Genomic DNA, 44365 nt, shown 5'->3' with positions numbered 1-44365 from the left:
TCGAGCTCGGGGTCCCCAAATTTTCGCGAAGCGGTTTTGTCTGGTGGTGTTTTTTGTTTGTGGGTCGCCGGAGGTGATCCGCAAACCCCGGGTGGTGGCTCGCCCTCGAGCTCGGGGTCCCCAAATTTTCGCGAAGCGGAAATTTGGGGCTAGCGGGTGAGGACCGCGCAGGCGCTGACCCCTGGCGCGCCGTAGACGTGGCTGAACGCCACCGTCGGGTTTCCGGGCACCTGCCGCCCGGCCGCGGCCCCGCGCAGCTGCAGCACGTTCTCGTAAACCTGGCGCAGACCCGACGCGCCGATCGGCTCGCCGTTGGCGATACAGCCGCCGTCGGTGTTGACCGGGAGACTGCCGCCGATGCCGGTCGCGCCGGTGCGCAGCAGCTTCTCCTGCTCACCGTCCACGCACAGGCCGCACTCGGCCATGTGGCAGATCTCCGCGCCGGCCTCGGTGTCCTGGACCTGCGCGACGTCGACGTCGCCGGGGGCCACCCCGGCCAGCTCGAACGCGGCCCGGGCCGCGTCCACGCTCGGGCTGTCCGCGCGTTCCAGCGCCAGCCACGGGCTGAACACCTCGAACGAGCCGAAGCGGCGCGTACGCAGCACCGCGGACCGCAGGTAGATCGGTGTGTCGGTGTACCTGCGGGCGCGGTCCGCCCGGCACAGCACGAGCGCGACCCCGCCTTCCCCTGGCGAGCAGAACATGTACTGCGTCAGCGGATGGCTCAGCATGGCTGACGCCAGGATCTCCTCTTCGGTGAGTGGGGTGCGCCGCCACGCGTGCGGGTTCAGCGAGCCGTTGTGATAGGCCTTGGCCGCCACTTTCGCCAGCACCGACGTGCTGATGCCGTGGGTGTGCAGGTAGCGTTGTGCCTTCATGGCGAAGAACTGGGTGGTCAGCATGAGCCCGGTCTCGCCGTACCAGCCTCCGAGGCCGACTGCGGCGGGGTCGGTGTCGAACGCGCCCCGCGGATGCTTGTCAAAGCCGATCACCATGCCGAGCTCGTACGCACCCGACCGGATGGTGCTGTCGGCACTGATCAGGGCGCTGCCACCCGTCGCGCACCCGTTGGACACGTTGATGAACGGGATACCGGTCAGCCCCAGCTCCGAGACGAGCGAGTCCGCGTCCCCCGCCGCGTGGCTGCCGCCGAAGGCGAACTGGATGTCAGTCCATTCCAGGCCCGCGTCCGCCAGCGCCGCCCGAGCCGCGCAGGCTCCCTGCGCCCGTCCGCTGACCCCTTCGTGCCGTCCGAACGGGTGGATCCCGATGCCCACGACGGCGACATCCACGGCATACTCCTCTGCGGTTACTGGTGGCTGATTTTCACTGCGGGTCAGGCGGAGCGCACCGGGGCGAACGCGTAGGTGAGGACCTGGGTGCCGTCGTCGTCCGTCCGCAACGGCACCAGGACCAGCTCCATCGGATCCCCGATCCGCAGCCGCCGCGGGTCGTTCTCAGTCAGGCGGGCCTCGACGATGACCGCACCGGGCAGCTCCACGTATCCCACGCCGTAGGGGGTGAAGTCCGCCGGGCCGGCATAGGGGGATTTGGGACGGAAACCCTGCACGGTGAAGGACCACAGCGTGCCGCGGCGGGGAAGGACGCGGTCCGCCATGTCCATCCGGGCGCACCTCGGGCACGACCGCTGGCGGGGAAAGGTCGTCGTCCCGCAGGACCGGCAGCCGCTGGCGACGAGGCTCGGCCCGTCATCGCCTTCGACGAACAGGCCGTCGTCCACCGGCCGTGTCCTTGTCACAGGTCCGCCTCCCCGCCGTCGAGCAGCTGCCGGGTGTGTTCGCCCAGGCGCGGCGCCCGTGTCGGCGCCACGGCCGGGAAGGACGAGAACCGGTAGGGGCTCATCGGGACCGGCGCGCTGACGCCGTCGTCGAGCTCGATTGTGGCGAAGAAGGCCCTCGCCCGCAGGTGCTCGTCGTCGAGGACGTCCTCGGGGGCGTTGACCGGCCCGATCGGCAGTCCCCGCCGCTGCCCCTCGTGGTAGGCCGTGGCGGAGTCCAGCAGGAGGAACAGGCATTCGATGAGTTCCTGGATGTGCGCGAAGTTCCGCTGGCGGTGGGCCAGGCCGCGGTAGGCGGCATCGGTCAGGTCCGCGGCCACGCCGACGCTTTCCATCCAGGAGACCAGCGCATCCCAGGGCTTCTGGTCGGCGAGGATGAGCGCGAAGTACACCCACCGGTCGTCCGCGCAGCGGAACAGCGCCGGCTGGGTCGGCACGGGTTGCGCGTGCCGGCAGGTCTGGCGTCGCACGAGGACGCGTGGGTAGAACCAGTACGGGTTCGCCAGCTCCCCGCTGACGGCGAGGGACTCGTGCATGGACACGTCCACCAGCTGCCCGGCGCCGGTGCGCTGCCGGTCGAGCAGGGCCAGCAGCAGGCCGCAGTGCGCGAAGCTCGCCGCGGTGTGGTAGCCCTGGTTGCCGCCGGGCCGGATGGGCGGGATGGTGTGGTCGTCGTAGCCGCAGCTCGCCAGCGGGCCGCCAGCGGCCAGGCCGACCAGGTCGGACGTGCGGTAGTCCGCCCACGGGCCGTCCAGCCCGAACGGGGTGACCGACAGGATGACCAGCCGTGGGTATTCGGCCAACAGTCGGGAGTAGTCAAGGCCGGCCGCGGCGATCTCGCTCGGCCGCAGGGTGACGAGCAGGACATCCGCGCCGGCGAGCAGGCGGTGTAACGACGCCCGGCCCGATTCCGGCCCGTCAAGGACGACGCTGCGCTTACCGAGGTTGTAGTACCAGAATGTCAGGCTTGTGTCGGCGCTGACGACACCGCGGGCGAAGGGGCCGGCCTGGCGCGTCGGTGACCCCTGGGGTGGCTCGACCTTGACGACGTCGGCACCCAGCTCCGCGAGCAGTTTCCCGGTGTGCTCACCGGCGGGGTCACCGGCCCACTCGACGACCGTCAGCCCCGAGTAGGGGAGCGCGGGGGAGCCGGCCGCCGCGGGCGGGGAAGCGGGGGGCATGTCAGATCACACCCGCCGCGGCGAGGCCAGCCATCTCGTCGGCGGACAGGCCGAGGAGCTCGGTGAAGACGTAGGCGTTGTCCTCGCCGAGCAGGGGAGCCGACCGCCAGTTGTCCTGCTCGATATGGGAGAAGGCCACCGGCGTTCCCTCGAAGCGCGCCGGGCCGATCACCGGGTGGTCCAGCTCGAAGAAGATGCCACGATGGGCGAGCTGCGGGTCGATCTCGTTGAGGTCGCGCGCGTCCTGGACGGCACCGGCGCAGACGCCGTTGTCCTGCAGGAGCGTCATGATTTCGTGTGGCGATCGCTGCTGTGTCCATGCGCTCAGGTGGGCGTCGAGCGCGTCGGAGTGGGCAAACCGGCTCTGCTGGCTGGCGAAACGTGGGTCCGCGGCCCAGCCGGGGCTGCCGAGGACGGTCACCAGGCGCTGCCAGTCGGCGTCGTCGAAGACCGCGACGGCCACCCACCGGTCCGCACCGGCACAGGGGTACACCCCGTGCGGGGCGGCTGGCGGATGCTCCAGCCGGTTCCCCAGGGGGAAGCCCGGCCGGCGGGTCGGTCGCGCGTTCACGGTGACGTCGAGCAGGTCGGGACCGAGCAGGCAGACGCCGGCCTCCACGGCGGAGACATCGATTTCCGTGCCCTTCCCCGTCGCGTTGCGATGCAGGACCGCCATGAGCAGAGCCGCGCTGTTGCAGTAGGCGGCCTGGTTGTCCATGTAGGACAGGCCCCATCCCGAAGGCTCCCGGCCGGGCAGGCCGCTGATGAAGGACAGCCCGCTGACCGCCTGCACCACCGGCCCGTAGCTGCGGTAGGAGTGGTGCGGGCCGCTCTGGCCGAAACCGCTCATGTGGGCGTAGATGACCTCGGGGCACAGCGCCCGCAACCGTTCGTAGGTCAGGTTCCAGCGGTCCATGACGCCGGGGGCGAAATTCTCCGTCACCACACTGCTTGCCGCGATGAGCCGCTCCGCCAGCTCCCGGCCTTCGGCTGAGCGCATATTGATCGTTACGCCGAGCTTGTTGCGGTTGTAGTTGTTGAACAGCCCGCCCTTGTCCGGATCGGGATGCGGATCCTCCTCCCCGAAGGAACGGGGATCATTCTTGTAGAACGGCAGCCGACGTGGCATGTCGAGGCGGGTCCGGTCTTCGATTTTGATGACTTCGGCGCCGAAGTCCGCGAGCATGCGGGTGGCGACGGAGCCGACGCCCATCCAGCAGAAGTCGGCTATGCGGATACCGGTCAGCGGCCCGCGGCGGGCCCGGGGCCTCCGTTGCCGCGTCTGCCGCGTCGAGTCCCGCGTCGGCGACTGCTGAGTGTCCACCGTGCCGCCTCCCTGGGGTCGGATGCGCAGCCAACTGTATTTCTCATGATGAAACGCCGCAAGCCCCTGATCGCGCCATGTCCGCCCCGCTGCCGGCGGGCCGGGCCGGGTGACTCTTGTGGCTTTTCATCATGACGAATATCGTGCCAATCCGATATGGATCGATCACGTGCCGGTGCGGCCCCACGGCCCCGCGGGTGTGCGGGCGGGGCGGACCGGGTTGGGAGGAGCCAGCAGTGACTGGTAGCCGGGAATGGCACCTGGTCCGCCGTCCCACCGGGTGGCCGACGGACGACGACGTGGCCTTGGTGGAGGTTGACGTACCCGGCCCCGGGCCGGGCGAACTCCTCGTGCGCAACACCGCGATGTCGGTGGAGCCGTATATGCGCGGCCGGATGAGCGAGGCGGTCTCCTACACCGAGCCCTACGCGCTCGGCGCGCCGATGCTGGGACACGCGGTCGGCACGGTGATCGCGTCCGGTGAGCCTGGCATCCCGGCCGGCCGGTCCGTGGTCCACCAGGCGGGATGGCGGGAGTACGCGCTGGTCCCCGCCGCGGCCGCCGAACCCGTCGACACGGACGCTTTTCCCGCCTCCACCTACCTCGGCGCCCTGGGCATCACGGGCATGACCGCCTATGTCGGGCTGTCGCACGTCGCCGCGTGCAAGCCCGGGGAAACCGTGTTCGTCTCGGCCGCGGCCGGCGCGGTGGGTGCCACCGCCGGCCAGATCGCCAAAGCCATGGGCTGCCGAGTGATCGGCAGCGCGGGCGCTGAGGCGAAGGTTCGTTTCCTCACCGAGGAGCTCGGATATGACGCGGCGTTCAACTACCGTGACTCGCCCGTGCGGGCGTCGCTCGCCGTGGCGCTGACGGAGGTGGGCGCGGACGGCCTGGACGTCTACTTCGACAACGTCGGGGGAGAGCAGCTGGAAGCCGCGATCCGGGTCATGCGCCCGTTCGGCCGCATCGCGCTCTGCGGGGCGATCTCCACCTACAACGCGACCGAACCCGTGCCCGGTCCGCGCAACCTGCTGCTGATGATCTGGCGCCGGCTGCGGATGACAGGCTTCCTCGTCAGCGATCATGCTGACCAGCACGCCGCTTTCACCGGTGACATGTCGCGCTGGCTGCGGGCGGGCGCGGTCCGCAGCGTCGAGACGGCTGTCCACGGCGGTGTCGAGGCCGCCTGGCCGGCGTTCCTGGCGATGCTGCGCGGTGACAACGTCGGGAAGATGATCGTCCATTTCGGCTCGTCCGCGGTCGGTGACGTGGATCACTGATCGCTCTTGACAAGACTAGTTCGTTATAAGGAATCTGTCCCCAGCCTCGGCCGCGGCCGTCGACGGGGGGTGGGACGCGCGGCCGGAAGCGACACACCGGAACGGGGCACCAGGCGGGTGGCCCCACCGTGGGTACCGGGCTGCTCCGGGGCGGGGCCCGGCACAGCGGCCCAGCGTGGCCCGCTCGCACCGCGACCGGGTTTCACCATCTCAGGAGGAGAACGGATGACAATCGTGAGGACGTTCGAAGACGTCCGCGACCGCGTCAACATCAGTGACACGCTCTGCCGCTACTGCTCCACGGTCGACCAGAAGGACTTCGTCGGCTTACGCGCGGTCTTCGCCGAGGACGCCCGGATGCGTTTCTGTCTGGGCGGTACGTGGAACGAGTGGGTCGAGGGCGCCGACGCCATCGTGGCGTGGATCGACAAGATGACCGCGGACCACGGTTTCCAGCACCACCTGCTGTCCGTCTACCACGTCGACATCGAGGGCGACCAGGCCTCGACGCTCGCCTACCTCACGTCCCACCAGGTCGCCGCCGGCGATCCCGACCAGGTCATGCAGATGTCCAGCCGTTACCGCAACCGGCTGCGCCGGGACGGCGACGGCTGGGTCATCACCCAGATCGAGCTCGAGGTCGGCTGGATCGAGATCCGGGCCTTCGACCAGAGCCAGGCGATCGGCTGATGCCGGCGTCCACGTCCACACCGGAGTCCACACCGGAGTCCACACCGGAGTCCACGGCGGGCGGCATGCCACCTGCCGGCAGCTGCCCGGTGATCAACTATGACATCATGTCCCCGCGGCCGGTGCTGACCGCCGTCCGGGAGATGGCGCAGCTGCGCGAGGCCGCCCCCGTCTGCTGGAACAGCTTCGGGACCGGTTTTTGGATGCTCACCCGTTACGAGGAGTGCCGGGAGGCGTATCAGGCCCCCGAGATCTTCGGTAGTGATTCGGTGATCGTCCTGGACCCGAACCCTGGCTACCGCTGGATTCCGACGAATGTCGCCCCGCCCGAGCACAGCCGGTACCGCCAGATCCTCAACCGGCCCTTCTCACCCCGCACGGTCGCGGGTATGGCCCCCCGGATGCGCGAACTGTGCAACCAGACCATCGACACCTTTGTCGGCAGGGGCGGCTGCGAGTTCGTGGCCGACTTCGCGGCGGTGTACCCGACCCGGGTCTTCTTGTCGATCATGGGTCTGCCCGCGGCCGACGACATGCTGTTCGTCGACTGGGTGGACACGATCTTCGACGCCTTCAGCGATCCCGCGGGCCAGGCCCGGACGATGGCGGCGATGGGCGCGATGACGGAGTACTTCGTCAGGGTGGTCGCGGACCGGCGGGCGGCCCCGCGTGATCCGGCGGCGGATTTCGTCAGCTACCTCATGACGGAACGCTACGAGGATCGGCCATTGCGCGACGACGAGATCCTGCAGATGTGCGTCGTGCTCGTCCTTGCCGGTCTGGACACCGTCAAGAGCCAGCTGAGCTACTCCTTCCACCATCTCGCGACGACACCGGAGCACCGGCGGCGGGTGGCGACCGACCCGGCCGTGGTGCCCACGGCGGTGGAGGAGTTCCTGCGGGCCTTCCCGATCATTCAGGACGGCCGCAAGGTCACCCGCGACGTGGAGTTCCACGGCTGCCCGATGAAGAAGGGGGACATGGTGCTGCTGACGCTGGGCGCGGCCATGCGCGACCCCCGGTCCTTCCCGGATCCCGAGCGGGTCGATCTCGACCGTACGGCCAACCGGCACATCTCCTTCGCGGCCGGGCCGCACCGGTGCCTCGGCTCCCATCTCGCTCGGGCCGAGATGGCCGTCGCCCTGCGGGAGTGGCACCGGCGTATCCCGGACTACCGGCTCGCCTCCGCCGAGCCGGTGCTCGAGCGCGGTGGCGCGGCCGGGCTGGTCGCGCTGCCGCTTGCCTGGGAGCGGTCATGACCGCCGAGCCGACGACCGAGGAGGAGCGCGCCGTGGAGATCATGATTGATCCCGCCCGCTGCACCGGGCACGGCCGCTGCTATTCGCTGGCTCCGGACGTGTTCGACGCCGATGACGATGGCTTCTCCCAGCCACGAGGCGTTGCCTTCGCCGCGGCCGCCGACCGGGCGCAGGCGGCGTGGCTCGGTGCCCGCTCGTGCCCGGAGGAAGCGATCACGGTCATGGCCGTCGAGCGGACCGGCGAAAGCCGCGACCTTGCTGAATTTCCTCATAAGAAATAATGTTCGTCACATCAGGGCGCTCATAGGCCGGGGCGACCGCCATGCCCTCGGTGCCCCGGCAGGTGCCCCCGAGAACGGTGAAGGGAACGGTGTCATGGCCGAGGCGTCGGTGATCGACGGCATCAGGGTGATCGACACGGATACCCATGTGATCGAACCCGCTGATCTGTGGACGTCGCGGATCTCCACGGCGAAGTGGGGTGACCTGGTCCCGCACGTCCGCTGGGACGACGACCGCCAGGAGGAGGCGTGGTACTTCGGCGACGCGCGCCTGTCGGCCACGGCGGGCGGGGCGATGGCCGGCTGGGGCGAGTTCCCGCCGAAGCACCCCCGCCGGCTCGCCGACGTCGACCCGGCGCTGTGGAACGCCCCCGACCGGCTGCGCAGAATGGACGAGTACGGGATCTGGGCCCAGGTGCTCTACCCCAACGTGGCGGGGTTTGGCACCGGGAGGTTCCTCGGGCTCAAGGACCCCGAGCTGATGCTGCGCTGCATCCAGGCGTACAACGACTACCAGACCGACTGGGCGAGCGCGGACCCGCGTCGCCTGCTGCCGATGGCGGCGCTGCCCTTCTGGGACCTGGCGGCGAGCGTGGCCGAGATCGAGCGGACGGTCGCGATGGGGCACAAAGGTGTGATCATGGCCCAGGAGACCGAGTTCTTCGGCCTGCCGCTGCTCGGTGATCCCCACTGGGACCCGATCTGGGCGACCGCCCAGGACCTCGGCGTCCCGGTCAACTTCCACATCGCCTCAGGTGACCTCTCGCTGATCGAGAAGAACGTCCCCGGTAACGGGATGCACGCGAACTACGCCTCGGTCGGGGTCTCCTTCTTCATGGGCAACGCCCGGGCCATCGCGACCGTCATCTGCGCCGGGATCTGCCACCGCTTCCCGCGGCTGAACTTCGTCTCGGTCGAGAGCGGCATCGGCTGGCTCCCGTACGCCCTGGCCGCCCTGGACTGGCAGTGGCGCAACTGCGGCGTTCCACTTGAACACCCCGAGTACGACCTGCTGCCCAGCGAGTACTTCCAGCGCCAGATCTTCGGCTGCTTCTGGTTCGAGCGGGAGACCGCCCGGCAGGCGATCGAACTCCTCGGTCCCGACAACTTCCTCTACGAGACCGACTTCCCGCACCCGACGAGCATGTCGCCTGGTCCGGCGAGCGCGGCGGTCCGACCGGACCTGTTCATCGCGGCGGCGTTCGCGGACCTGCCCGGCGATGTGTCCCACAAAATTCTGCACGACAACGCGGCCCGTATCTACCACCTGGACTGACCTGAGAGCGTGTGTGAGATCGGGCTTGCGATCAGTGAGCCGGAATGACGATCTCACACACGCTCTGAAGCCCACGACAGCGGTGCGGTGCTGGCGATGCGGATGGAGATGGCTGATTGCTGTTGGTCACGAGTGTTTGACCTTCTCCTGTAGTCAACAGTGTTGACGACTCACGCCCGCGATTTGATCTTTAATGTTGACCGTTCCTTGTACGCGAGCTGGCCAGCCTGCTTTGCTGGCAAAAAATCGATGATTGTCAGCTGGATCCGCGACAGCTCGCCTTGCGGGCGACGCGAGCCGGCGTGACGGAGGTGCACGTGCCCGTTGATTTTGATCACGGCCCGGTGGTCGACGATCTCACCCGGCGTACCGCCGAATTTGTGCGGACCGTCGTCATGCCCGAGGAGGAACGCTTCGGGGGCGTTGCCGCGCGCGGCGGCGACGCGATGCGCGCACGGCTCCAGCAGGCAGCCAAGGATGCGGGGATCTTCGCCCCGCACGTACCGGCGCTGTACGGCGGGCACGGCCTGGACATGCGCGGCCGGGCGCCCGTGTTCGAGGAGGCGGGCTACTCGCTGTTCGGCCCGCTGGCGCTGAACATCGCCGCTCCCGACGAGGGCAACATGCACCTGCTCGAGGTCATCGCGACGGCCGGGCAGAAGGAGCGCTACCTGCGGCCGTTGGCAACCGGTGCGGTGCGTTCCTGCTTCGCGATGACGGAGCCCGCGCCCGGAGCGGGGTCGGATCCGACCGCGCTGACCACACGCGCGGTGAAGGACGCGGGCGGTTGGCGGATCGACGGCCGCAAGTGGTTCATCAGCGGCGCGGACGGCGCCGGATACGCGATCTGCATGGCCCGCACCTCGGGCGAGCCGGGGCAGCGCGGCGGGGCGACGATGTTCCTCGTCGACGCGGGCAACCCTGGCATGAAGATCGTCCGTCATATCGAGACCCTGGACGAAAGCCTGTACGGCGGCCATTGCGAGGTGCTGTTCGACGGCTGCATGGTAGCGCACGAGGCTGTGCTCGGCGAGGTGGACAAGGGCTTCGACTACGCCCAGGTCCGCCTCGGCCCGGCCCGGACGACCCACTGCATGCGTTGGCTGGGTATTGCCCGGCGGGCCCAGGACATCGCCGTGGCCAGGGCCGCGGACCGGCGGCTGTTCGGTTCCCGGCTGGCGGAGCTGGGCATGGCTCAGGCGATGATCGCGGATAACGAGATCGACATCGCCGCGTCCCGTGGGCTGATCATGCAGGCCTGCTGGGAGCTCGACCAGGGCCGTTCCGGAGCCCAGTCGACCGCGATCGCGAAGACCTTCACCGCCGAGGCCGTGTGGCGGGTCGTCGACCGCTCGCTGCAGATCTGCGGCTCTCTCGGTATCTCCGGGGATGTGCTGTTGTCGCGCTTCCTGCGCGAGGTGCGTCCCTTCCGCATCTATGACGGACCGTCGGAGACCCATCGCTGGGCGATCGCCCGCCGGGTGGTCCGTCGGCACCATGACAGCCGTCCAGACGCACCATGACGGCTGGTAGCGCCAACCTGTTTCCGGTTGTTGTCCGTGGGCTGCCTGGCCGGATGGTTAACACGAACGGTAACCAACTTGCGGCGAAATTCGCGGAAAATTAGGCCTTGCGGTCACAGGGCGTAGTTCGCTACCGTGGCCGGGCTCTCAGTAGCACCGGGCCGGACGCCGAGTTCTGCCCTCGGCCCGGTGTCCCCTCCTCACCATCGCCAGGGCAGAAGCGGGGGACCCAGGTCCCGCCGGGCGTCGTTGCCACTACGACGTCCTTGGGGTGAAGCCGGCCGCACATCCCGTGCGTGCCGACCGGGCTTCCCGGCCCGAACCCGACAGCTAACCTCGCAGGCGTACGGGAAGGATCATCGTTGCCTGCAGATCAGGCGTGCTCAGATCCGGCCGACACGATTATTTCCCGCCGCGGTCGTCACCGTGCGCAGCCGGTCAAGCCCAGTTTTGGCCGTCGCTCCGCGCGCGCCGTGGTTGCCGCCGCGGCTACCGGTACCGTTGCCCTGACCGCTTTGTCAGCCCCAGCGCTGGCAAACGACACCGGGGCCGACAGCCCGACCGATGCGCCCCAGGCCACCGCCGCTGTGCCGGCCTGGGCCGGTGACACCACCGCCGCGGGAGCCACCGGGACAGCCCCCGCGGAGCCCGGTCCGGCCACGGGCGCCACGGGGGCCACGGGGGCGGAGGAACCGGCACGTGGGCTGGCGGGGCAGCAGGACCAGAACAGCGCGTCAACGCAGCAGGACAGCGCGTCGCTGTCCGCCGGGAGCCTCGGCGAGAAGGTTGTCTACCTGGCATCGAAGCAGGCGGGTAAACCGTATGCGTGGGGCGCGCAGGGCCCGAACTCCTTCGACTGCTCTGGTCTTGTCCAGTACATTTACAAACAGCTCGGCCGCAGTGTGCCGCGGGTGACCGACGCCCAGTACGCGGCGTCGCGGAAGATATCGCAGGATGCCAAGCAGCCCGGCGATCTCATTTTCTTCGGTCAGCCCGGAAACATCTATCATGTGGGAATCTACGCCGGGAACGAAATGATGTGGGCCGCGCCCCACAGCGGCACCGTCGTTCGACTGCAGAAGATTTATTCCGCGAGTTATCTGGTCGGCCGGCTGGGGTGATGACCGGGCCGGACCGCCAGGCGGGTACGCGCCGATCAACGTTACTGATCCGATCAACGATACTGAGGTGAACTGGCTGCTCATGTCCAGTGGAACACTATCCAGCGGAACACACCGAAGAAGTCACCGGAAAATGCGAGGAAAAAGCCACCGGAAGCAGCCCGAACGCAACCGCGGCGCGGTGGCTGCCGCCGCCGGTGTCATCGGCGCGACGGCGGGCATGATGCTGACCGCGAGTCCGGCGAGCGCGAGCCCCGTGGCTCCGCCCAGCACGAGCGCTGTCGCTCCAGGAATTGTTTCTGACGCTGCCATCGCCGGTGCTGGCAGGAACGCGGGGCTGGCTGGCTGCGCCGGGATACCGCTGGGAACCTGGGTCGCGGTCGCACTGGCCGAGTCCGGCGGCAACCCGGACGCGCACAATTCCAGCGGCGAGGATTCCCGCGGACTATGGCAGATCAATATGCGGGCGCATGCGAGCTGGGTCGGCGGGGCGGATCTGTTCGATCCAGCCGTCAACGCACAGGCCGCCAGGCGGGTATGCGACGTGCAGGGCATCGGAGCATGGAGTACGTACACCAACGGCTCCTACCGCCGGTACCTCGGGCGGGGCGCGGCGGCTGCCGCCGCTGTCGGCGCGGGCGGTGACAGCGGAGCAAGCGCTTACCTGGCCGTTCCCAGCGGCCCTGTCAACACTTCTGCCCAGGCCGGCGCGCCCGGTGTGGCAATGGCACGACCGGACGCGCCGGCTCCCCGCACGCAGGTGGTTCGTTACAGTTCCCGCCTGCGTCCTGGTGTTCGTCAGATTCAGCGGCGGTTGGCCGGGTACGGCTACCCGGTCGCGGTGGACGGGAATTTCGGGCCGCGCACCACTGGAACAGTAAAGGCCTATCAGCGCCGGCACGGGCTGGTGGCCGACGGCGTTGTCGGTCCGCGGACCCGCGCCGCGCTGTTCCATTCCGCCGCTTAGTGGTCGTTGAGCGCTCGTTGAGCGGTCGACAAGAGGGGAGGCGGCGACGCACGGGCACCCCGGCACCCCGGTCGCCGCCTCCGGCGTTATCCCTGCGCATGGGTATCACGCTGGGCATATACAGTTCGCGGCAAAGCGCGGTTTTCCGCAGAAAATCCGCAACGGAGGATATGGATATCTGTGCCCCTGTTGCCGGGCGCTCGTGATTTCCGGTTGACTCCTGGTTCGGGTGTCGTAGATTGAGAGGCTCCGGCAACAGGACTGTCCGGCTCGCGCCGCCCGGGCGGCGCCTCGCGTCGTTGTCGTCGGTCCACGCCCAATGCCAGGGCGCATCCTTCCGCGGCCTCGCGATCCATCCACCCGGACGCCGCTGCCTGATCGAACGCTCTGCTGCCGGAGCCTCTCATGGCTGAAAAACGACGACTCGTGGTGGAGGCGATCGAATGGAGCAGCAGCAGGCGCAGCAGGTTGAGCAGTATCTACGGCAGAACTGGCGGGAGATCCGGTATCAGATACTTGACCAGTTCGTCCAGGTGAGCACCGCGGACCTCGAAGCCGTCTCCAGTGTCAACGACCTCGTTCGGCGGATCGCGGACAGATCGCACTATACCGAGCCGTACATCGAGGCACGCCTACGCGAACTGGTCGGTGTCACGGCGGGCACCGGCCAGGCGGCACAGGCCGGCGGCGAGGCCGGGCCAGCGGGCGCCGAAGCCGAGCAGCCGGGCGCCGAAGCCACCGGCGACGAGCAGGCCGAGCCCCTCGGCGGGTCCCGGCAGGCGTTCGGCGGGCCGGAGCAACAGGCGGATTCTGAGTGAGAACAGTCCACGGCTGATCCCGGCCAGGGCACAAGCGCCCTGTTGCCGGGCGCGCATAGCCTCCCGGTGCCGCTCGGGTGGCACGTGTGGACCAGCGCGACATCACGGGCGCGGACGGCGGCGGATACCGCGCCCAGACCGCGATCATAGCGTCGGTGTGTGCGGACCGGATACACAGAGCACCCCAGCGGGCCGCCGCTGGGGGTGCCTGCCGGCTTGGGGCCTATGCTCTTCTCTGATCACCATGATGGCCTGTACTGTCACAAACAGCAGCAGACATTCAGGGGGGGCTTAGTTGCTGCGAAGAGGCCATTATTGCCGCACAGTGGGTGAAACGGGCGTTGCCGGGCGAGGCCCGGCCCGATTATGGGCGTTGTTGCCTGCGGCCGGGGCGGCCGTCAGCGTCGTAGGCCTGCTCCTGACACTTGCCCTGGGGTCGTTCATCCTCCGTTGGGGGGTGCCGCCGGTATCCGCGTTTGCCCCACTGGGAGCTGCGGGTGACACCGCCTTTGCGATCCGTGTCGTTGAGCTGCCGGAGAAGGTCGACCGAAGCGTTCTGGGAAATCTGAACACCCTGCTCAAAGGCATACCGGAAACTGGCGGAGCCGTTGTGGTGCGGGTGGCCCGCGCCGCCACGCTGGCCAATGACCCCACCACGCTGACCGATCTGGACTCGATCTTCCGTCGTCGTGCGGTGCTCGCCGTTCAGGCCGTGTCGTCTCAGGCCGTGTCGCTGGCTGGGCCCGCGACAGGCGGTCCAGCGGATCTCGGGACGGCTGGCTCGCTGCTGCTGGCGATTGCCGACCACCGGTTCGCTGACTGGGACCAGGCCCGCGGTGCGCTGTCCCATAACCACGGGCTGGCGCCGTCCTGCGCGAAGGAATGTCAGGAGCAGGTGGCGGGCACCCCGGCGGAACGGACCGCGGGCATGTACACGACCAGCGGTGATTCCTTTTTCCTGGCTGTCGTCCTTGGGCGGGTGTCACAGGTGGAGACGCTGGGTAGCCTGGCCGATCCGGCTCAACCGTCCGCCAGCCCTTCCCCGACGGCGCAACCGACCGTGACCCCGCCGGGGTCCCCGCCGGCTCAGCCCCATTCGGTACTGTCATCGATACTGTCGACGCTGGCCTATGTGCTGGTTGCGGGCGTGATGCTCGTGCTTGGCTTCGCCATCGGCCGCCGGCGCGGGGACCATGCCGGGGAGGAGCCCGCCAGTGACGCGGACAGCATGGACGGGGGGCGGGCCCAATCACGGCCAGTGTCACCTGTCGCGCCGCCAAACATAGCCGTCAGCCAGCTCGGCACGGTGCATTCCGCTTTTGGCCCGCAGGGTTATGTCGCGGTCGACGGGGGGCTCTACCGGGCCCGATGGATGGGGGGTCCCGACGCGCCTCGGCCCCGCGTCGGCAGCCAGGTGGTGTTGAGGACGCACGAGGTGGATGGGTTGCAGGCGTGGCCGGCGCAAGGCCGCTCCGGGCCTCGTCCATAGCGTGCGCTGAGACATCCGGCGCGGTTCGGAGCCCATGATCGTGTTTTTTCGGCCTACTGGAACTGGGAACGGGGACAGATCACACCATGGCACCTCGTAACAGCCCCGACCGGGCAACGGACCGCCGTCAGCCACGGGACGTTATTGGGAACATCCCCATTCCCCGGCCCAGTCATCGCGTGCTCGTGGTCCTCTGCATGGACACCTCCTATTCCATGCGCGGCGAGGCGATCGACAAGCTCAACGACGCGCTCGCCAGCTGGGCGCGAAGCATGCACGCGGGCGAGAAGATGGCGGCGACCACCGAGTTCGCGCTCATAACGTTTGGCGCCGGGGGAGTGCGCAAGTGGCGTGGGGACGAGAGTTTCGATCCGCGCAGCGACCGGACTCCGTTCGTCCCGGCCCATAGTTTTCGGCCACCGAAGCTGAGCGCTGACGGCGTGACACCGCTGGTTGAGGCGATTCGGCTCAGTATCTCGGTTATCGAAGCACGTAAGCGGCAGCTGGCCCAGGAAAAGGTGACCTGGAAGCGGCCGCTCGTCTGGCTTGTCACCGATGGCAGGCCGACCGACGAGGAGGGGAAGCCGGCGTCGGACTGGCACCCGCTGGCAGGAGAGATTCGCGGCCTGGAGGCGGCTCAGAAGCTTGCCCTCTTCGCGATCGGCATCCCACCCATCGACGATCTGGGCCAGGAAACCCTGCGCGCGTTCGCGCCGGAACGAAACATGGTATACGGCCGGTTCGATTTCAGTGACATCCTGCTGCAACTGGACCGCAGCGTGGAGGATCCCAACTACAAGCTGCGCGGTTACCAGCCGAGGCAGGCGTGACCTCCGGCCGGCAGCCCGCCCGGCAGCCCGCGCCCACGGGAAGAAGCGCGGGCGGCGTCCGGCCCTACCGTTGGCGTATCCGGGGGGCCAGCGTCCAGGGCTATTCACACGTGCGGGAAGGGAAATGGTGCGAGGATTCGTTCGCGCACCTTTCACTGTACGAGCGGGGATCCCTGCCCGACGTCCACGTGCTGGCGGTGGCCGACGGCGCCGGATCCGCCCCGCGGTCAGCCGAGGGATCCCGGCTCGCGGTCGCGATGGCCACCCGGCTGGTGCGCGACCGGATCCACCCCAGCGGCCGGCCCGCGACCGCGCCTGACCTGCGCCAGCTGTTGGCAGCCGCGCATGAGGAAATCGTCACGGAGTTTCGTCGAGTTGTCACCGCGGTCGCCGGGCGGGAGCACATCGGCGAGTTCGCGACGACACTGACGGTTGTCGTGCTTGCCTATCCCCTGATCGGTTATCTGAGCATCGGAGACGGCTTCATCGTCGTCCGCACCGGTGAGGGGGGACAGACCAACCTGCATCTGCTCGACGCCGGGAGCGCTGACCCCGAGCACGCCAGCCAGACGGTCTTCCTGACCTCGGACACGAGCCGGGCTGCCCGGGTGAACGCGGTCTACGACCCGTGGATCACCGGTGTGTTCATGTCGACCGACGGTCTGATCCCCGTCACACTGCGACGTGACCCGGAGGGCCGGCTGGCGGTGGCTACCGAGCCGGTGATCGACACCGTGCTCGGATTACTCGACGATGATCATTTTGATGCCTCCGGGCTCGTCCAGCTGCTGCTGCGGGAGGCGGTCACGGAAGTGACCCAGGACGACACGACGCTGCTGGTGGCGGTCCTGTGTCGGTGACCGAGATTTTTGTGGACGGACGCAGGCTGACCTGTTCCACTGTCCTCGGCAGCGGAACCGAGTCGATTGTCTACGCCGTGGATGCTGATTCCCGGCAGGCCGTGAAGATCTACCGGGAGCCCGACGCCGAGCGCGGCCGCCGGCTTGAGCACATGCTCCGGGCTTTCACCGCGTCGCAGTTCGTCGAGCCTGGATCCGGCCATCCGGGACTGGTATGGCCGCAGGAACTGGCCCGCGATTCCGCCGGGGCGGTGCTCGGGTACGTCATGCGCCGTTCCAACGATCATCCGCTGAGCACGCTCCTGGAGCACCTCACCCGCCTGACAGTATTCCCGGACAAGGACTGGAGATTCCTGCTGGGGGTGGCCAGCAACCTGGCTCAGCTGGTCGCGATCCTGCATGACCAGGAGATTGTCGTGGGTGATCTCGCGCCATCCAACATCCATGTCCGGGCGGACGGCCTGATCAGCTTTCTTGACTGTGACTCGCTGCAGTTCTCCCATGCCGGCGAGGTGTTCTCATGCCATACCGTTACCCCGGAATACGCCGCACCTGAACTGCTGCCCGAGCTGGCGGGGCCCAAGAGCGTCGCAACGGACAGGTTTACCCTCGCCGTGCTGGTGTGCCAGCTGCTGCTGTGCGGGGACCATCCGTTTCACGGTATTCCGGCTCGGCCGCTGGATGTCGACCCGTCGCCGGAGACGAACATCCAGTACGGCATCACCGTCCTGACGGCGCCGAGCGAGGTCGAGGTTCCGGCCGAGGCGATTGCGCCCAGCGTGCTCCCGCCGCGGGTCGCGGAGCTGGCCAGGCAGGCGTTCGGGGCCGGCCACGCCGTGGCCGGGACGCGCCCCGCCGCGCAGGAATGGGCCGAAGCGCTCGATCTCGCCTGGGCTGATGTGAAAAGCTGTGACGCCCGGCCGGAGCACACCTACAGCGGGCATCTGGCGGAATGCCCGTGGTGCGGGCGGGCCGAAGCGGGCCAGTTCGACCCCTTTCCGCTGTTGACGGACAGCGTTGTGGACGCGTCCGGTACGTCCAGGACGAAGGCCGCCAATGTTTTTCTCGTGGTCGGGGCTCTGCTGATCGCCGTGCTGGTAATCCTGCTCCTCGCGACCCGATAGCGGCCCGCCTGATGGCAGTCCACTCGATAGCGGCTGTTCGACGGCATTTGGCCGACAGCGCGCCGGCGGGCCGGTGGGCGCGTTCCGATGAGATCGGCAGAAGGAAGTAGCTGTGTACGGTCGAACCACCTTGATTCCCTTCTACCTCGTGGTGGATGTCTCGCAGTCGATGGACGGGCCGCGCCTGGACACGGCGAACCTCATTCTGCGGCGGATCGGGGAGGCGCTGGCGCACGATCCGGTCGCCGCGGCGCGGGTCCGGGTTGGTGTGATTGATTTTGCCGGTGGCAGCCGCACGGTACTTCCGCTCTGCGACCTGCTCGACACGGCGACGCTCCCGCGCCTGGCATGCCGTGATGACGGCACCCGGTATGCGCCCGCGTTCAACCTGCTGCGAGCCACCGTCGACCGCGACCGCCGTCAGCTGGAGGCCGACGGTTTTGCCGTGGGCCGGCCCGGGGTGTTCTTCCTCAGCGACGGCGAGCCCTTCGACGATCCCCCCGGCGCCTGGGAGGCGGCATTTGCGGCGCTGCTCAGGGAGTGCCAGAGCACACCGAACGTCATTCCCTGTGCCGTCGCCGACTCGAATCCAGAAATCATGCGGGCGCTGGCTCATCCGGCACCGACGGTGCCGTTGTTCATACAGAGCCGGTCAGCCAGTCCGGAAAGCGCGATAAAGAACCTGACTGAGATCATCGTACGGAGCGTCGTGGCTTCGGGCCACCAGGAGATGGTTGTGATTGATGAGACGGACGTCCATGCCCTTGACACGGTTATCGTCGATCCACCCGAGTCCTGGATCGATCCGGACAGCCGGTACTGAGCGGGCGGCATGAGATGGCAGGATGCCGCTGTCGCGCGGCAACAACTCGGCCGGGTCGAGCCACTGGGCCGCGGCGGCCAGGCGCGCATTTACCGGCTGCCCGATTTTGATCTCCCTGGGGTGGCTGTGCCACTCGTCTACAAGGAATATCATTCCGCCCTGGGGCGGGTGCCGCCCCAGGGCATGGCCAACATCATCGCATTGCGGCTGGCTTTGCCGGCGGAACAGCGTCTGTGGTTTGACACGCATCTGACCTGGCCGCTTCGCATCGTCGTCGACAACGGTGATGTCCCCGCCCGGGCGAGGGTGGCCGGGGTTGTGATGCGGCTCATACCCGATGCGTTCTTCCAGCTGTTCCCGACACCGGCGGGGCGGCCGGAGCGCCAGCCGAACGAGGCGCGATCGCTGTTCGTCGACCCCGCCCGGCTACGATCTATCGGCCTGCCGCTCCCGAGCCGCGCGCAGCGCTGGTGGCTGTGTCTGCGGCTGGCTTATCTCGTGGCGTTTCTGCACAATCAGGGCATTGTTTTCGGTGATATCTCCGCCCGTAACGTCCTGTACCGCCTGTGGCCGACTCCGGACGTGCTTCTGGTGGACTGTGACGCGGTGCGAAAGGTCGGCAACGCGCCGGTCGTCGATCAGGGGCACACGCCGGACTTCTTTCCCCCCGCGGCGCATGAGCCCCAGTCGATCAGTTCCGATCTGTTCAAGCTCGGCCTGTTCATCGTCCGTGCCCTCGTGCCCGGCCGAATGGTCACCGCCGATGACGCCGTGGCCGCCGCCGGCGGTGTGCTGGACCGGACCGGCGTCGACCTGCTGCGGGCCAGCGTCTCCGGCGACCCGCAAGCCCGTCCCGCCGCGCTTGTCTGGTACCGGTACCTGCGATCCGGCGCGGGCTCGCATCCCACGACAGCGCCACTTGAGGACTGACTCGCCCGGCATGGGTGTGGCTCATTTTAGTCAACGGTGTTGACGGCGTTGGGCGTGCTATTTGATCTTTATTCTGACCGGCCGGCAGTGATATACCCATCATCCTGGGAGATCGAACGCCGTACCTGGAGCATGCCTTGTCCCACGATGCGAGAGGATCGCCGTATGGATGTTGGAGATCGGGTTGGGGATCTGTCGGGGACCGACGAGACAGGTGCGGTGCTGCGCCTGGCGGACCTGCTGGCCAAGGGCCGGTTGGTCGTCTTTTTCTATCCGGCGGCGATGAGCTACGGCTGTACCAGGGAAAGCTGCCATTTTCGCGATCTGGCGGACGAGTTCGCCGCGTTGGGCGCCGCTGTCATCGGGATCAGTGCCGACGATGTCACCCGGCAGGCCGCGTTCAGCGCGAAGCATTCTCTCGGTTTCCCGCTGGTCGCCGACACCAGCCGCGCACTTGCGCGGGCATTCGGTGTCCAGCGCAGGGCAGGGCCGAACAAGCGCGTCACCTTCGTCCTGCGGGCGGACGGCACGGTGCTTGCGCGCATCGGCTCCGAGCTGTCCATGAACCGGCATGCGGATGCCGCTCTGGATGCGCTGCGTGCCGACACCGCGTAGCTTTCAAGCCGCGGGCTCAGCGGTGGCGGTACGGGCGCTGGTGGCGGCTGTGGTGCGTAGGTTCAGTTCCCGCATGAAGAAGGAGAGCACGAAGGCGGCAAGCCCGATCGGGACCGTCCAGAGGTAGGCGTGGTCCATGCCATGGGTGAACGTGACGAGCGGTCCCGCATGGGGACCGTAGCGTTCGATGTCGCCGGCCACGTGCGAGCGCTGGTAGGCGATGATGATCGCGCCGAGGCTGGAGGCGCCCACCGCGCCGCCGAGCGTCCGCAGAAACGTAACGGCTGAGGTGGCGGTGCCGAGGTCCGCGATGTCGACACTGTTCTGCGTCGCCAGGACGGTGTTCTGGATGAACAGGCCCAGGCCGAAGCCGACGACGAACAGCATCGCGGACAGGAGCCAGCCGTTGGTGCCGACGCGGATGAGCGTGAGTAGGGCCATGCCCGCCGTCATGACCCCGGTGCCGGCGATGATGAAGATCTTGTAACGGCCCAGCTTGGTGACCAGCCGCCCGGAACCGACCGAGGTGATGAGCATCCCGGCGAGCAGCGGCAGTAGCCGCAGGCCCGACAGGGTGGGGCTGCTGCCGCGCACCAGCTGCAGGTACTGCGGCATGAAGATGATCGCGCCGAACATGATCGCGCCGGTGATGAGGGACAGCGTGCTGGTCACGCGGAAAACCGCGTTGCCGAACAGCCGCGGCGGCAGTATCGGCTCGGCGGCCCGCTTCTCCCAACCGGCGAACCCGACGATGAGGGCAAGCCCGGCGATGGCCACGATGAAGATTGTTTGTGTTATCCGAGCCTGTTGGCCGGCATCCTGCACGGCGATGAGAAACAGCGATACTCCGCCGACGAGCAGGAGGGCGCCGAAAATGTCCAGGCGGGCCGTGCGCCGCGCATAGTCGATTGTCAGCACTCTGCGTATGACGATGAGCGCAACGATGCCGACGGGGATGTTGACGTAGAACACCCACCGCCAGGAGGCCTGGTCGACGAGGAAGCCGCCGATCAGCGGGCCGAGGATGCTGGAGGCGGCGAACATCGCTCCGAAATAACCCTGGTAGCGGCCTCGCTCGCGGGGGGAGATGACGTCGCCGACGATGGCGAGCGCCAGTGAGATCAGACCGCCGGCCCCCAGGCCCTGCACGCCTCGGAAGATGATTAGCTGGATCATGCTCTGGCTGAGCCCGGCCAGCGCTGATCCCAGCAGGAAGATGACGATGGCGATCTGAAAGATTTTTTTTCTGCCGTAAAGATCGCCCAGCTTGCCGTAGAGCGGAGTGCTCGCCGTCGAGGTCAGCAGGTAGGAGGTCACCACCCAGCTGTAGAGGTCGGGGCGGTGGAAGTCCTCGCTGATCCGGGTCAGCGCCGTGGAGATGATTGTCTGGTCGAGGACCGCGAGCAGCATGCCGAGCATCAGCCCGGACATGATGGTCATGATCTGCCGGTGCGAGTACGCGGCGACGGCCTCGTCCGGTGCCGGGGCGGATTGCGGGGACGGCGTCTCGATGGTGGTGGCAGTCAAGGAATGCTGACCTCCCGGTAGAGGTGAGACGCCTGCGGGCGTCGCGCGGGCGATGCGTCGTGAGTATCTGTCATCCAGGCGATGAGGCGACCGCGGTGCGTGAAAAATTTGTTGCTGTATACAACTTTACCATAGGGGGCGCCGCTGAGGGTTTCTTGATCAAAAGTGTCTTTGATCAAATTCTGGTGATCGGCCCCGGTGGCGCGGGCCGCGTTGATATGATCATCATGGTGTTTCGGTAACGGATGAGTAACGGAGAGCGGTTCTAGTGGCACCCGCCTGACCGTCGGCTCACCCGTCCAGCACCACCCGTCCAGCACCGCTGGTCCGGCCGGAATCCACCCATCGGTGCACATGGAGGCTTGTCATGGTCGCGACCACCCACCACACGACGCTCATCATCGGCGGTGGCAGCGCCGGGGTTTCCGTGGCGGCTCGACTACGGCGTGCCGGTATCACCGACGTCGGTCTTGTCGAGCCAGCCGACACCCACTGCTACCAGCCACTGTGGACGCTCGTCGGGGGTGGGTGCGCGCCCCTCGCGAGCAGCGTCCGCCCCCAGGCCTGCGTCATGCCCGCTGGCGTCGCATGGGTCCGGGACCGCGCCGAGACGATCGACACCGACAACCAGGTCGTGACCACTGCTGGCGGTACCCGGATCGGCTATGAATATCTTGTCGTCTGCCCGGGAATCCAGCTCGACTGGACGGCGATCCCCGGCATGGGGGAGGCGGTCACCACCCCGTGGGTGTCAAGCAACTACACCTATGAGCTCGCGCCGAAGACCTGGGAGATAATCCGCTCACTGCGTTCGGGCACCGCTGTGTTCACCATGCCCGCCGGGCCGATCAAGTGCGGCGGCGCGCCCCAGAAGATCGCTTATCTGGCCTGTGACTACTGGCGTCAGCAGGGTGTTCTCGACGACATCCGGGTCGTGCTCGTGCTGCCCACCCCCAGCCTGTTTGGTATCCGGGAGTTCGCGGACGTGCTGGCGAAGGTCGCGGCCCGCTATCGCATCGAGGTCCGGGTCAGCAGCGAGCTCATCGAGGTCGACCCGGATGCGCGCCGTGCTGTCGTCATCGACCGTGTCACTGGCGCCACCGACGACATCGGTTACGACCTGATGCACCTCGTCCCGCCGCAGAGCGCGCCAGACTGGATCAAGAAAAGCCCGTTGGCGGACCCGACTGATCCAGCTGGGTACGTCTGCGTGGACAAGCACACACTGCAACACACGCGTTACCCCAATGTGTTTTCCCTCGGGGACTCCAGCGGCTCGCCGAACGCCAAGACCGGAGCCGCGGTCCGCAAGCAGGCCCCTGTCGTGGTCGCGAACCTCCTGTCGGTCATGACCGGTCAGCCGGCCGCGCGACAGTATGACGGCTATGCTTCGTGCCCGCTGACCACCGCGCGGAACAAGATGCTGCTCGCGGAGTTCGACTACAGCATGCGGCCCCATCCGACCTTCCCGCCGCGCCTGGTCAACGCGCAGAAGGAACGTCGCGACATGTGGTACCTCAAGCGCTATGGCCTGCCGCTGATGTACTGGAACCTGCTGCTCAAAGGCCTCGCCTGAGAGCGTGTGTGAGATCGGGCTCTCGATCAGTGAGCCGGAATGACGATCGCACACGCGCTCTGAGAGCCTGCCTGCCTGACGACCCGCGCGGCGGGGCTCCCGTGAGGACCCCCGCCAGCCTGACCTGGCCAGGGATCCCCACGGGGGGTCGACTCTGTCGGGACTAGACCAGATCATCCCCGGGTGCGATGCCCGCAAGGAGCGCGCGGACCTCGGCTTCCTGATAGCGGCGGTGGCCGCCGAGGGTACGGATCGAGGTCAGTTTCCCAGCTTTGGCCCACCGGGTCACCGTCTTGGGGTCCACTCGGAACATGGTGGCCACCTCGGCAGGTGTCAGCAGCGGAGCGGATTGTGGTGTTCGTGTCGTTGCCACACAGCCTCCCATCACAGAACGTCGATGTGTAATATACACACGGTTCTTCCTTCGAGGGCAATTCGGGCATGGCACGTCGGGGTCATGTGGTGACTAGTCCGGGCGCGTCCACGGTGGGAAAACTACTCTCGGTAATTATTCGGTGGGATCAGCCGGGGGTATGCCTACCAAAGGTCACCATGCCGCTTCTTTTGGTCAGGCAAGGGGTCGTGAGGCCGGGCGTCCGGTAGCCGGTACTTTAGTGATGCCGGCGGTACCTTCCAGGTACTTCGGGCCGTCGGTGCGGGCCCGCCCGGATTCGGCTTTTATGGACTTTTCGTTTTTTCGACCGGTCACCATGGGTACGGGTCAGCGCACTGGATGGGAGATAGATGGGCAGCGTGTCCGTAACGGGAGGCTCGATGGGTCGCGACGAGCGGCGACGGACTCGGACCGTGACGACCGGTGCCACGCTCGGTCTGCTGTTCCTGCTCGGTGGATGCGGCGGCTCCACGCCTGCCGTGCCCCCGCCGTCGGTGTCAGCGGCTGGCGCCTCCTCCGTCGCGGCCCTGCCCGCCGATCTGCCGACCGATCTGCCCACCGATCTTGATGTGGCCCGGCCGGCGGTCCCGACTGCGACGGCAAGCGCGGCGGCCAGCGCGAAGACGGGGCTCGCCGCGCTGCAGGGAACAGCCGTCCCCAAGCACTTCCCGTTTCCCAAGGGCGCGACGCCGACGGTCCTTGCCTCCGAGGGCACCGGAGTGACCCTCGCGTTGAGCGGTGTGACCGGGGACGCGGCGATCCGGTACTACCGGCAGGCGATGCCCGCCGCCGGCTATACCTTCCAGCAGCAGATCAAGTCCGACAGCTCGATGGAACTGATCTTCACGGGATACAATCAGAACGTCAGGATCTCCTCGGACGCTGCCGCCGGTGCCCAGAGCGTCACGCTGGTCTTCGGCCCGCAGTAGCGTCGCCGAGACCCGCGGTCAGCCAAGGCGTGAGCCGCACAGCGGCGTGGGCGGGACGGGCTGGAAGCGGCTGCCGTCCGGGCTGACCTGTAGAAACGTGTAGCAACGGTTGAGCTGACCGAAGCCGGTGGCGAAGTCCACCGGAGCGGGCAGCAAGCCGTGCGCGTTGTAGTCGTGCACCCCCCGCAGCGCGGTGATGAAGCGCTGGCGGGTCGGGCAGTACCCGGCGTCGGCGAGCCCGCGCAGGAACATGTCGGCCGAGATCCAGCCGGAGAGCGCGGCCTGTTGATTCGGTGGCTGCAGTTGCGGCGCGTAAGAGGGCACGGCTCGGAGGAATTCCTGATGCGCGGGTGTGCCGGTTTCAAAGGGGGTGTAGTCGACGAAGATGTAGACACCGGCGAGGGCGTCGCCGAAGGTGCGCAGAATGTTCTGGTCGTAGCCGGTTGGTGAGAGAATGATCCGTAATCCGGCCCGGGCGGCCCGGGCGGCCGCGACGACCTGGCCGAAGGAGATGGCGGTCACGGCCCCGACGAGGACGTCCGCTCCGCTGGCCTTGATACGTCGACCGACGTCGGCGGCATCGATGGGGCCTGTCACGTCGAGGTTGCCGACGACTCGGACACCCGCTGACCGCAGGCTCGCGGTCAGTTCGTCGGCGAAGCTGAGCGACGTGGCGGAGAAGGCCGCCTGCGCCACGACGGCGCTGTGGCCGCCATGCGCGGCGACAAAGTCACCCCAGGTTGTGATGGACGCGTTGTTGGCGATCAGGTTGGAGTAGCTGAACATGTTGTCGTAAATTGTCCATACTGTTTCCAGGGATGTACCGGTGACCGGTATCCCGCGGTCGTGCAGAAATGCGGCTGAACCGCTCGCCACCGAGGTCGATTCGATGATTCCGAAGACGTCGTCGGTGTCGACCAGGGCACGGGCCGCGGCAAGGTTGGCAGCGGTTTGTGATTCGTCGTCGCGCCAGGTGTACGTTATCTTTCGGCCATTTATGCCACCAGCGCTGTTCACGACGCCCAGGCGGGCGTCAACACCCGCGCGGAAAGGGAGGAAGAGCGACGCCACGTTTCCGGTATCGGGATACAGCAGTCCCAGCTTGATCTGGTCCCTGGTTACTCCGGGTTCCCGGCAGTCAACGGCCGCGGCTGGTCCGGTCGATGCGTTCCGGGCGTCGCAGGCGAGGAGCATGACCGTGATTCCGATGCACAGGCCGGCCATGGCTATGGCCGGCCGCCCGTATCCACGGCGTGCGGGCGGCCTTCTATCACGTGATCCCGCAGCAATTCGTCGCACCCCACCAAACTAGGCGGTCACCGGCGCCAGCCGTGGTAATTAACACGACTGGCATCCTTCGTGCTCCGTCGCCTTATGATCGTCCGTTCGCGTGCCCGGCCGTATGGGGCGGCTGCCTCACCCGAAGTTGCACCGACCGCCGCCGCGACCGAAGCCGGGCTGGGCGACGTCGAAGTCCACCCGGTTGTTCGCACCGGTGATGCGCTGAAGATCATAGATGCACTGGTGGCCGGTGGCGGTGTCGTCAACGGTGACGCGCTGCGCCCCGGCGTACATCGCTCCGGTGGTCCAGCCGGGGGCACCAGAGCTGTAGGTGACCGCGAATGAGGAGATCGGGTATCCCGCGGACGAACGGGCGTCGCCGCCGAAGACCGTGAACCTGATCTCGTTCTTGGCGGGTGTGGCCCCGCCCCTGGTCACGTTTCCGGTGATCTGGGCGGTGCCCGGGTCCGCCAGGGTGGCGAGCCTGATGGTCCCCACGTAGGCGGAGTAGGTCCAGCCGTTCGCCCGGTGGTTGAACCGGTCGACGTAGAAACGGGAGTGCACGTACTCCTGGTCACGGGTGACGTCAGGGTAGAACTCCAGCGAGAGCCCGGCCGTGCGCGCCCCCCAGCCCGTCCGCAGCGAACCGCCGTTGACCAGGTCGGGCTGTGTGTCGGGCATGAAGTAGCCGTGCGGGAAGAGGATTCCGTTGCCGGCCGCGAAACGCGTGTAGGTGGCGTAGCTCCCGCGCACCTCGCAGGCATTCACAAAGGTGTCACCGGTACCGGTCTGAGGATTGAAGTTCTGGCACGGTAGATATGGCTGGGCGGTTGAGCCGAGGACGAGGTCCGCGCCCACCGCACCCGAGATCGTAGCCGGCCGTCCGTTGCGGTCGGTGAAACCACTGAACGGAATGGCGACACCCAGGCCGCGAGAGGTGTCGCCACCGTACTGAGTGGAGTCGGCCGCTTGCGCCGGGGTGGATTGACCAAGCAGGATTACCGTTATCATCGATGTCAGCATGAGTGCCGCGACGCGGCGGCCCCTGGCTGCGCCGGTCACGCCGGCTGCTGTTCGACCGGACGCCGGGAAAAATGCCCGCCGGCTGACCGGCTGGCGTGTGCGTGTCATTCTCCGCCTTGTCCCTGGGTCGCGATACCGGGCCTGCCGGTGGCGGGCCCGAAGTCCGTCGGTGAGATTAGGGCGGGGTTGCAAAATCCGTATTCCGGGCTGATGAACAACAGGTACGCACTGGCCTGATGTGACAGGAAAAACAGGCATCTTTGTTTACTCGGGGTATTTCTGTCTGGTTCCGCACGCGAGTATCCCCGGGAGGGCGTGCCGCGGGCTGCCCGAGGGTGCTGGGAGGACAGCCTGGCCTGGCGGCCTTGTACTACGTTAGTCAACGCTGTTGACGATGCCTCGTGCTAAAAATGATCTTGCAACACACTGGCAAACTAACCCCATGGTAAGCAACAACCCAACCGTCAATGACACAACAACACCCACATCCGTCGCATCTGATCACCTTTCGCTACCTGACGTAACCGCGCAGGACGAGGTTGTGGAGATCTGCCGGGACCTGCTGCGGATCGACTCGGTGAACCGGGGGAGCGGTGACGGCAACGAGCGGGCCATCGCCGAGTATGTTGCCGCCAAGCTCACCGAGGTCGGCCTTGATGCGACCGTGCTGGAATCCGAGCCGGGCCGTGCCAGCGTCATCGCCAGGGTCGAAGGGGCTGACCCGAGCCGGGCGCCGCTGCTCATCCACGGTCATCTCGACGTGGTACCGGCGGATCCGGCGGACTGGCGGGTGCATCCCTTCGCGGGCGAGATCCTCGACGGCTGCCTGTGGGGCCGGGGCGCCGTCGACATGAAGGACATGGACGCAATGACCCTCGCGGTCATTCGTGATCTTGTCCGGTCCGGCCGCCGCCCACCGCGTGACCTGGTTCTCGCCTTTGTGGCCGACGAGGAGGCTGGCGGAGTCCTGGGCGCCCGTTGGCTGGTCGACAATCATCCGCACCTGTTCGCGGACTGCACCGAGGCCATCAGCGAGGTCGGTGGCTTCTCCTACACGATCTCCGACGACCTGCGCCTTTACCCCATCGAAACGGCCCAGAAGGGCATCGCCTGGATGAAGCTCACCGTTGCCGGCCGGGCCGGGCACGGATCAATGATCAACGATGACAACGCGGTCACCGCGCTGTGCGAGGCGATCGTGCGGCTGGGCCGCCACCGGTTCCCGATCGTCTTGACCCCGACCGTCCGGATGTTCCTCGACTCCGTCGGCGACGCACTCGGCATCGACGTACACGCCGAGGACCTGGAGACCACAATCGCCAAACTGGGGCCGATCGCCCGGATGATCGGAGCCACGATCCGCAACACGGTGAACCCGACGCAGCTCGACGCCGGTGAGAAGGTCAACGTCATCCCGGGGGAGGCCACCGCCTATGTCGACGGCCGTTTCCTGCCCGGCCAGGAGGAGGAGTTCCTCCGCCAGATCGATGAACTGATCGGCCCGGCGGTCCGCCGTGACTGGGTCGTCTACGACCAGGCGCTGGAGACCGGGTTTGACGGACCGCTGGTGGACGCCATGGCCAGCGCGCTGCGGGCCGAGGACCCGGCCGCCCGAGCCGTCCCCTACATGCTCTCGGGCGGCACGGACGCCAAGTCCTTCTCTCGGCTCGGAATCCGCTGCTTCGGTTTCTCCCCACTGCTGCTGCCCGCGGGCCTGGACTTCGCCGGGATGTTCCACGGCGTGGATGAGCGGGTGCCGGTCGAGTCGCTGCGTTTCGGCGTCCGCGTCCTCGACCGCTTCCTCGCCGCCTCGTAACCGCGTATAACCGCGTACGGTCGCCTCACCATCGCCGGACGGGCGTTCTCGGCATCATCACAACGACACCCCAACGCCCATCGGGCTTGCCGACGGTCCGCCACGGCCCTGGGCCTGACCGCGGCCGCGTGGACGATCGGGGCCACGGCCGGGCCCAGGGCCGGGCTACCCGGTCAGCCGGTGGCCGGGTCCGGGGTGACGACGAGCAGAAGGTCACCGACCTCGACCGAGACGCCGGACGAACGGAGCAGCTCGACGACGGTTCCCGGATGCGGGCTGGTGACGGCGGCCTCCATCTTCATGGCCTCGATGGTCGCGAGCCGATCACCTTGGCCAACATGATCACCAACAGTGACTGTGTAGGTGACCAGGCCGGGCAGCCCGGCGGGAATCTGCGCCGGATCACCCGGATCAGCACGCCGAGCGGCCGTGGACGCCGGTGCGATCGAGTTGTCCCGTACCGACACAGGCCGTGGCTGTCCGTTGACCCGCAGATAGAGGGTGCGCATGCCCGCGTCGTCCGGCCCACCGATGTCGTGTAGTTCGACGATGGTTTCGACACCCGGTTCAACCGTGACAACCACTGGCTTGCCCGGCGTGAGACCGTAGAAGAACTCCTCGGTGGGGATCGCCGAACTGTTGCCGTATGCGGCCAACGCCGCGGCGTAGTCCCGCCACGGACCCGGGAACAGCAGCCGGGACAGCGTCTCACGCCGGCCGGTGCCGCGGAGCGCGGCGGCGTCTGTGGCGCTGAGCTCGGCCGCTGGCGCGGCCGGGCGCCGGCCGGCAAGGGCTCGCTCGCGGAACGGCTCGGCAAAGCCCGCGGGTGGGGTACCGAGTTCGCCCGCCAGGTAACCCAGGACGCTCGCGGGCAGGTCGTAGCGTTGTGGATGCTCCCGCAGGACAGCGACGTCGATGTCGCCGCTCGCGATGAACAGCGCCAGGTCGCCGACGACCTTGCTGGTCGGAGTGACTTTGATGGGTTTACCGAGCAGGTCGTTGGCCAGGGCGTAGCACTCCTGCACCTGTGACCATTTCGCGCCCAGCCCGAGCGCGATCGCCTGCTGCCGCAGGTTCGTCAGTTGCCCGCCGGGGATCTCATGGCGGTACACGGCACCGGTCGGCGCCCGCAGACCAGCCTCGAAAGGCGCGTAGAGGTCACGCGCCGCCTCCCAGTACGGTTCCATGGCGGACAAGGCGGCAAGGTCGATCCCGGTCGCGCGTGGGGTGTGGTCGGTAGCGGCGACCAGCGCGGACATGTTCGGTTGGCTGGTCCCGCCGGACAGCGGCGCGGCCGCGGCGTCGACGGCGTCGGCACCGGCGTCGGCCGCCGCGAGCAGCGTGGCGAGCTGACCACCGGCGGTGTCGTGGGTGTGCACGTGAACGGGCAGGTCGAAGTTTGCCCGCAGCGCCGTCACCAGGATGCGCGCCGCGGCTGGGCGCAGCAGCCCGGCCATGTCCTTGACCGCCAGTACGTGCGCTCCCGCGGCGACGAGCTCGTCGGCCAGCCGGAGGTAGTAGTCAAGGGTGTAGATCGGTTCCGCCGGATCCGCGAGGTCACCGGTGTAACACAGCGTGCCCTCGGCGACCGCCCCGGCCTCGACGACCGCGTCGATCGCTGGCCGCATCTGTTCGATGTCGTTCAGCGCGTCGAACACACGGAAGATGTCGATACCAGTTGCGGCCGCCTCCGCGACGAACGCCCGGACCACATCGTCAGGGTAGGGGGTATAGCCGACCGCGTTGCGTCCGCGTAGCAGCATCTGCAGGCAGATGTTCGGCACGCGTTCGCGAATGGCGGCAAGCCGTTCCCACGGGTCCTCCGCCAGGAACCGCAGCGCGACATCGTAGGTTGCCCCGCCCCAGCACTCCAGGCTCAGCAGGCCAGGGGTGAGCCTGGAGTAGGCGGGCGCCGCCGCGAGAATCTCGGCGGTCCGCAGCCGGGTGGCGAGCAGCGACTGATGGGCGTCACGCAACGTCGTGTCGGTGACCGCGAGCCGCTCGGCTGCCCGCAGCCTCGCCGCCCACTCCCGCGGTCCGAGCTCGGTGAGCAACTGGCGGGATCCGGCCGGCGCCATGCCAGGAGGCAGAGAAGGCAGCAGGCTCGCCGGGTCGACCAGGGCGGTGGCCGGCCGCCGGTGCCCGTTGACGGTGCTGTGCGCGAGCCGGTCCAACAGCCGGCTGGTCCGGTCGGCGCCGCTGTCACCGACCGACAGGGCGGGCCGTTCGTCCAGGAAGGACGTGGTCACGTGTCCCGCCAGGAAGTCGGGCTCGGCCAACAGCCGGCGCAGGAACTTCAGGTTCGTGCGCACACCGCGCACCCGGAACTCAGCCAGCGCCCGGCGGGCGCGTTCGGTGGCCTGCTCGAAGGTGGTGCCCCGGGTCGTCACCTTCACCAGCAGGGAGTCGAAATACGGGGTGACCACCGCACCTTCGTAGGTCGCGCCGTCCAGCCGGACCCCCGGGCCGCCGGGGGACTGGTAGCGGGTGATCTTTCCGGTGTCCGGGCGGAAGCCGTCCGCCGGGTCCTCGGTGGTCACCCGGCACTGCACCGCGGCCCCGCGGATCGTGATGGACTCCTGGGTGAGGCCCAGGCCGGCCAGGCTCGCGCCAGCGGCGATGCGCAGCTGTGCCGCGACCAGATCGACGCCGGTGACCTCTTCGGTCACGGTGTGCTCCACCTGGATGCGCGGGTTCATCTCCATGAAGGTGTGCGCCCCGTCGGCCGCGACCAGGAACTCGACCGTGCCGGCGTTGACATAGCCGACATGCCGGGCGAACGCGAGCGCGTCCGCGCACAGCCGCTCGCGTACAGCCGGATCAAGCCGCGGTGCGGGTGCCACCTCGACGACCTTCTGATGGCGACGCTGGACTGAACAGTCCCGCTCGTAGAGATGGACGACGTTCCCGGTCGTGTCGCCCAGTACCTGTACCTCGACGTGCCGGGGCCGGTCCACCGCCTGCTCAAGGAAAATTGTCCCATCGCCGAAGGCCGCCGCGGCCTCCCGGATCGCGCTTGCCGCAGCCTCGGCGAGATCCTCGGATCGGTGCACCCGGCGCAGCCCCCGGCCGCCACCACCGGCCGAGGCCTTCACGAACAGGGGGAAGCCCACCGCCTCGGCGGCTTCGGCGGCGGCCGCCGCGTCCGTCAGCGGAGCTGAGGCCCGCAGCACCGGCAGGCCCGCGGCCACCGCCGCCTCGCGGGCGGCGACCTTGTCCCCGGTCAGGCGCAGCACCTCTGGCGGGGGACCGACAAAGGTGACGCCGGCCAGCACACACGCCTCGGCCAGCGCCTCGCTCTCCGAGAGGAAACCATAGCCCGGGTGCAACGCGTCCGCGCCCACCCGTTTCGCCACGGCCAGCAGAGCGTCCACGTCCAGGTATCCCCGAACGGGATGCCCCGGTTCGCCCAGTTCATAGGCTTCATCCGCTTTTATCCGGTGCAACGAGCCCACGTCTTCGGGCGTATAGACGGCGACGGTGCGTAGGCCCAGTTCGTTCGCGGCTCGGAAGACACGAACAGCAATCTCGCTGCGGTTCGCGACCAGGACCTTGGTGATCAAAGTGGCACCCCTCCACGACGCGGACTAGCGTCCCCTGGGGCCTGCGGGTATGCGAAGAGACGGGCCCAACAGATCGTTTCGCGATCCCGTAGCTGTTGGATCATTCTTCATCTCGTTCGTGACCAGGCCGTTCCTGGGAGGAGCCGCCTGACCGCATACCGTTTGGCCTACTGGATTTCCTCAGGGCCTCCGGTACGCGACAGGGGTCATGATCGCGCATCCGTCGGCGTATCAGGTCGACCCCGGACGGCCGTCAACCCCGACGAATTGTCGCAGTGTTTTCGGGCAGGTGCTGTTATTGTTCCAGCCGGGCAACGCCGTCGACAGACGGCGACCGCCCTAGTGGTCGCTGCCGAGCCTGGTGGCGAACACCGCGGCCTGGGTCCGGCTCTCCAGGCCGAGTTTGGACAGCAGGCTGGACACGTAGTTCTTCACCGTCTTCTCCGCCAGGAACATGCGGGTGGCGATCTGCCGGTTGGTGAGCCCCTCAGCGATGAGCACGAGAATGCGGCGCTCCTGGTCGGTCAGGCCGGCGAGTCGTCCGCCCTGGTCGGAGTCCTGCCGCAGGCGGCACAGTACACGCGGTGTGACCGTGGGGTCCAGCAGCGACTGACCGGCCGCGACCCGCCGCACGGCGTCCACGAGCGCGGTGCCACGGATCTGCTTGAGCACGTATCCAGCGGCTCCGGCCATGATCGCAGTGAACAGAGCGTCCTCGTCGTCGAACGAGGTGAGGATCAGACAGGCGATTGCGGGGTCCTGTGAGCGGACCTGTCGGCACACCTCGATGCCGCTGCCGTCCGGCAGGCGCGCGTCGAGGACAGCGACGTTGGGCCGCATGGCGAGGATCGCCTGATCCGCGCCGTCAGCTCGATCGGCTTCGCCGATGACGGCGATCCCGCGTTCCCCGGCAAGAAGATCGCGTAGTCCGCGACGGACCAACTCATGGTCATCCAACAGGAACACCCGGATCGGCATCGCGTCCGGTGTGATCCCAGTAGGCCCGGCCACGTTCGCAGATTTCTCCGACACCGTATTCTCCGCCTGACCCCGGGTTGTCTGTCGCTAAAAGTAACATTACACAGCAAGATTCTAATCGAGTTGGTATCGCCCGGCCCCCGCTCCCGGGTAATCGGCAGCTGCCCGCTCCCATCGGCGCGCACCGCGTGCCGCGGCTCTCACCCCGGTCGCCTCGCCGTCGATCCCATCCGCTGCGCTCCCCACCGGGTGACTAGGGCGACCTGGTCACCTGACAGTCCGTTGCCGTTGGCAAGCCTGGCATCTGGCGGGTCTCAGAACTGGACGGTCAGGGTCCCGCCGAGTACCGGAATCGGCCAGAGGGCCACTGTCAGGACAAAGGTGACCAGCTGAGAAGTGTTGTGAACCTCGTAACTCTTGCTGAGCGCAACGATGATGCCTACAACGAACCAGAGCAGGGCGACGATGGGAACCTGTACGCGGGTACGCATGGTGGTCCTTTCTGGGCGGGTTTCGGTCCATAGCGAGGTTCCGTGGGCCTGCGAGGGCGTCAGCTCCGGCACTCCACGTCGGGTACCTCTCCGATCAGAACGGTTAACGGGTTTTTTACCCTCGTCTGAGCATTAAAACGCCTGATGAACCGATGTGTCGCCAATGTCTCGTGAACACCCCGGTGCGGGAAGCAACCAGGCCATCAGGGAAGATGCGCTACCGGATTCTCGCGAGTCACTCGCGGCAGCCACAGTCCAGAGATCGTTCATATGTGAGGGAGGACGTCGCCATGCGGATAGGTAGGGGCGGTGCGGATTCAGGTCCGGCACCCGTCGAGCGGGTTGTCAAGATCTTGGAAGAGTACGTCGGCGGTCTTCCGGCGGCCGGCCTGGACGAGCCGTTCACGTTCGTCCGGACCTGGACGCTCACGCGCACCGGTGTGGGCGCGCCGCTGTCACCGACAGCACCCGCGGATGGGTCGCTCCAGGTCGGCTGCACGGTGGTACGGCACTCCACCGCGGCCGGTGGCCCGGACGAAGTCGACGACCAGCGGACGTATGAACAACTCATCGGCGCGGCCAGCGCCTTGGCCGCACATGGTTTCGGGACCGCGGAGGTCTTCGAGGGCTGGCGGACGGTCGCCATCGAGGTTGCGCTGCCTTCGCCAACCCGGACCGCCGAGCCCACTGAGAAGGCCGAGAAGAAGCGGCGTCGTGGACCGCGCCGGCCGGAGCCCGTTTCTGTTGGGTAGCCGTTTGGTCGACGGTCGGGCACGCACAACGCATGACCGCGCGGCCGTCGACCGTCGGGACCGCTGGGACCGCCGGCCTGCCGGGTGCTCTTGCGGCGTGTTCCGGAAGTCGTCGTTCGACCAGGAAGCCGCCTAGGACCAGGGAGTCTGGCGGACCCACCGGTGGTCGGGCGCGTGGCGGCGAGGGGGTCCCGCGGCTCGCAGCTCACGGACAAACGGGATGACCGCCAGCGCGCCGAACACGAACCCGACCACGTGCGCCCCGTAGGCCACGCTGCCGCCGTCGGCGACACCCATCCCGGTGAAGTACACGTACTGCAGCAGGAACCAGAAGCCCAGCACGATCCATGCCGGCAACCAGAACGGCAGGAAGAGCAGGAACGTGACAAGGCCGATGACCCGCGCCCGCGGGAAGACCACGAGGTAGGCGCCGAGAACGCCGGCGATCGCGCCGGAGGCGCCGATGAGTGTGGTGGTCGAGGCTGGTTCGAACAGCGCGAACCCGTACGCGGCCGTGTATCCGCACACCAGGTAGAAGATGAGATACAGGAACCGTCCCATGCGGTCCTCGATGTTGTTGCCGAAAACACCGAGGAACAACATGTTCCCAAGCAAGTGCAGCCAGCTTCCGTGCAGGAACATCGATGTCAGCACCGAGAGCACGGGCGACTTGACAAACGACGGCGGTGACTCCAGCTGGCACAGTACCTCACCGCGGGCGTTCAGACCTGGCGAACGGCCGCTCGGGACCTGGTCAAGTGGCCGGTTCGCCAGCATCTCCACGGGAATCGCGCCCCACTGGTCGAAGAAGCGCTGTTGTTCGCACACGTTCCGCGATACCGACGTGCTGACCCCGGCAACTGAGGTCACGACCGGTTCGAAGAGCACGAAGACGGCGACGTTCACCGCTATCAGCAGCCAGGTTATGACAGGCTTGCGGCGCAGTGGGTTGATGTCGTGAATTGGCAGGACCACACACACATCCTGCCCCCGGTTCCCAGCGGCCCCGCCACCGCATCCGGGCTGTGGGGTCCCCGGCCCGGTAGCCGCCGGAAATTTTATGATCGTATGGGCGGATGGCCGGCCCGCCACGACAACGCCGGCAGGCCCTGGATGAACGTCCAGCGCCGACCGCTAAGATCGTCGATTCATCCACACGGGCGTCACGAGGACGACGAGCCCGGCCGCGACACCGACCTGCAGGACATGCCGTATCCAGTCGACGCCACTGGTGTGGCCGACGCCGATGGCTCCCGCGACTATATTGCCAACCAGCGCACCGATAATGCCGATAACTACTGTCAGCCATAGGGGGATCTTCTGTGGCCCCCGGACGACGAGGCGGGCCAGCAGGCCGATGACGAGCCCGGCGATCAAGATCCAGATCAGTTGAAACACGACGACCTTCCCGATCGAGACCGATACCGCTGCCGTTGAAGGTCTTTCCGGATATTGACCTTTATAAACGCTACCGCTCCCAGCTGCGGGCACGCGGTGCTGTCAGGCGGAGCGGCCGGATGACGATCGGGTCGTTACGGTGACGCGGGGGAGCGGCAGCCGGAGCGAACAAGGCCGCCTGCCGTCGACGTGAGTATCGCGGTGACGTCACGACATCACGACATCACGACATCGCTCTGGCGTGCTGGCCGGACGCGGCACGATGCCGCACCGCCTCCCGATGTGTCCTGCCGTGTCCGCGGCGACCACGGCGATGCTCAGGGCCGATCGCCCGCGCAACCGGTTGACCGGCTCGTCCATCCAGGGCGCTGACCTGCCCGGACAGCGCCCTGGCGGAGAGGGGCGCGGGGTGGATCGGTACGCGCCAGCACATCGCCCGAGGGCATCCATGTCGGGACATCACCAAAAGTGGTTGCGGTTGCCGGCCGATCCTTCGTACTCTTTGTTTCCAAGGGCGCACTGTCAGTAATAGGCCGGGACGGGTCGAACCGGGACGGAGCGATCGAGGAAGGTCAACCTCAAATGATGTTACGCATTGCGTCACCTCCGCAGGCGAAAATGGTGCATTGCGCTGGAACGGCTGACTCGTGCGGAGCAACTGTTCCGACCGGAACGGTTGCTCCAGTCGATCCAGCCGGAACGATCGGTTCCGCATCCGCATCCGCATCCGTCGATCGGCGGGAATGCCGCTCGGCATCCCAGTCCGGCCGGCGCGGGGGCCGGGTGGTCCAGCGCGCCCGGGAATGGCTGGTCGGCCAGACGGCGGATTTCACGCTCTGGTCTCTTTCGCCTTGGCTGGTCCGTTATGTTCTCGGCGTCGACCTGCTGTACGTGGCGGTTGTGCTGGCCGGCCTTGCCGAAGTTTCCCCGCGATTCGCGGATCTACTCACGTTCGGCACTTTTGTCCTCCTGGGCCGGTTGGCCACCGAGACATCGCGATATCTCGGTGCGCCGGGCCATCGAAATGACGAGCCATACCGAGACCTGCTGTCGACCTGGACACTGCCGGTCGCGCTTCTCCTCCCACCGCTCTACGCGGCCGTGCTGCACCTGCCTCTCCACTGCCTGTTCCGAGCGGGGACCGATTCGCGGCCACGGTACAAACAGGTTTTCAACGCGGCGGCGCTCGGCGTGTCCGGATTCTGCGCATCCATCACGCACCTAGCACTTGCTCCAACGCAGGGAGCATACCGAATTGACACGCTGGTCGGCTCCGCCGGGCGCATCGGCGCGTTGTTTCTCGCCGTGCTCACCTATACGGTGCTCAATCGAATTCTTCGGCACGGTGTGCCGCTGCGCCTGCAGCCAGCCGCGGTGCGCCGTCCGTTCGGGGGCGGCGGCCACGAGATGCTCACCGTCGACGCCACGGCGATGTGTTCCGCGATCGTCATCGCGGTGCTGTGGACCGCGCATCCGCTGCTCATGCTGGTGGCAACCCCGCCGGCGCTGCTGCTCCAGCGTGGCCTGCTGCACGCGGAGCTACTGGCGGCCGCGCGCACCGACGCCAAGACCAGGCTCGCCAGCCCGGCCTACTGGCGTGAGGTGGCCGAACGCGAGGCTGTCCGCATCCGGCGCGCAGGTCGTCCGATGTCCGTACTCATCGTTGACATCGACCACTTCAAACGGGTCAACGACCAGTTCGGGCACTTGACCGGCGACGTCGTCCTCGCTTCGGTCGCCGATGCCCTGCGGGCGGCCACCCGGCCCCGTGACCTGGTCGGCCGGTTCGGCGGTGAGGAGTTCGTCGTCCTGCTCTGCGAGGTCGACCTGGACAACGCCGCCCATGCCGCGGAACGGATCCGACGGCAGGTGGCGGGGATGCGTTGCCGGGTGGATGCCAGGTCCGCGGGAGCGGTCATCGTGTCGGTGACCGTCTCGGTCGGTGTGGCCACCGCCAACGGCCCGAGTGTGGACCTGCCCGTCCTGCTGGAAACCGCCGACGCGGCACTTTACCGAGCCAAGGCCGACGGACGTAACCGCGTCCGTCTCGCGGCGCAGGTCCCGACCGTCCGTACCGCCTGACCACGGTACGGACGGTCGGGGCCCCGAGCCTGCGGCGCGTGTCACGCGGGCCGGGGCCATCGCCGGTCCCGCTACTGCCGTGCTACAGCGTGGCCGCGCTGGTGGTGTTCCGTAGCAGCAGCATCGTCGTCACTGGTCCCACACCACCGGGGACGGGGGTGAGAGCACCGGCCACCGATGCCACCGCATCGGCATCGACATCGCCGACCAGGCCCGATTCCGTGACGTTCGTGCCGACGTCGATCACCGTGGCGCCAGGCCGGATGAATCCCTTATTGATCATTTTGGGTCTGCCGACAGCGGCCACCACGACGTCAGCCTCATGCACGATCGAGATAAGATCGGTTGTCCGGGAATGGCATACCGTCACGGTTGCGTCCTCGGCCAACAGCAGGAGAGAAGCAGGCTTGCCGACCACCGGACTGCGCCCGATCACCGCCACCCGGGTGCCCGCCAGCTTGATGTCGCCGCGGTGCAGAATCTCCAGGACCGCGGCCGCGGTGGCCGGGGCGAAGCAGGGCAGGCCCAGGGCCAGCCGACCCAGGCTCAACGGGTTCATCCCGTCCACATCCTTGTGCGGCGGGATGCGGGTACCGATCTCGCTGGCGGACAGCCCGGACGGCAGGGGAGTCTGCACTATCAGGCCGTGCACCCCGTCGTCGGCGGCGAGCTGGTCGACCGTATCGAGGAGCTCAGCGGGATCGCCTGAGCGCTCATGGACCACACAGCGCACCCCCACCTTGGCCGCGCCGCGCTCGATGACCCCCACGTAGGACCGGGCCGCCGCGTCGGTCGTCGGCAGCACCACCGCCAGCGTCGGTACGATTCCGTTCTGGCGCAGCCGCTCGGTGCTCTCGACGACGCCCCGCCCGATCTCGGCGGCCATGGACCGTCCATCCAGCAGCTTCATGATCCGATCCGTTCTCCGACGGTACGTACGATTGCGTCGGCTTCAGCCACAGACGCCAGATGGCCGGTGAGGACAGCGGCGGCACGGTCGCGGTTGGCCGTGTCCGTCATGGCCGCGATGTTCACCCGTACATTGATCGCGGCGCTGTCGAGCGCGGCGCGCGCGCTCGCGGCCGCCACCCCCACGTCGCTGAGGACGTTGACGTTCGCGCCGTCGATGACTGCCGCGCACAGCCCCACCACACCCGCTGCCACCGCCGCCGTGCGCAGCGGTACTTCGGCGGCGCCGACCAGCGCGGCCTGAATCGCCCGGCTGCGTTCGGCGCGCTCGCCGTCGGTGTCTTTGGGCAACCTGTAAGCGTCGCTGACCGCGGCGAACGCCCGAGCGTCGGCGTCGGCGAGCAGCAGCGCCTCGGTCCGCGCTTTGTCGGCCTGGGCCCGGGCGGTAAGCATCGTCGCCTCGTGCGCGGCGTACCGGGGTTTTCCGATCGTGAGGTTGCAGACCATGCTCACCAGCGCCGCGCCCAGCGCGGCCTGGAGAGCAGCGGCAGCGCCGCCGCCGGGTGCCGGCGCGGGTGAAGCCAGCTCGGCGAGGAATCCCGCGAGTGTCTCGTCGTCCACAGCACCTTCTTTGCCTGTTGCCTGTCGGTGATACGGCTGGTCCATATGGCCAGCTGGACTGCACCGTAGCAAGTTGCCGGGAAGCCGATGACGCAACAGCGATGATCGGTATTTGGTGACGACGCGGTCTGGATCATCGTCCACATCGGCTACCGGCCATGCCCTACGCGGCCGCATGGGTATGCCCGATGGCCGGCTCGGCCGGGCGCTCCAGCCGGATCATGTCGGTCGGCCTGACCGGAAGGTCCGAGACGATCTCGATGCTGGTTGGCCGCTTGAATTTGGCAAGACCTGTCTCGCACCGTTCCGCCAGGTCGTAGCGCAGCATGGTATCCGGGACGTCCACGGGTACGACAAGTGCGACGGGCACCTCGCCGAGAACGGCGTCCGGGCGGCTCACGACCGCGGCATGGCGCACCCGTGGATCGGAGAGCAGCACCTCCTCGACCTCACGGGGGTACACTTTCTCGCCACCACGGTTGATCACGTCGTCGGTACGGCCGGACAGGAAGAGATAGCCGTCCGAGTCGAGGCAACCGATGTCACCGGTGTCAAGCCAGCCATCGTGAGTGAATCTGTCGTGGCCGGTGCTGTCGGTGTGGGCACGGATCACCCCGGGGCCGCGGACCTGTATGTTTCCGACTACACCGGGCGAGCACGGGGTACCGCTATGGTCGACGACGCGGACCTCGCTGCCGACCGGTACGCCCACCGATCCTGGTTTACGGGTTCCATGCGGCGGATTGGCCGTTATCAGACCTCCGGTCTCGATCGTGCCGTACGTTTCCAGCACAGGAATACCGGTTGCCGCTTCGAACGCCCGTAATACCTCGACAGGCAGGGGAGCCGCGGCGGACCGCACGAACCTGACGCGGCAGTCATGAGCCTGCGCGGTCTGAGGATCTCTTGCCAGCAGTGCCAGCATCGCCGGCACGGCATTGATCCAGGTCATCCGGTGTCTGGCGATCATCGTCCAGAAGCCGCGACGGCGAAACCGCCGGTCAAGCACGAGGGTCGCACCGCCGCACAGGCTGGCGAGTAGTCCCACCACCTGTGTGTTGACATGCACCAGCGGCAACGGGCTGTAGCCGATGTCGGTGTGGCTGAACTGGTGATGGCGGCTGATGGTCGCGGCGACATGAGCGAGCTGGTCGATGGCGAGAAAGATCTCGGTGAACGGCCCGGCCGCTCCCGAACCCACCAGCAGGACACCGCCCCGCGGCTCATCAGCAGGATCAGCGGCAGTGGTTCGCCGATGGACATCGGCCGGTCCTTTGCCCGTCAGGCGTGGACTGATCTGGCGAATCCCGGCCGGCATCGGCAGCGGCCGGTCGGTCACCACCAGATCGGGCCGCACGTGCCGCAGCGCTCGCTCCAGTTCCGCGGGTGGCGAGTCCGGATCAAGCGGTACAGCCTGCCGGCCGCCGGTGACTGCCGCCAGGAAGACGACCGCGAAGTCGAGCGGGTCGGAGACACCGATAGCGATCCGCCGCCCGGCCTGTGGGCCGCGTTCGTCCAGATCAGCCTGCCAACAGCGGACAAGGGACAGCATCTCGCCGTATGTGATAGAGCGGTTGCCGTGAGCCTCCCTGAGGTACACCTGGTCCGGTTGTTCGCGAGCGTGTACGCACAACCACTCGGTCACCGATGTCACGTTCACCACCGTTGTCAACGTTCAGCAAATGAGTTCTCCGGTATCGGGGATTCCTCCGCCCCGCGGTCTGAGGATTATTGTGCCGTTCGGGGGAGCTGTCCTGGCCAGGCGTTCCGTAGGCATGAGCCGCCAGTCACACGAAAAGAGCCATGGTCGCATGGCCGGCAGCCTGCTGGATCGCTATATCAGTTCTAGATTCCTGTAATCAATTGCTATATCAGTTGTGGTGCGTACGATGAACCAGTACGTTGGGTGTCACGGGTCACACAGGTGCGCTTTCACCCGCGGGGAGCGATTTTTCTCACATCCTTTTTCGCGCCCGGTCGGCATTGGAGCGTGAACGGAAGCTTAGTGGCCGGCGCTGGAAGTCCTTCGGGGGTTGTCGGATGCCAGGCTGATGCGTCGCGAGACGCCGCCTGGCACCGGCAGGCCCTGGGCGAATTTCCGGCGGCGACTACTTAGAGCGACCGGCAATAGGGGGGCGGTGTCACGAGGCTGGGCCACGTAGCTCGCGGCGTTGTTGTCGGTCGCCGGGCGCTCTTAGGGTTGTTTCTCCGCGTTTAGACGGTTTCTGCCGGACACGGGACGATCGGCCCAGCGCGGCGCCGCGCGATGCGCGGGTGCCCCGGTGCGTCGGTCGACCCGACCGTCGGTCGACCGACGCACGGAAACGGAAAGAGCCCGCCGGCCGGAGCGCCATGGGCGGTGCCGTAGATGGCGGGGGAGACGCTGGGGGAGGGAGAGGCGGACGGCACATGAGCGGAACCCAGCGCCGGACACGTTGACAAGCCCAAGATGATCATTTGATGGCTGCGTCAGTCTGGCCATCCACGCCGAGCCCCCATATTGCGGAGTCGGCCAAACCGATACAGCTCATCTAGGTCGGGCTCCCAACAGCCGGGTGGCCGCCAGGCCGGCGGGCGGGTGCCGGTGTGCCCTCCCGAGTTCTACTTGACATAATGTGAATTATCGGCGCTTGAGATACCCGCCGGGGGAGGGCTCGGCCCGCGTCCGGCTCACGCGGATCCGCTGGCCGTTGGGCTACCGGGCCGATGGGTCAAGATCAAGTGCGAGTGAGTTCATGCAGTACCGTTGGCCGGTCGGTTCCGGACCGTCGTCGAACACATGCCCGAGATGTGACCCACAGCGCCGGCATCGGACTTCTGTCCGGATCATGCCATGTGACGTGTCCTCCACCAGCTCTACCGCCTCGGCCACGGCGGGCTGGAAGAAACTCGGCCATCCCGAGCCGGAGTCGTACTTCGTGGCTGAGTCGAACAGCGCGTTGCCACAGGCGCCGCACCGGTAGATTCCCGTTTCCTTGCTGTAGGTGTATGCACCGGTGAAGGGCGGTTCGGTCGCTGCGTCACGCAGTACCGCGTACCGCTCCGGCGCAAGCTCCCTGCGCCACTCCTCGTCACTCTTCACGACCTGCTCCGCTGTCACGATGCTCTCCCTGCTATTAGTGCCGGACCTCGCCGGCCGGCGCGTCGGGGTCTTCGCGCACGCTGTTCTCCGCTATGTGACGTCTGATGTTTCGGCTTTGTTCCAGCGCACCGGCACGGCAACCGGGGCTGCGCCGGCAAGGCCACACACCGCTGTCGCCACCGCCACCGCCGCTGGCAGCGGAGCGATCTCGCGGCGAGCCCCGGAAGTGATCAATATCGCCGCGTCGGCCGCGTCGACGAGCATTCCCACCCATAGCCAGCCCCGAACCTGGTTGGCTTCCCGCCGGGTGAACGCGGTCAGCAGCCCGGCGCTGAGAGCCAGTTCACGGACAGCCGCCACGCGGGTTATCCACGCAGTCCGTCCGGCGGTTACCCGGTCTATCCCGGTGATCCGTGCGAATCCGGCTGGATGTGTCAGCAAACCGACACCGATTGCGCATCTGGTGACACCGATCAGACCGACGCGCAGACTGTGCGTGGCGGAAATGGGTGTTATGGCGATCGTTCTTCTACATAGTGTGAGCACGATCTCGTTACCAGCCTTGTCCTCATGGGAACGTCCAACAGAGCCTGTGCGTTGGTGATTCTGAGTTCCTCACTGGTACCGACGCTCGGGAGGGTTTTTTATGGGCGAGCGCATCCTGCGAGGCAGCCGGCTAGGTGCAGTGTCCTACGAGACGGATCGCAGCACCGAACTCGCGCCACGCCAGACCGCGTCCTACGACTGCCCGAACGGCCACCAGTTCACTATGCCCTTCGCTGCCGAGGCCGAGGTCCCGGCGGTCTGGGAGTGCCGTGTGTGTGGTGCCGGGTCGGTCATCGTCAACGGCGAGGTCCCGGAGCCGAAGAAGAGCAAGCCCCCACGTACCCATTGGGACATGCTCATGGAGCGGCGTACCACCGATGATCTCGAGGAGGTTCTGGCCGAGCGGCTTGCGGTTCTGCGGGGCACCGGTCAGGATCGCCGCTCCGCCTGACGCGAGTTTCGTCTTCGTGGCGGCGGCGGCCGGCAGCAGTGTGCGGACGATGTGGCCGACCGGGGTGGATCCGGTCGGCCACACGCATGTTCACCGGCTCACGAGAAATCGGCTCACGGGGACACGCCCGTCGCGGACCGGTCCGCGGCCTCTGCGCGGGCCAGGGGAACGTACCCGCCTTCCTTGCCGATGTGCCCCCCGGCGGCCAGGTGGCCGCCGCCGGGTGTGGCCTGCCGATCGTGACGGGTTGTCAGTGCCCACCAGGTGACCCGCCACAGGGCTTCCGCCACGATCGCGCGGCTCATCTTCGATCGTCCGTGTTCGCGTTCGACAAAAGTGATCGGGATCTCCAGGACCCGGAAGCCTGACCGCCACGCCTGCCAGGTGAGATCTACCTGGAAGCAGTATCCCTGTGACGCCACCTGCTGCAGGTCACGGCTTTTCAGGACACGCGCCCGGTAGGCCCGGAAACCAGCGGTGGCGTCCGCAAGCGGCATGCCGAGGGCGGCCCGCACGTACGCGTTCGCCCCGCGTGAGAGCAGCAGGCGTGACCGTGGCCAGTTGCGTACCTCTCCCCCGGTCACCCAGCGGGAGCCGATCACCAGATCGGCGTCACGCAGGGCCGCGAGCAGGCGTGGGAGTTCCTCGGGCTGATGGGAGCCGTCGGCGTCCATCTCGACCAGAATGTCGTAGCCCTGTCGAAGACCCCAGTCGAAACCGGCCACGTAGGCGGTGCCGAGGCCGGTTTTTGCGGCCC

42 protein-coding genes and 1 riboswitch are annotated in these 44365 nt (G+C 67.4%); of the genes, 23 read left to right on the top strand and 19 right to left on the bottom strand.

The genetic code is table 11. The features are described from left to right. Positions 1-149: 149 nt before the first annotated feature. The 4 genes from MJ777_RS08900 to MJ777_RS08885 are packed head-to-tail and all read right to left on the bottom strand — an operon-like array spanning position 150 to position 4303. Positions 150-1292 carry a thiolase family protein gene (locus tag MJ777_RS08900; RefSeq protein WP_239375032.1) on the bottom strand — a complete coding sequence of 381 codons (1143 nt, stop codon included), beginning with the start codon at positions 1290-1292 and terminating at the stop codon, positions 150-152. A gap of 44 nt (positions 1293-1336) precedes the next feature. Continuing rightward, entirely contained in the window at positions 1337-1759 is a 423-nt protein-coding gene (locus MJ777_RS08895; protein ID WP_239310449.1) for a Zn-ribbon domain-containing OB-fold protein, read from the bottom strand. Next, complete coding sequence (locus MJ777_RS08890) at positions 1756-2979, bottom strand: CaiB/BaiF CoA-transferase family protein (RefSeq protein ID WP_239310450.1); 1224 nt, start codon at positions 2977-2979, stop codon at positions 1756-1758. Before MJ777_RS08890 ends, MJ777_RS08895 begins: the two co-directional genes overlap by 4 nt. Before the next feature lies 1 nt (position 2980). Continuing rightward, positions 2981-4303, bottom strand: coding sequence for a CaiB/BaiF CoA-transferase family protein (locus MJ777_RS08885; protein ID WP_239310451.1), 1323 nt, complete (start codon positions 4301-4303; stop codon positions 2981-2983). 236 nt (positions 4304-4539) lie between these two features. On the opposite strand from MJ777_RS08885, the gene MJ777_RS08880 reads away from it, so the two are divergent. From MJ777_RS08880 to MJ777_RS08805, 16 genes are all read left to right on the top strand, one after another. Next, positions 4540-5583 (top strand): NADP-dependent oxidoreductase, encoded by a 1044-nt coding sequence (locus MJ777_RS08880; protein WP_239310452.1) that lies wholly within the window; start codon positions 4540-4542, stop codon positions 5581-5583. Between the two features lie 225 nt (positions 5584-5808). After that, entirely contained in the window at positions 5809-6273 is a 465-nt protein-coding gene (locus MJ777_RS08875; RefSeq protein ID WP_239375029.1) for a nuclear transport factor 2 family protein, read from the top strand. Beyond that, positions 6273-7532, top strand: a complete 1260-nt coding sequence (locus tag MJ777_RS08870) for a cytochrome P450 (RefSeq protein WP_239375013.1) — start codon at positions 6273-6275, stop codon at positions 7530-7532. Before MJ777_RS08875 ends, MJ777_RS08870 begins: the two co-directional genes overlap by 1 nt. 41 nt (positions 7533-7573) lie before the next feature. After that, positions 7574-7813 (top strand): ferredoxin, encoded by a 240-nt coding sequence (locus MJ777_RS08865; protein ID WP_370651604.1) that lies wholly within the window; start codon positions 7574-7576, stop codon positions 7811-7813. 94 nt (positions 7814-7907) lie between these two features. Further along, positions 7908-9089 (top strand): amidohydrolase family protein, encoded by a 1182-nt coding sequence (locus MJ777_RS08860; RefSeq protein ID WP_239310456.1) that lies wholly within the window; start codon positions 7908-7910, stop codon positions 9087-9089. A 317-nt stretch (positions 9090-9406) separates the two neighbouring features. Further along, complete coding sequence (locus MJ777_RS08855) at positions 9407-10612, top strand: acyl-CoA dehydrogenase family protein (RefSeq protein ID WP_239310458.1); 1206 nt, start codon at positions 9407-9409, stop codon at positions 10610-10612. Positions 10613-10809: 197 nt separating this feature from the next. Further along, positions 10810-10971: riboswitch (cyclic di-AMP (ydaO/yuaA leader) on the top strand. A 3-nt stretch (positions 10972-10974) separates the two neighbouring features. Beyond that, positions 10975-11733 carry a C40 family peptidase gene (locus MJ777_RS23055; RefSeq protein WP_370652677.1) on the top strand — a complete coding sequence of 253 codons (759 nt, stop codon included), beginning with the start codon at positions 10975-10977 and terminating at the stop codon, positions 11731-11733. Positions 11734-11866: 133 nt separating this feature from the next. Beyond that, positions 11867-12700, top strand: coding sequence for a peptidoglycan-binding protein (locus tag MJ777_RS08845; RefSeq protein WP_239375010.1), 834 nt, complete (start codon positions 11867-11869; stop codon positions 12698-12700). A 443-nt stretch (positions 12701-13143) separates the two neighbouring features. Further along, positions 13144-13518: a hypothetical protein gene (locus MJ777_RS08840; RefSeq protein ID WP_239310460.1), complete on the top strand. Its 375-nt coding sequence runs from the start codon at positions 13144-13146 to the stop codon at positions 13516-13518. 376 nt (positions 13519-13894) lie between these two features. Further along, positions 13895-15007 carry a hypothetical protein gene (locus tag MJ777_RS08835; RefSeq protein ID WP_239374988.1) on the top strand — a complete coding sequence of 371 codons (1113 nt, stop codon included), beginning with the start codon at positions 13895-13897 and terminating at the stop codon, positions 15005-15007. 215 nt (positions 15008-15222) lie between these two features. Next, the gene (locus MJ777_RS08830) at positions 15223-15837 is read left to right on the top strand and encodes a hypothetical protein (protein ID WP_239310462.1); all 615 of its coding nucleotides are present in this window, start codon (positions 15223-15225) and stop codon (positions 15835-15837) included. After that, positions 15834-16697 (top strand): PP2C family serine/threonine-protein phosphatase, encoded by an 864-nt coding sequence (locus tag MJ777_RS08825; protein ID WP_239346687.1) that lies wholly within the window; start codon positions 15834-15836, stop codon positions 16695-16697. The genes MJ777_RS08830 and MJ777_RS08825 overlap by 4 nt, the downstream gene beginning before the upstream one ends. Beyond that, complete coding sequence (locus tag MJ777_RS08820) at positions 16688-17821, top strand: hypothetical protein (RefSeq protein WP_239374985.1); 1134 nt, start codon at positions 16688-16690, stop codon at positions 17819-17821. Before MJ777_RS08825 ends, MJ777_RS08820 begins: the two co-directional genes overlap by 10 nt. Positions 17822-17933: 112 nt before the next feature. Continuing rightward, a complete protein-coding gene (locus tag MJ777_RS08815) occupies positions 17934-18644 on the top strand; it encodes a VWA domain-containing protein (protein ID WP_239310465.1) in 711 nt (236 codons plus the stop codon). Positions 18645-18653: 9 nt separating this feature from the next. Beyond that, entirely contained in the window at positions 18654-19574 is a 921-nt protein-coding gene (locus MJ777_RS08810; protein ID WP_239310466.1) for a hypothetical protein, read from the top strand. Between the two features lie 165 nt (positions 19575-19739). Next, entirely contained in the window at positions 19740-20189 is a 450-nt protein-coding gene (locus tag MJ777_RS08805; protein ID WP_239310467.1) for a peroxiredoxin, read from the top strand. A 3-nt stretch (positions 20190-20192) separates the two neighbouring features. Here MJ777_RS08805 and MJ777_RS08800 read toward each other — a convergent pair whose 3' ends face one another. Beyond that, positions 20193-21716 carry an MDR family MFS transporter gene (locus MJ777_RS08800; RefSeq protein WP_239346685.1) on the bottom strand — a complete coding sequence of 508 codons (1524 nt, stop codon included), beginning with the start codon at positions 21714-21716 and terminating at the stop codon, positions 20193-20195. Positions 21717-21775: 59 nt separating this feature from the next. Between MJ777_RS08800 and MJ777_RS08795 the strand changes: the two genes are divergently transcribed. After that, on the top strand, positions 21776-21958 hold the full coding sequence (locus tag MJ777_RS08795; protein WP_239310469.1) for a hypothetical protein: 183 nt from the start codon (positions 21776-21778) through the stop codon (positions 21956-21958). Positions 21959-22083: 125 nt separating this feature from the next. Beyond that, a complete protein-coding gene (locus MJ777_RS08790; protein WP_239310470.1) occupies positions 22084-23292 on the top strand; it encodes an FAD/NAD(P)-binding oxidoreductase in 1209 nt (402 codons plus the stop codon). Positions 23293-23455: 163 nt separating this feature from the next. On the opposite strand, the gene MJ777_RS08785 is transcribed toward MJ777_RS08790, so the two are convergent. Continuing rightward, positions 23456-23665, bottom strand: coding sequence for a BldC family transcriptional regulator (locus MJ777_RS08785; protein ID WP_239310471.1), 210 nt, complete (start codon positions 23663-23665; stop codon positions 23456-23458). 401 nt (positions 23666-24066) lie between these two features. On the opposite strand from MJ777_RS08785, the gene MJ777_RS08780 reads away from it, so the two are divergent. Next, entirely contained in the window at positions 24067-24615 is a 549-nt protein-coding gene (locus tag MJ777_RS08780; RefSeq protein ID WP_239346682.1) for a hypothetical protein, read from the top strand. 18 nt (positions 24616-24633) lie between these two features. Here MJ777_RS08780 and MJ777_RS08775 read toward each other — a convergent pair whose 3' ends face one another. Then, positions 24634-25809 carry an ABC transporter substrate-binding protein gene (locus MJ777_RS08775; RefSeq protein ID WP_239374982.1) on the bottom strand — a complete coding sequence of 392 codons (1176 nt, stop codon included), beginning with the start codon at positions 25807-25809 and terminating at the stop codon, positions 24634-24636. A gap of 222 nt (positions 25810-26031) precedes the next feature. Further along, on the bottom strand, positions 26032-26907 hold the full coding sequence (locus MJ777_RS08770) for a hypothetical protein (RefSeq protein ID WP_370651611.1): 876 nt from the start codon (positions 26905-26907) through the stop codon (positions 26032-26034). Between the two features lie 454 nt (positions 26908-27361). Between MJ777_RS08770 and MJ777_RS08765 the strand changes: the two genes are divergently transcribed. Then, complete coding sequence (locus tag MJ777_RS08765; protein WP_239310533.1) at positions 27362-28735, top strand: M20/M25/M40 family metallo-hydrolase; 1374 nt, start codon at positions 27362-27364, stop codon at positions 28733-28735. Between the two features lie 173 nt (positions 28736-28908). Here MJ777_RS08765 and MJ777_RS08760 read toward each other — a convergent pair whose 3' ends face one another. The 3 genes from MJ777_RS08760 to MJ777_RS08750 form a co-directional block, all read right to left on the bottom strand. Then, positions 28909-32295: a pyruvate carboxylase gene (locus tag MJ777_RS08760; protein WP_239375059.1), complete on the bottom strand. Its 3387-nt coding sequence runs from the start codon at positions 32293-32295 to the stop codon at positions 28909-28911. Between the two features lie 342 nt (positions 32296-32637). After that, the gene (locus tag MJ777_RS08755) at positions 32638-33276 is read right to left on the bottom strand and encodes a response regulator transcription factor (protein ID WP_239310536.1); all 639 of its coding nucleotides are present in this window, start codon (positions 33274-33276) and stop codon (positions 32638-32640) included. 314 nt (positions 33277-33590) lie between these two features. After that, a complete protein-coding gene (locus MJ777_RS08750) occupies positions 33591-33767 on the bottom strand; it encodes a hypothetical protein (protein WP_239310532.1) in 177 nt (58 codons plus the stop codon). A gap of 290 nt (positions 33768-34057) precedes the next feature. Here MJ777_RS08750 and MJ777_RS08745 point away from each other — a divergent pair, with 290 nt between their 5' ends. After that, positions 34058-34519, top strand: coding sequence for a hypothetical protein (locus MJ777_RS08745; protein WP_239346680.1), 462 nt, complete (start codon positions 34058-34060; stop codon positions 34517-34519). Between the two features lie 132 nt (positions 34520-34651). Here MJ777_RS08745 and MJ777_RS08740 read toward each other — a convergent pair whose 3' ends face one another. After that, complete coding sequence (locus MJ777_RS08740; protein ID WP_239310530.1) at positions 34652-35494, bottom strand: rhomboid family intramembrane serine protease; 843 nt, start codon at positions 35492-35494, stop codon at positions 34652-34654. Positions 35495-35653: 159 nt separating this feature from the next. Beyond that, entirely contained in the window at positions 35654-35917 is a 264-nt protein-coding gene (locus MJ777_RS08735; protein ID WP_239310529.1) for a GlsB/YeaQ/YmgE family stress response membrane protein, read from the bottom strand. A 783-nt stretch (positions 35918-36700) separates the two neighbouring features. On the opposite strand from MJ777_RS08735, the gene MJ777_RS08730 reads away from it, so the two are divergent. Next, positions 36701-37999 carry a diguanylate cyclase gene (locus MJ777_RS08730; protein ID WP_239310528.1) on the top strand — a complete coding sequence of 433 codons (1299 nt, stop codon included), beginning with the start codon at positions 36701-36703 and terminating at the stop codon, positions 37997-37999. A gap of 82 nt (positions 38000-38081) precedes the next feature. Here MJ777_RS08730 and MJ777_RS08725 read toward each other — a convergent pair whose 3' ends face one another. The 5 genes from MJ777_RS08725 to MJ777_RS08705 form a co-directional block, all read right to left on the bottom strand. Beyond that, positions 38082-38909, bottom strand: a complete 828-nt coding sequence (locus MJ777_RS08725; RefSeq protein ID WP_239310527.1) for a bifunctional 5,10-methylenetetrahydrofolate dehydrogenase/5,10-methenyltetrahydrofolate cyclohydrolase — start codon at positions 38907-38909, stop codon at positions 38082-38084. Beyond that, positions 38906-39529, bottom strand: coding sequence for a cyclodeaminase/cyclohydrolase family protein (locus MJ777_RS08720; protein WP_239310526.1), 624 nt, complete (start codon positions 39527-39529; stop codon positions 38906-38908). Before MJ777_RS08720 ends, MJ777_RS08725 begins: the two co-directional genes overlap by 4 nt. A 163-nt stretch (positions 39530-39692) precedes the next feature. Next, positions 39693-41192: a class I adenylate-forming enzyme family protein gene (locus MJ777_RS08715; protein ID WP_239374979.1), complete on the bottom strand. Its 1500-nt coding sequence runs from the start codon at positions 41190-41192 to the stop codon at positions 39693-39695. Between the two features lie 1032 nt (positions 41193-42224). Beyond that, positions 42225-42629 carry a peptide-methionine (R)-S-oxide reductase MsrB gene (gene msrB / locus MJ777_RS08710; protein WP_239346678.1) on the bottom strand — a complete coding sequence of 135 codons (405 nt, stop codon included), beginning with the start codon at positions 42627-42629 and terminating at the stop codon, positions 42225-42227. A gap of 72 nt (positions 42630-42701) precedes the next feature. Continuing rightward, positions 42702-43157 carry a DUF4267 domain-containing protein gene (locus tag MJ777_RS08705; protein WP_239310522.1) on the bottom strand — a complete coding sequence of 152 codons (456 nt, stop codon included), beginning with the start codon at positions 43155-43157 and terminating at the stop codon, positions 42702-42704. Positions 43158-43257: 100 nt separating this feature from the next. On the opposite strand from MJ777_RS08705, the gene MJ777_RS08700 reads away from it, so the two are divergent. After that, complete coding sequence (locus MJ777_RS08700; RefSeq protein ID WP_239310521.1) at positions 43258-43608, top strand: RNA polymerase-binding protein RbpA; 351 nt, start codon at positions 43258-43260, stop codon at positions 43606-43608. A gap of 113 nt (positions 43609-43721) precedes the next feature. On the opposite strand, the gene MJ777_RS08695 is transcribed toward MJ777_RS08700, so the two are convergent. Next, on the bottom strand, positions 43722-44365 hold a 644-nt coding region (locus tag MJ777_RS08695; RefSeq protein ID WP_239374976.1), incomplete at its 5' end, for a glycosyltransferase.

Origin of the sequence: Protofrankia sp. Cj5 (genome assembly GCF_917627405.1) — a bacterium.
Lineage (GTDB): Bacteria > Actinomycetota > Actinomycetes > Frankiales > Frankiaceae > Protofrankia.
The sequence above is the reverse complement of the archived record's forward strand: the minus strand, read 5'-3'. Positions and strand labels throughout refer to the sequence as shown.

Coding starts and splice junctions, on each gene's coding strand:
- MJ777_RS08890 (WP_239310450.1), bottom strand. CDS start 2,979: ATGCCCCCCGCTTCCCCGCCCGCGGCGGCCGGCTCCCCCGCGCTCCCC.
- MJ777_RS08875 (WP_239375029.1), top strand. CDS start 5,809: ATGACAATCGTGAGGACGTTCGAAGACGTCCGCGACCGCGTCAACATC.
- MJ777_RS08870 (WP_239375013.1), top strand. CDS start 6,273: ATGCCGGCGTCCACGTCCACACCGGAGTCCACACCGGAGTCCACACCG.
- MJ777_RS08865 (WP_370651604.1), top strand. CDS start 7,574: ATGATTGATCCCGCCCGCTGCACCGGGCACGGCCGCTGCTATTCGCTG.
- MJ777_RS08860 (WP_239310456.1), top strand. CDS start 7,908: ATGGCCGAGGCGTCGGTGATCGACGGCATCAGGGTGATCGACACGGAT.
- MJ777_RS08845 (WP_239375010.1), top strand. CDS start 11,867: ATGCGAGGAAAAAGCCACCGGAAGCAGCCCGAACGCAACCGCGGCGCG.
- MJ777_RS08840 (WP_239310460.1), top strand. CDS start 13,144: ATGGAGCAGCAGCAGGCGCAGCAGGTTGAGCAGTATCTACGGCAGAAC.
- MJ777_RS08830 (WP_239310462.1), top strand. CDS start 15,223: ATGCGCGGCGAGGCGATCGACAAGCTCAACGACGCGCTCGCCAGCTGG.
- MJ777_RS08810 (WP_239310466.1), top strand. CDS start 18,654: ATGAGATGGCAGGATGCCGCTGTCGCGCGGCAACAACTCGGCCGGGTC.
- MJ777_RS08805 (WP_239310467.1), top strand. CDS start 19,740: ATGGATGTTGGAGATCGGGTTGGGGATCTGTCGGGGACCGACGAGACA.
- MJ777_RS08790 (WP_239310470.1), top strand. CDS start 22,084: ATGGTCGCGACCACCCACCACACGACGCTCATCATCGGCGGTGGCAGC.
- MJ777_RS08780 (WP_239346682.1), top strand. CDS start 24,067: ATGGGTCGCGACGAGCGGCGACGGACTCGGACCGTGACGACCGGTGCC.
- MJ777_RS08775 (WP_239374982.1), bottom strand. CDS start 25,809: ATGCTCCTCGCCTGCGACGCCCGGAACGCATCGACCGGACCAGCCGCG.
- MJ777_RS08770 (WP_370651611.1), bottom strand. CDS start 26,907: ATGATAACGGTAATCCTGCTTGGTCAATCCACCCCGGCGCAAGCGGCC.
- MJ777_RS08765 (WP_239310533.1), top strand. CDS start 27,362: ATGGTAAGCAACAACCCAACCGTCAATGACACAACAACACCCACATCC.
- MJ777_RS08755 (WP_239310536.1), bottom strand. CDS start 33,276: ATGCCGATCCGGGTGTTCCTGTTGGATGACCATGAGTTGGTCCGTCGC.
- MJ777_RS08750 (WP_239310532.1), bottom strand. CDS start 33,767: ATGCGTACCCGCGTACAGGTTCCCATCGTCGCCCTGCTCTGGTTCGTT.
- MJ777_RS08745 (WP_239346680.1), top strand. CDS start 34,058: ATGCGGATAGGTAGGGGCGGTGCGGATTCAGGTCCGGCACCCGTCGAG.
- MJ777_RS08725 (WP_239310527.1), bottom strand. CDS start 38,909: ATGAAGCTGCTGGATGGACGGTCCATGGCCGCCGAGATCGGGCGGGGC.
- MJ777_RS08700 (WP_239310521.1), top strand. CDS start 43,258: ATGGGCGAGCGCATCCTGCGAGGCAGCCGGCTAGGTGCAGTGTCCTAC.